Consider the following 55,710-nt stretch of genomic DNA (forward strand, 5'->3'; position numbering starts at 1 on the left):
TCATGGACAACGGCGAGGTGGTGGCCGAGGGCACCCCGGCCGCGCTGAAGCGGGAGATCTCCGGCGACGTGGTGCTGGTCGGCCTCGACGTGGCCGCCACCCCGCAGGCCGCCAAGGCGCTCGACGGCGAGCCGTACGTCAACAAGTTGGAGACCGCTGACGAGGGCGGCCTGCGTCTCTACGTCGACGAGGGCGCCACCGCCATTCCGCAGGTGCTGCGCCGACTCGACCACGCCGGGCTGGAGTTGCGCTCGATCGAGCTGCACCGGCCCAGCCTGGACGACGTCTTCCTGACCAAGACCGGCCGCTCGCTGCGCGAGTCCTGACCATCCCGGAGACGACTCATGAAATTCGCCCGTGACACGTGGCTGATCTTCCAGCGGCAGCTCCAACTCCTGCTGCGCAACCCGGTCTGGGTCTTCGTCGGCGTCTTCCAGCCGGTGATGTACCTGCTGCTCTTCGCCCCGCTGCTCAAGCCGGCGCTGAACGCGCCCACCCAGGCCGCCGCCTACAAGATCTTCGTACCCGGTCTGCTGGTGCTGCTGGCCATCTTCGGTGGCCTGTTCCAGGGCTTCGGCCTGATCGCCGAACTGCGCGCCGGGGTCATCGAACGCTCCCGGGTCACCCCGATCAGCCGGCTCGCCCTGCTGCTCGGCCGCTCACTGCGCGACGTGGTCTCGCTCATCGCGCAGGCCATCATCATCACCCTGCTGGCGCTCCTGTTCGACCTGCGGGTGTTCATCGGTGACCTGCTGCTGGCGTACCTGATGCTCGCCCTCATCGCGCTCATGACCTCGGCCGTCTCGTACGGCGTCGCACTCAAGGTCAAGAGCGAGGACGCGCTGGCACCCCTGATGAACACGGTGGCACAGCCGGTGCTGCTGCTGTCCGGCATCCTGCTGCCGCTGACCTTCGCACCCGGCTGGTTGCAGGGCATCGCCGACTGGAACCCGTTCTCCTGGGCGGTCGACGGCACCCGGGCGCTGTTCGCCGGCGACCTCGGCAGCGACAAGGTCTGGCAGGGTCTCACCATCACCGCGGTCCTCGCCGCACTGGGCGTCTTCTGGGCCGCACGCCAGTTCGCCCGCAGCGTCCGCTGACGCTGGCCTGCACACGAAAATCGGGGTGTCCCTCGTGCTGAGGGGCACCCCGATCTGCGTGCGCGGCCGGGCGCTGGCCGCCGTTCTTCAGCGTCGCGTGTCCGGCGTTCAGCGCACCCGGGCGAGGGTGAGGCCGTCCGCGATCGGCAGCATCACCGGATCCACCCGTACATCAGCGAGGACCTCGTCGTTGAAGGCGGCGATGGCCCGATCGTTGGCGTCCCGCGGCGCGATGACCCGGCCGCCGCGCAGCACGTTGTCGACCGCGATCACCCCACCCGGCCGCATCCGGGGCACCAGCTCCGCCCAGTAGACCGGGTACCCCGTCTTGTCCGCGTCGATGAACGCGAAGTCCAGGTGACGCTCCTGCGGCAGCTCCCGCAGCGTCTCCCCGGCCGGGCCGATCCGCAGGTCGATCCGGTCCTGCACGCCGGCCCGAGCCCAGTAGCGCCGGGCGATGCCGGTGAACTCTTCGGAAATGTCGAAGCAGGTCAACCGCCCGCCCTCGGGCAGCCCGCGGGCGATCGCCAGCGACGACAGCCCGGTGAACGTGCCGACCTCGACGGCCTGCCGGACGTCGAGCAGTCGGGTGAGGAACGTCAGGAAGGCCGCCTGCTCCGGTGCCACCTGCATGGTGGCGTGCTCCGGCAGCACCGACCGGGTCTCCTCGGCCAGATCCTGAATGATCTCGTCCGGCGGGGCGCCGTGCGCGACCAGGTACGCGTGCAGTTCGTCGGTGAGCGGGATCGACTTGGTGGTCATGACTGGACGTTACCGAGCGGCTCGACAGATTGGCCGCCCGGCGCGACCTTCGTCCACAGGTCGGTGATCCGCAGATCCAGCTCGGCGAGGAGACGGCGCAGCAGCGGCATCGACAAACCGACCACCGTGCCCGGGTCACCCTCGATCCGCTCCACGAACGGCCCACCGAGGCCGTCGATCGTGAACGCCCCGGCCACGGCCAGCGGCTCACCAGTCGCCACGTACGCGGCGATCTCGTCGTCACTGATGTCCGCGAAGTGAACGGTCGTCGAGGCGACCGCCTCCGCACGCCGACCGGCGACAACATCGATCAGGCAGTGGCCACTGTGCAGAACACCACTGCGCCCCCGCATCCGCAGCCAACGCCGGGTCGCGTCCGCCGGATCCGCCGGCTTGCCGAGGATCTCCCCGTCGAACGCCAGCACCGAGTCACAGCCGATCACCAGCGTCCGCTGGTTGCTGCCGGCGCCGGCCGGCCCGCCGTCCGGGCCAGCCGGGTTCAGCCGCGTCAGCACCGCCTGCGCCTTGAGCCGCGCCAACTCCAGGCACAACTCCTCGGCCCGGTCGGTCACCACCAGGGATTCGTCCACCCCACTGACCAGGACGTCCGGTTCGATCCCGGCGGCCTGCAGAGACTTGCGACGGGCAGGGCTCGCCGAGGCGAGCACGAGGCGGAGCGGCAGAGAGTCAGACACGGTTTCGACGTTACCGGCTCCCATCCCGCACACCGTGCCCGCCAGGCCGCCCGAGGTCTCGTCAGGTGCCTCCCGGTGCCCTTGATCGACTTCGTCTCGCCGAAATCGGCCTGTCACACCTCGACAAAAGCCCAATATTGCCGACATCGGGTCGACCAGCGCAGCCCACCCTCGTGATCCACTCACCTTTAAGGAAATCGGGGTATCCGGCAGCATCGGATAGCGCGATTTCAATGAACACGAGTTGACCAGAGCGGTTGGCCCGATTAGCGGCTGATTCTGGGCGGTGGATCGTCGCCGCGCCGACGACGTCGCGCCACCAGCGCCCAACCGACACCAACGGCCACGATCACAGCGAGAGTGACCACTCCACGAGCCGTCGCGCCAGCACCGTCGTCGCCCGGTCGGGCGCCAGCCGTCGTACTCGCCCCAGCACCGGCCGGAGCGCTAACCGATTCAAACCCCAGCGGAGGTACGTCTGCCGTCAGGGCCGCCACAAGATCGATCAGTCCGTACCCGTACTCGTCGTCACGGCCGGGCGGCCCCTTGTCGACAGCCGTGGCCGTGAGTCGATGCGCCACCTCCCGAGCCGGCAGGTAGGGGTACTTCGACCTGATCAACGCCGCCGCCCCCGCCACAATCGCCGTAGCGCTCGAAGTTCCTGTGCCCTTCGAGTACTTCCCGTCGTAGCTGGTGCTGTAGATGTCGACCGCAGGGGCGACCACATCGATCTCCGGCCCGGTGACCGAGACAGCAGCGTGCTGTCCGGAGCGATCGATACCACCAACGGCAATCACGCCTTCCTCGCTGGCCGGGTAGGAAACAGGCTGGTGCGGCACGTTTCCTGCTGCCGCCACGACGATAATATTCGCTGCCAGTGCGGCATCAACTGCCCGAACGAGACGTGGTGTCGATGCGCCTCCACTTGATACGTTGATAACCTGGGCCCTGCTTGAAGTGGCATATTCGATAGCCGCAGCAAGATCGTCGGCCTCCCCTAAATTGTCAGGGGTGGAGGACATTATGGGAAGTATTTTAGAGTGCGGCGCAATGCCAAGTGCGCCCGCTCCATCTGACCCGCCGTGTGCGGCGATTAATCCCGCCATGCTTGTCCCGTGGCTGTTCGAATCCTTTTGGCCATTGCCTGAGCCGCCGGCGACAATATCAATTCCTGTCAGCAGGTTATAGCTCAGGTCGGGGTGGGGATCCACGCCGGTGTCGGGCACAGCGACGACAACCCCATCCCCCTTGCTGATCTGCTGCGCCTGGGCGACCTTCAGGTACGACAGATGCCACTGATCGGCGCGAATTCGATCGGCTCCCGCGGGCGTCGGAGCGGTGTGGGTGGAACGTGGGGAAATTTTCGTCGTCAGCCCAATGAGTGGAAGTTGCAATACCAGCGCAACTGCCGCGAACTTGACCAAGATTGACATTAGCGGTTGAAGCCGATAGTGGGGCCTGGATCAATAGGTCCTTCGTCCTCGGGTGGCCGGACCACCGGCGGTACGCCGGTATCGGTCTCCCACGGATGATCAGGGTCCCAAAGGGATGCATTGTTGCCTGCCTCCCCTCGACCGTTCGGCCGAAGAGAGTTCGACTGAACGCCAGGGAGACTCGCCGGTCCAGGTGCACCGCCCATGGGCGGGGTGCCTTGTGCCGCTGACAAGCCTCGACCTAATCCGGGGCGCGAACCCGCTCCTCCGCTCGGTGCCGTGCCTGCTCCGCCGCCGCCGATGACGCCGCCGATTGGGTTGATACGGCGGGGAGGGTTGTTGGCTGCTCCAGGTTGACCCAGGCCCATACCTGGCATGCTCCCGATGAGGCCGCCTGGTGGCATGGGGCGGTTGGACGCCGGTGGCGATGAGCGATGTGCAATGTTATCGGCCCCAGTCGGCGGTCCGGTAAGTCCAGGGCGCTGCGGCGTCAGGTCGCCAATGGGTCGGACTGGAATGCCTGATGCCAGGCCTGGCGGGGCGGTCGGTGGCGCAAGCGGAAGGGTCGCGGATCCGGGTGAGATTGGGCTCGTCGTGCCCGGCGTTAAAGCCGAACTCGTTCCTCCCAGCACAGGCCCCAGCCCGGGAGGAGTCTGAGCGGGCGTCGGCCCTAAGGAAGGTGCGTTGCGTGTCTTCGTCGGCGAGATTGGCGGTGCCATCGGTACGGCCACGACGGGAGGAATGACTGGGCCTTGCGCGCTCGCGCCGTAAGTATCCGGGTCGTTGGGCTGATGGCCTGGACGCGGAGGTGGTGGGGGTGGTTTTTGGAGGGTTGCTTGGGCTTGCTGGAGTTCGCCGCTGAGGCCGAACATCATGCCCCGGGCCTGCACGTTCAGCCGTTCCAGTTCCGCGTCGGAGACAGGTGGCTCGGTGACCCGGCTGCCCATGATGGCCTTAGGGTCGGCGGCGGTGGCGTCGTACGCCTGCTTTTGTTGGAGTTTGGCCGCGTACTCCTCGTAGATCTTGCGGAGTGCGGCGCGGGTGGTGCCGATGGCCTGGGTGGCGGCGGACAGCGCGGTGTAGTTGGCTGCGGCGGCGTCGTGGGTGTGCCGCACCTTCTCGATGAGTTCGTCGAGTTGGGCCAGGTACGTGCCGGAGGCGGCGCTGGTCTCCGGCGGCCAGGCCGAGGCGAGACCGCGTCGGTATTCCTGGAGTCGGCCGAGGTGGATCTGTGCGAGGTCGCAGACCTTGCGCCAGCCGGCCACCTGTTTCCAGTGGTTGGCGGTGTCGTGGTCCTGGAGGCACGCCCACATGCTGTTGACGTCCATCAGCTGCCAGTCGGTGCCGGCGGTGCGGCTGTTGCCCCGTTCGTTCATGGGAGCACCACCGGGCCGGTGGGGTCGCTGAGCATCGGTGTGGGCGTGGGTGTGTGGGGCAGGATCGTGCCCGGGTCGGCGAGGGCCTGTTGGACGTCGACCACTCGGGCGGCGGAGAAGGCGTCGGTGTCGGCGTACTGGGTGGCGACGCGGTCGGCGGCGGCGGCGAGGTGGCCGGTGGCCCCTCGGACGGCGTACACCATGTCGGCGGTCGCCTGCTGTGTCTCGTGGTGCGCGTGCAGGAAGGTGACCAGCTCGACGAAGGCGTCACAGGGGTTGGGTATCTCGGCGGACATGTCGGCGGCGATGTACGGCAGGTGCGGCGCGTAGTTGCGTTCGACCTCGGCGGCGAGTTGGTCGGCGAACTCCCGGAGTTGGCGGATGTCAGCCTCGATGCCGCCGTAGTTGCGCAGCCAGGGCGCTGGCCCGTCTTCTTCGGGGATCATCGATCCTCCTCACCGTCACCACACCACTTCCCTGAGTGAGGTTAACGGCTCCCCGCGACCCTGGCAGCCCCCGCCTGGCGGGTCGTGTCAGCGGGGCAGGCCAGCGGTGCGCCAGGTGCCGCGATTGGCCGGCCGGGCGCTGCGGGCCCAGGCCGAGGTGGCCGTCGGAGCGGGGGTGGCGGCCGGGCGGGACCGGACGACGATGGCACCCACCAGGGCGGCCAGCTCCTCCGCGGTGGGTACGCCGCGGACGACCCGGAACAGCGGCTCTTCGGCAGACATGCCGCCAGGGTACGCGGCCGGAAGTTACGGGGAACGCACAGTGGCGTGCCGGCGGTGTGACCGTCGGCGGGTCCGGGTACCGTCTCACCGATGTCGAACGCGCTTCCCCAACTCGTCGCTGACCGATACCGGCTTCTGTCGCCGCTCGGCCAGGGCGGCATGGGTCGGGTGTGGAAGGCGCGCGACGAGGTGCTGCACCGGGACGTCGCCATCAAGGAGTTGGTGCCGCCGCCCGGTCTCACCGACGAGGAGCGCCGCGAGATGCGGGAACGCTCGCTGCGGGAGGCGCGGGCCATCGCCCGGCTCAACCACGCCAACGTCGTCCGCATCTTCGACGTGCTGCGCACCGACGGCGATCCGTGGATCGTCATGGAGTACGTGGCGTCGAAATCGTTGCAGGACACGCTCGCCGAGGACGGCCCGGTGCCGGTGGCCCGTGCGGTGGAGATCGGCCTCGGTGTGCTGGGCGCTCTCAACGCGGCGCACAAGGCGGGCGTCATGCACCGCGACGTGAAGCCCGGCAATGTGCTGCTCGGCGACGACGGCCGGGTGGTGTTGACCGATTTCGGTCTCGCCACCATCCCGGGTGACCCGAACGTCACCCGTACCGGCATGGTCCTCGGTTCGCCCGCGTACATCTCGCCGGAGCGGGCTCGGGACGGCACCGCCGGTCCGGAGGCCGACCTGTGGTCGTTGGGCGCGACGCTGTACGCGGCGGTCGAGGGCAAGTCGCCGTACGCCCGGCCGTCGGCGATCGGCACCCTGGCCGCGTTGGCCACCGAGCCGATCCCTCCGCCGAAGAACGCCGGCCCGCTGAAGGCCGTGCTCAACGGGCTGCTGCGCAAGGACCCGAACGAGCGGATCACCGCCGAGGTGGCGGAGCGGCTGCTGCGCCGCGCCGGGGGCAAGCGTTCGCGCGGGATCTCACTGCTTGATGGCGTACGCCGGCCTGGGCCGAATGGTCCGCGCGAGCCGCGCCTGCCGGTGGTGCCTGCCCCGCGACCGGCCGAGAGTGTCGACCGGCCGGTGTCGCCGCCGCCGGCCGCCGCCGCGACGTCTGCTGCCGCCGCGGCCCCCGCTGCCGATGCCGCGCCGACGGACGTCGTTCCCTCCGGTGCGGAGGCCGGCCCGACCGCTCTGGTGCCGGCCGAGCCGACCGCCACGATCGACCGCCCGGCGTCCTCCGACGCCGGCTCGACCGATGCCGAGCCGACCGCGAAGGTCACGGCCGCGCCCGACACGAGCGGCGACGGTACGACTGACGCCGACGGTACGACGAACGACGACGAGCCGACGGTTGTCGACGGTCCGCCGGTGGCTCCGGAGCAGCGCAAGCCGACCACGCCGACGTCGCTCATGCCGCCGGTGAGCCCGGCCGGTCGTGCGGCGGTGCTTCCGTCGGACGGTACGAAGCCGAACAACACCCGACGCAACCTGCTCGTTGGTGCGGTCGTTGCGCTGCTGCTGATCGGCCTCGTGGTGGTCGTGCCGTTGCTGACCAATGGCGACGACGACAAGAACCCGCAGGCCGGCGCGACCGGGGCTGCCGCGACGTCGGCGCCCGCGCCGACCTCCGCTGCCGCGCCACCGCCGCCTACCAGCGGTGCCCCGAGTCCGTCCGCCTCGGCCACCCCCTCGGTCGACCCGAACGCGCTGCCGGCGGGCTGGAAGCTGCACAAGGACCCGGCCGGCTTCGCCCTGCCGATCCCGGATGGTTGGGTGCGTAGCCAGGTCGACAGCAACACGGTCGTCTTCAACCAGTCCAACGGGCCGGGAAAGCTGCTCGTGCAGTGGACCTCCACGCCGAAGAAGGATGCGGTCGCGGACTGGCGGGAGCAGGAGCCAAACCGCGCGAGTCGCGTCAACAACTACCAGTACCTCAGCATCAAGCCGTGCAACTTCTGGAAGACCTGCGGCGACTGGGAGTGGCTGGAGACCCGGGACGGGCAGCGGATCCACGTCCGCAACCGGGGGTTCGTGACGGCCAGCAACCGCGGGTACGCCCTGCGGTGGGAGATCGCGGAGAAGGACTGGCAGGCCAACCTGCCGAACTTCGACCGGATCGCCAAGGGTTTCGTGCCCGACCGTAAGGACTGAAACTCATTCGCATGACCTTCCGTCGTCCGGGGTAATTGACCTTCGACGACGGAAGGAGGCACGACATGGGTTACCGACGGAGGGATGCCCGGCCCCGGCTGGCACTGTGGATGCTCGTCGCGTTCGGCGACGCGGTCCTGCTGCTGGTCGCCGCGGGGATTCCGGCGCTCATCGCGCTGCTCAGCGTCGTGACCGTGGCCGTCTGCGGGGTTGGCGCGTGGCGGCTGACCAGGCGGGCTGCGCTGGCCTCGGAGGAGACGAGAGTGCCGGCGATGAGTCGGCGGAGGGCCTGACCCGTAGCCGATGGTGTGGCGGCAGCCGGACCGATTGTCGACCGTGTGGTGACCGTCGATCCCGCTGCCGCCAACGGCTCGATCAGGTGTTGTTGGCCAGCGCGATGAGCCGGCTCCGGTCACCGTTCCAGTAGTTGCGGTCCACGTTGCCGCTGATCCCGGAGACGGAGCCCGTGCTGGTGTACTGCCAGAAGCTCCACACCGACGCACCGGCCGGCAGGGCGCCCGGCGTGCTCGACCAGCGGGCCAGCCAGAGCGGGTGGTTGGCCCACGGGCCGGTCCAGCTGCCGGTGCACTGGTTCCACCAGCTCGTGGTGGTGTAGATGACCGCGTACCGGCCGGTGCGGGAGCGGTAGGTGTTCAGGAAGTCCTGCACCCAGTTGCGCATCCCGGTGGTGCTCAGGCCGTAGCAGTAGCCGCCGCTGTACGGGTTGGCCTCGATGTCCAGCGCCGCCGGCAGGGTGCGGCTGTCCGCGGACCAGGCGCCACCGTTGGACGCCAGGTAGGCGGCCTGGGTGGAGCCGGCGGAGATGTTCGGTCGGGCGAAGTGGTACGCCCCGCGGATCACCCCGGCGTTGTACGAGTTGACGTAGTTGGCGTTGAAGTTCGGGTCCTTGTAGCTGGTGCCCTCGGTCGCCTTGATGAAGGCGAATTCGATGCCCGCGTTGCGGACGCTGGTCCAGTTGATGGTGCCCTGGTAGCGGGACACGTCGACGCCGGCGGTGGTGGCCGCGGCAGCCGGTCCGGCGGTCGCGACGAGGGCCGCCGCCGCGGTGGCGAGGATGGTGAGGCCGGCCGCGAGCACGCGGCGCAGCGGTGACTGGGTACGGGCCATGAGTGCCTCCAGGAACGGCGTTCTATTGACGCCCATCTTTGGAGGTAACTGCCCTAGATCGCAAGGGCTGCTGAAGAAAGTTTCATCGACGGGCGTCGGTCGCCCCGGTGGCCTGACTCGAACTGATCAGCGCAAGGTGCCGGGGTCGAGCTGCCAGCGGAACGGCTCGACGACGGTCAGCGTCTCGCCGGGCTTCGCCACCTGGTCCTCGACGTAGTGCTCGCCGTCGAGCCGGTACAGGCGCAGCGAGTGACCGTCGCCGTCCTGCTCGACCAGCAGGTACCAGGGGATGCGCGCGATGTGACCTCATCTGCAATCACCTCTGCCTTCATGGCCCACCCGACCCGTCTCGGAAACCACGAGCCGGTGCCCCGGGAGCGACACGGAACGCCGCCGGTAGGCTCGCGCCCCATGATGTCGATCGACGGGCTGGGCGATCTGTGGGACACGTTGTTCGGCGCGCAGCCGGACCCGCCCGCACTGCTGGTGCTGATCACTGCCGCCGTGGCGCTGGTGGTGGTGTCCACCCGACTGCCCTGGCGGATCGCCCGCAACGCCATCACCATCGCGCACGAGGGCGGGCACGCCCTCGTCGCCCTGCTCACCGGCCGCAAGCTGCGGGGCATCCGGCTGCACTCGGACACCTCCGGGCTGACGCTCTCCGCCGGCCGACCCACCGGTCCGGGCATGATCCTCACCCTGCTCGCCGGCTACATCGCCCCGCCGCTGGTCGGGTTGGCCGGTGCCTGGCTGCTCGGCGGCAACCGGATCACCCTGCTGCTCTGGGTGGCCGTGGCGCTGCTGCTCGCCATGCTGATCATGATCCGCAACGCCTTCGGGGTGGTGTCGTTGCTGGTCACCGGCGCGCTGGTGTTCGCCGTCTCCTGGTACGCCACGCCGCAGGTGCAGGCCGCGTTCGCGTACGCCGGGGTGTGGTTCCTGCTGCTCGGCGGGGTGCGGCCGGTGGTGGAGCTGCAACGGCTGCGCTCGCGCGGCCGGATGCCCGCCTCCGACGCTGACCAGTTGGCCGGGCTGACCCCGTTCCCGGCGTTCTTCTGGGTGCTGGTGTTCGCCCTGATCAACCTGGTCGCACTGGTCACGGGCGCCCTCCTGCTGGCCGGCCCCATCCTCACCGACACGGGCCCGACACTCTGACCCCACCGGGCAGAATGGGGCCATGCGATATGTGATCATCGGGGCGGGCGCGGTCGGCGGGACGGTTGGCGTACGGCTGGCTGAGGCTGGTCGGGACGTGACCCTGGTGGCACGCGGGGCCCACTTGGACGCGATCCGCGAGCGGGGTCTGACCCTACGCCGGCCCGACGGTGACGTGACCGCCCGGCTCGCCGCCGTGGACGGTCCCGGTGATCGTCCGTTGCCGGCGGACACGGTGCTGGTCCTCACGGTGAAATCGCAGGACACCGCCGGCGCGCTGGCCGCCTGGGTGGACGCGCCGGTGGCCGGGGGCGGTACGGCGGGTGAGCGTCTGCCGCTGGTCACCGCGCAGAACGGGGTGGCGAACGAGCGGGCCGCGCTGCGGCTCTTCGCCGACGTGCACGCGGTCTGCGTCTGGCTGCCGGCCACCCACCTGAAACCCGGCGTGGTGGTGGCCAACGGCTACCCGCATCCGGGGATGCTCCACATCGGACGGTACCCGGGCGGCACCGACGACACCGACCGGGCGGTCGCCGACGACCTGACCGAGGCCGGGTTCGTCGCACCGGTGCGGGACGACGTGCTGCGCTGGAAGTACGGCAAGCTGCTCAACAACCTCGGCAACGGTCTGCAGGCGCTGCTCGGCCGCGACATCCCGGAGGCGCTGGCCGAGCGGGTACGCGCCGAGGGCGTCGCCGTACTCGCCGCCGCGGGTGTCGCGCACACCTCCCCGGAGGAGGAGAAGGCTGAGCGCGGCGACCTGGTCGGGCAGCGCCCGGTGGACGGCGAGGCCCGTTCCGGCGGCTCCACCTGGCAGAGCCTGGCCCGGGGCGCGGGCTCCACCGAGGTCGACCACCTCAACGGGGAGGTCGCCCTGCTCGGCCGGTTGCACGGCGTACCGACGCCCGCGAACGTGGCCGTGCAGAGGGCGGTCCGACGGGCGGCCCGGGAGCGGATCGCGGCCGGCGCGTTCCCGCTCGCCGAGCTGGAGAAGATGATCGCCTGACCGGGGCAACCGACGACCCCGCCCGGCGCGTGTTCCCTGCGACCGACACGGGGAGGTAGCGGGTGCCGGACGTCGACGGGTTCGACGAGTTCTACCGGGGGAGCCGGCAACGGCTGCTCGGGTTCGTCTACGCCCTGACCGGCGACCGGGTCGAGGCTCAGGACGCCGTGCAGGAGGCGTACATCCGGGCGTGGCAGCGCTGGTCGACGGTCAGCGGGTACGACGACCCGGAGGCGTGGGTGCGGGTGGTGGCCAGCCGGGTCGCCGTCAGCCGGTGGCGCAGCCTACGCAGCCGCGCCCGGGCGTACCTGCGGCACGGGGCCACCGAGACCGTTCCGGGGCCGGGTACCGACACCGTCGAGGTGGTCGCCGCGTTGCGCCTGCTTCCCGAGGAGCAACGCACCGCGATCGCCCTGTACTACCTGGTCGGCATGCCGGTCGCCGACGTGGCCCGGGAGACCGAGGCGCCGGTGGGCACGGTGAAGGCCCGACTGTCCCGGGGGCGCGCCGCGCTCGCCGGCCTGCTCGCCGTCTCTGATCTGGGGGAGGCTACCGATGCATGACGACCTGGCATTCGTCGAACGGATCCACCGGGACCTCAACGATGTGCGGTGGCCCGAGCCGCACGAGATTCGGGCCAGGGCCCGGCGGCGCAGCCGTCGTACGGTGGCGATGGCGGCGGTCGCGGTGCTCGTGGCGGTGACCGGCCCGGCGTACGCCATGACGGCACGCCCGGCGGCGCCGCCCGTTACCGCCCTGCCGGCGCCGACCCACGGCTCCGTCCGGGCGGATATCCCACTGGACTCCCTGCTGAGGGCCACCGACGTGCCGGTGGAGAGCGGCGTCCAGCTCGGCGATGCCGGTCTCGGCGAGGTCATGCGGTTGGACCCGCTGCTCATGAGGTGCGGCGGCGAGCGCGGCCTGCCGATGGTCGACTCGTACTCCCGCTACAGTCGATCGCTGACCCTGCTGTCGCCGACGGGTGTCGGAGGTGCGGCGGCGAAGGGGGTGCTCAGCCAGGACGTGTACCGGGTCGATTCGGCGGTGGGCAGACAGTACTTCGGTCAGCTGAGGACGATGCTTGTCGCCTGCCGTGAATGGCGTCCCGTCGGGAGCACCATGCCGGACCGCGAGTCGGTGCCGCTGGAGACCGTGCACTCCTGGATGGTGCCGGCGACCGACTTCGCGGGCGACGAGTCGATGGTCGTGCGCCACGAGTCGAGCGCGACCCCTGGCCGGGGCGACGGACGGACGTTGGAGCCGGCCGAGGCGACCGTCGTGGTCCGGGTGGGCGACCTGGTCACGGTGCTGGTGACCGGTCCCGGCCTCGTCGTGGGCCGGGTCGACGGAAGCGAATCCACCCTGGGGTACGCGGACCTTGAGGCCCTGGGCCGCACCGCCGCCCAGCGACTGTGCGCCGGCGCCAACCCGCCCTGCTGACCTCGGCCGCGGCGATTATCCGCGCACCTTCACGGATGTTGCTGCCTCCCGGCGCCCGGAGGCAGCACGTTCCCGATAGTTGCGCGGATCAAGCGAGCAGGGTCGTCGCGGATCAGAGCGGGATGTTGCCGTGCTTCTTCGGGGGCAGGGTCTCCCGCTTGGTACGCAGGATGCGCAGTGCCCGGACGATCTGGGTCCGCGTCTCGTGCGGCGGGATCACCGAGTCGATGTACCCACGTTCGGCCGCCACGTACGGGTTGGCCAGGGTGTCCTCGTACTCGGCGATCTTCTCGGCGCGGACCGCAGCCGGATCCTCGGCGCCGGCCAGCTCGGAGCGGTAGAGGATGTTCACCGCGCCCTGGGCGCCCATCACCGCGATCTGCGCGGTCGGCCAGGCGAAGTTCAGGTCGGCGCCGAGGTGCTTGGAGCCCATCACGTCGTACGCCCCGCCGTACGCCTTGCGGGTGATCACGGTGACCTTGGGGACGGTCGCCTCGGCGTACGCGTAGATGAGCTTGGCGCCCCGGCGGATGATGCCGTCCCATTCCTGGCCGGTGCCGGGCAGGAAGCCGGGCACGTCCACGAAGGTCAGCACCGGGATGTTGAACGCGTCGCAGGTACGAACGAATCGCGCGGCCTTCTCCGAGGCGGCGATGTCCAGGGTGCCGGCGAAGTGCATCGGCTGGTTGGCGACCACACCGACCGGGCGTCCCTCGACCCGGCCGTAGCCGACCACGATGTTCTGCGCGTAGAGCGGCTGGACCTCCAGGAACTCCCCGTCGTCGAGGATGTGCGCGATGACCGTGTGCATGTCGTACGGCTGGTTGGCCGAGTCCGGGATCAGCGTGTCCAGGGCCCGGTCCTCGTCGGTGATCTCCAGGTCGGCGGGTGCCTCGAAGACGACCGGCTCGTCGAGGTTGTTCGACGGCAGGTACGACAGCAGCGCCTTGACGTAGTCGACCGCGTCCTCCTCGTCGGTGGCGAGGTAGTGCGCGTTGCCGCTGCGCGAGTTGTGGGTGCGGGCGCCGCCCAACTCCTCCATGCCGACGTCCTCGCCGGTCACCGTCTTGATCACGTCCGGGCCGGTGATGAACATGTGCGAGGTCTGGTCGACCATGACGGTGAAGTCGGTGACCGCCGGGGAGTAGACCGCGCCGCCGGCGCAGGGCCCCATCACCAGCGAGATCTGCGGGATGACGCCGGAGGCCCGCACGTTGCGGAAGAAGATCTCGCCGTAGAGGCCGAGCGAGACGACACCCTCCTGGATGCGGGCGCCACCGGAGTCGTTGATGCCGACCACCGGGCAGCCGATCTTCATGGCGAGGTCCATCACCTTGACGATCTTCTCACCGAACACCTCGCCGAGGGAGCCGCCGAAGACCGTGAAGTCCTGCGCGAACACGCAGACCTGCCGCCCGTCGACCGTGCCGTAGCCGGTGACCACGCCGTCGCCGTAGGGGCGGTTGCGCTCCAGCCCGAAGGCCGTGGACCGGTGCCGGGCCAGTTCGTCGAGTTCGACGAAGGAACCCTCGTCGAGCAGCATCTCGATCCGCTCGCGGGCGGTCTTCTTGCCCCGGGCGTGCTGCTTCTCGACCGCGCGCGCCGATCCGGCGTGCACCGCCTCGTCGACCCGGCGCTCCAGGTCCGCCAGCTTGCCCGCAGTGCTGTGGATGTTGGTCCCGGTCTCGGTAGTCACCCAGGGAATATAACGATGGTTCAGGTGGACGCGGCTGTGCAGTACGCCTCAGTGCCGCTCCGGTCACCGCCGTAGGCTGGCGGGATGTCGGGCTCCCCGTACACCGATCTGGACCGCCCGCCGCTGTCGGCGGCCCGGCTGCGGCGCGCGCTGGTCGCGCCGAACGGGCCGTGGGCCCGGCTGGAGTTGCACGCCGAGACCGGCTCCACCAACGCCGACGTGGCCGAGGCCGCCGCGGCGGGTGAGCCGGAGGGCCTGGTCGTGGTCGCCGAGCGGCAGACCGCCGGGCGCGGCCGGCGCGGCCGGGTGTGGCAGTCGCCGCCGCGCGCCGGCATCGCGACGAGCGTGCTGCTGCGGCCCGGCGAGGCCGTGCCGGACCGCGGCTGGCCGGCGGCGCCACCCACGGGGTACGGCTGGTTGCCGCTGCTCGCCGGCGTCGCGCTGGTGGAGGCGGTGCAACGGCTGGCCGAGCTGGACGCCACCCTGAAGTGGCCCAACGACCTGCTGATCGGCGACGCCAAGTGCGCGGGGGTGCTCGCCGAGGCGGTGCCCGGGCGTTCGCCGGCCCAGCCGCCGGCCATCGTGCTCGGCGTCGGGCTCAACGTGACGCTGCGCGCCGACGAGTTGCCGGTGAACCCGACCGGGCTGCCGGCCACCTCACTGCAACTGGCGGGCGCGGCGGCCACCGACCGGGATCCGCTGCTGCGGGCGCTGCTGCGCTCGGTCGCCGACTGGTACGACCGCTGGCGTGTCGCCGGCGGGGACGCCGTGGCCAGCGGGCTGCGCGACGCCTATCTGGCGGCCTGCGCCACGGTCGGCCGTGAGGTGCGCGTCCTGCTCCCCAACGGCGAAACCCAGACCGGCACCGCCACCGGAGTGGACCCGGACGGCCAGCTGATTCTCACCACCCCGACGGGCGACCGGACCCTGACCGCGGGTGACGTCCTCCACCTGCGCTGACGGTGCGGCCCTCCCACCCTTTGGTGGGGGCCGCGTGGCGGATGTTGTGGTGGGGCTTGGGGGGTTTACCGTCTGCGCGTCGAGAAAATGGCGTTGGAGGTTGTCGTGGCGTTTCCCGAAGACGTGCTCACCAAGGACGAGCACGTCGTGCTGCACCTGCATCCGCACTGGAAGGCCCTGATCCGGCCGATCGTGGTGCTGGTGCTGGCCATCGCCGCGGTGGTGGTCGGCGTGCTCCTGCTGCCCGAGAGTGGCGGCGGTTCGATCGCCCTGGCCGTGATCGGGGTCATCGCCCTGGTCGCGGTGCTCTGGCTCGGTCTGTGGCCGTTCCTGGTCTGGCGTACCACCCACTACCTGTTCACCAACGAGCGCGTCCTGCTGCAGCAGGGTGTCTTCTCCCGGGATCGACGGGACCTCCCGCTCACCCGGATCAACGACCACTCGATGAACCAGCACTTCTTCGAGCGGCTGCTCGGCTGCGGCACGCTCACCATCGAGTCGGCCGGCGAGCGCGGCCAGTCGGTGCTCGCCGACGTGCCGGGCGTCAGCCAGGTGCAGACCGCCCTGTACGAGCTGGTCGAGGCGCAGCACGACAAGCACTCGTTGGGCGACGGGGAGATGCGCGACATCCTCGCCGACATGCGCGAGGGCAAGCCGCTGCGCGACACCACGACCTGATCCCGAACGGCTGAGATCGTTCCGGCGTACGCGCGCCGGGGTGGTCTCAGCCGGTCGGTCCGGCCCCCGTCGGCTCGGTCCTGGTCGGGCGGGCCTCGGCCCGGGCGGGTTCGGTCTGGTCGGGTTGCGCAGCGTCCGTCCCGGCCGGGTCAGTCCCGGTCGGGTCCGTCTCGGCTGACTCCGTCGCGGTCGGGCGTAGGGCGAACCAGCCACGGAACCGGGTCCGCAGCACCTCCTGCTCGGGTCGACCGTCCGGGCCGAGGCGGAGCATGGTGCCGGTGAGGGTGGCCGTACCGAGCCCGGGGCGGGCGGTCGACGGCCGGGCGCCCATCACGTCGACCCGTACGGCGAGCCGGTCCCCGGCGCGCACCGGGGCGAGCCAGCGCAGTTCCTCCAGGCCGGGGGAGGCGTCCGCCGCCGCCCGGGACAGCAGATGGTCGACGTACGCCCGCATGAAGAGGCTGACCGTGTAGAAGCCGCTGGCGATCACGCCACCGTGCCGGCTTGCACCGGCCAGCTCCGGGTCGACGTGGTACCACTGCGGGTCGAACCGGCGGGCGAAGGCGACCATCTCGTCGCCGTCCACGGTGACCACGCCGAGATCGACGGTGAGCCCCGGGACGAGGTCCTCGAAGAACAGCTCGGCGGAAGCCCCGGTGCCGGAGCGGGCGGCGGGCGTCGTCACCGGCGGGGCGAGCGGCGCGTGCCGGCGTGCAGTTCGGCGGCCAGTTCCGCGTCCAGGTTGGCCGTGAGGCCGGCGGGCAGCGGCGTGGGACGCCCCTGGACGGGTGCGCCGACAGGGCCGGGGTTGGCGGCGACGGTCGGGGCGGCGCTCGGGTCCGGTCGCTTGTCGGCCTCCGCCTCCTCCAGCTCGGTGACCGACTCGGCGAGTTCGGCGACCGGGTCCATCTCGGCCATGGTGTCCCACTCGTCGCGCGGGAGGCCGTTCCAGGTGGGCTCGGGCTTCGCCTCTTCCTTGGCCGGTACGACGGGTTGGAAGACGAAGGTCCGGTAGGACCAGAATCGGAACAGGGTGGCCAGCAGGACGCCGGCGGTCTTCGCTACGTTCAGTGCCAGCAGGCCGTGTACGCCGAGCCCGTACTTGGCCGCCGCCACGGCACCGAGTTCGATCAGCAGGCCGGCCCCGTTGAACAGGAAGAACAGGACGTACTCCCGGCGAAGTGCCGATTTCGGGCGATCCCGGTACGTCCAGTGGCGATTCATCAGATACGACGTGATCGTGGCGACGATGGTCGCGATCACGGTCGCCTTCAACTGACCGTTGACGAAAACGGTAAGTGCAAGGACATTGAACACCGCGTAATTGATGACGGTGTTGATGCCGCCGACGATGCCGAACTTGAGCGCCTCGTGGATGAACTTCTGCCAGCGCTCAGGCAGCAGACGGACAAGACGCATGCGAAACACCTTAGGGCAGTCGGAGAGGCCGGCGATCACCGGCTGGACGAGGTGGGCGGCAGGTCACGCCCCGTGGTCACGGTCGTGCTTCACCTGCGGAACGGTTCGGGTTCCCGCTTCGACGAAGACGAACCGCCGGTAGGACCAGAATCGGAACAGCGTGCCGAGGCCCGTGCCCACGACGAAGCTGGCGATGTTGTCGGCCAGCTGCGTCTGGAACACCGCAGGCCAGATGCTGCCCAGCCCGTACCGGCTGATCGCGAGGCAGGCCACCGCGATGCCGAGGCCGACCGCGTTGAAGAAGAAGAACAGCGCGTACTCGCGGGCGGGGTTGCTGCGCTGGCGGTGCCGCCAGGTCCAGAACCGGTTGCCGACGAAGGCGACGGTGGCCGCGATCACCGTGGAGATCGTCTTGGCGGTCACCTGCTCGACACCGCGAACGGTGGTCAGGTAGTTGAACAGCGCGAAGTCGATGAGGAAGGCGATCCCGCCCACGGTGGCGAACTTGCTCAACTCGCGGAAGAGATGACCGAAGCGGTCGAGCAGCACGCGGACCGGACCCCGTCGGGTCTGCCGGGGGCCCGGTTGCTCCCCGGTCATTGTGGCGGCCACGGGCCGAGCCTACCGGCTGGTGACCAGTCAGCGGGGGAGCAACGACGAGCGGGCGTCGACGCTCGTGCCGGCCCGTCGCCGGGTGCGCCGCCGCTGCACAGAGCGTAACCAAGTGGGAGGACTGACGCGCCTCCGAACGGGAATCCACCAACCGGTCGGCGGGGCAGGTCCACGGCCCGACCGCACCTCACGTCGGCCGGGGTGCACAACAAGATTTGCGTGAAACTGCGCGGGAAAGCGGGTATCAGCTCGTGATACCGCAGCGTGGCCGTACCTTGTGCAGTTCTTCACAACCAGTCCCACTGACTCGGAAGGCTGCCCGGTTTACGCTGAGCCCAATCCCAGGTTTCCACGAAGCGACGCATCGCGCCGCTGAGACTCGTGCATCCCATAGATCGGTCAGCGTCGACCACAAGGAGATGTGTCATGGTTGCTCCGGCTGTTGTTCGGGGTATCGATCAGGCCCCGACGTCCCATCCGAAACTGCTTGCCTGGGTCCGTGAGGTCGCGGAACTGACAACCCCCGACCGTGTCGTCTGGGTGGACGGGTCCGACGAGGAGTGGCGTCGCCTCACCGATGAGCTGGTCGAGGCCGGCACGCTGATCCGACTGAACCCGGAGAAGAAGCCCAACTCGTTCTACGCGCGCACCGACCCGACGGACGTCGCCCGGGTCGAGGAGCGCACCTTCATCTGCTCCGTCGACGAGGCGGACGCCGGCCCCACCAACAACTGGATGGCGCCGGCCGAGATGAAGCGGACGATGACCGAGTTGTACCGCGGCTCGATGCGGGGTCGCACCATGTACGTCATCCCGTTCGTCATGGGCCCGGTCGAGGCCGAGAGCCCAATGTTCGGCGTCGAGATCACCGACAGCCCGTACGTGGTCGCGTCCATGCGGATCATGACCCGGATGGGTGCCCGGATCCTCGAGGCGATGGGCACCGACGCGGACTTCGTGCACGCGTTGCACTCGATCGGCGCGCCGCTCGCCCCCGGTCAGCAGGACGTGCCGTGGCCGTGCAACGAGACGAAGTACATCTCGCACTTCCCGGAGACCCGGGAGATCTGGTCGTTCGGCTCCGGCTACGGCGGCAACTCGCTGCTCGGCAAGAAGTGCTACTCGCTGCGGATCGCCAGCGTGATGGGCCGGGACGAGGGTTGGCTCGCCGAGCACATGCTGATCCTCAAGATCACCTCGCCGGAGGGCAAGGTCCACCACATCGCCGGCGCCTTCCCGTCGGCCTGCGGCAAGACCAACCTGGCCATGGTGGAGCCCACCATCCCGGGCTGGAAGGTCGAGACCATCGGCGACGACATCGCCTGGATGCGGTTCGGCCCGGACGGCCGCCTGTACGCGGTCAACCCGGAGTACGGCCTGTTCGGCGTCGCGCCCGGCACCGACTGGAAGACCAACGCCAACGCCATGCGCACGCTGGACCGGGGCAACTCGGTCTTCACCAACGTGGGTCTCACCGACGACGGCGACGTCTGGTGGGAGGGCATGGGCGATCCGCCGGCACACCTGATCGACTGGAAGGGCAACGACTGGACGCCGGAGAGCGACAGCCTCTCCTCACACGCGAACAGCCGGTTCTGCACCCCGATCACCCAGTGCCCGATCCTCGCCGACGAGTACTTCGACCCGAACGGCGTGCCGATCGACGCGATCCTCTTCGGTGGACGCCGGAAGGACACCATCCCGCTGGTGACCGAGGCCCGCGACTGGGTGCACGGCGTCTACATGGGTGCGACGCTCTCGTCGGAGACGACGGCCGCCGCCTCCGGTGCGGTCGGCGTGGTCCGCCGCGACCCGATGGCGATGCTGCCGTTCATCGGCTACAACGCGGGCGACTACTTCCGGCACTGGATCGAGATGGGCAAGGGCAACGACGGCGACGAGGCGAAGCTGCCGAAGATCTACTACGTCAACTGGTTCCGCAAGGACCCGGACGGCTCGTTCCTCTGGCCGGGCTTCGGGGAGAACTCCCGGGTGCTCAAGTGGGTCGTCGAGCGGATCGAGGGCACCGCCGACGCGGTCGAGACCCCGGTGGGCATGGTTCCGGCACCCGACTCGCTGGACGTCGAGGGCCTGGACATGACCCCGGAGGACGTCCGGATCGCGCTCAAGGTCGACCCGGACGAGTGGCGCAACGAACTGCCGCTGATCAACGAGTGGTTCGAGAAGTTCGGTGACAAGCTGCCGGGCGTGCTCTGGGCCGAGTTGGACGCCCTGCGCGCCCGCCTGGACGCCGCACAGCCGCAGCGGTAGGTGTGAAGGAAGCCCCTCGCGGGCATCATCGGATTCCATGAGGACGGCCGCCGAGACCGAGGTCCGGCGGCCGTCCGCCGTCCGGGTGCTCACCTTCCTGCTCGCGACGACCGCGGCGGCCACCGTCGTGGTCGAGCTGCTCAACTGGTGGTACGCCCCGGAGCAGGGCTTCGGGCTGGCGGTGCGGACCGGCTGGGCGATGCTGCGCTCGTTCGGTTTCCTGCTGCTGATCGGGCACGTGCGACGAGGTCGGACGGTGGCCCGCCCGTTCGGGCTGATCCTCGCGGTCACCACGATCTTCGCCGTCGGCCGGCTGATCGTGCCCCGGCAGGGCGTGCCGCCGCTGCCCGGCCTGCTCGGCTTCGCCGTGCTCACCGCGCTCTGCGTGGCGGTGGTCTGGCTGCTCTACCGCTCATCGGCGCTCGCCGAGCATCTCGTCCGGCACCGGCCACGATTGGTCATCGACCGCGACGGCATCTCCTGGCGGGAAACCCCTCCACGCCGACCACAGGCCAGTGCCTGGTTGTTGACCAGCCGGGTGGCGGCCTTCACCTACAGCCCGTTAATGCTGGTGCCGGCCCTGGTGGCCGGGGGTTCCATCCTGGATGGTCGGCTGACCGCCGTGCCGGCCGTGCTGCTCTGGTTCGGCGCGGGCATCACGGCCAGCTACGCGGTGCTGTTCTGCACCGCCTTCCTGATGCGCGGCAAGGACTGGGCGCGTGGCCTGCTTGTCGTCGTCACGGTCGCCGTCCTCGCGGTGGACCTGCCGCTGTGCTGGTGGCTCCTCGGGGTGGACGGCCTGGTCCGCGACGGTGCCCCCCTGCTGGCCGCCGCCACACTGGCCCTGTACGGCCTGCGCCGTGCCGCCCGCGCCGACGACTCTGTGCCGGCCTGACACCGGCGCGACCCGATACCCGACGGGTCGGCCGTCTCGCGGCCCGGACCCAGCACCGTGTGGTCCGGCCCTGTAGAGCTGCCCCAGATTTGGACCGCCTCGCGCGGCGCGCGCCGCGCCGCGCCGCGCCTAGATCGTGCTCGATGCAGGAAGTAGTGGCCTCATCGGTACGCCGACACCACTACTTCCTGGTTCCAGCACGAACACGACGGCGCACCACAGGGAGCGATGCCCCAGATGCGGGGCAGGTCTACAGGCGCGTGGACAGATGTGCCGGCCTTTGCCGACCGGTGTGCTCGGACGAGGACCGGGAGCCATCAGCGCCGCGCGGTGCGGTCTGCGCGGGCGGGCAGGGGGCAGGATGGCGGGGTGGCGCCGGTCACAACGGCCGGCGTGGGTGGTGCGGGTGGATCGTCGGGGCGATGCGGGAGCAGTCGCGGCGGCCGGAGGGAGGCGCACGGTGGGCGACGAGTTCGATGTGGTGGTGGTGGGGGCGGGGCCGGCCGGAGCGGCAGCCGCGCTGACGGCCCGCCGGGCCGGTGCGAGTGTGCTGCTGCTGGACCGGGCCGACTTTCCCCGGGACAAGGCGTGCGGCGACGGGATCGCGGCCCACTCGGTGGATGTGCTCGCCGAGCTGGGGGTGCCCGAGGCGATGGCCGGCTACGCCCCGCTGCCCGCGCTGCGCATGGTCGCCCCCGGTGGCGGGTCGGTGGCGCGGGCGCTGCCCCGACCGGCGTACACCGTGCCCCGGGAGGTCTTCGACGCGCGGCTGGTGGCGGCTGCGGTGGCCGCCGGCGCGCAGTTGCGGCGGCACGCCGTGCGCCGGGTCGAGCCCCGGGCGGACCGGGTGGTGCTCGACGGGGAGGTGTCCGGCCGGGTGGTGGTCGGCGCGGACGGCGCCGGCTCGGTGGTACGTCGCGCCCTCGGCCACCGCCCGAACCCCGACCGGCACCTGGCGTTGGCCATCCGGGGGTACGCGCCGGCCTTGCCCGGCCCGTCCGAGCAGCTCATCGTCACGTCGCAGGCGCGCTGGCCGGCGTACGCCTGGTCCTTTCCGATCGGCGACGGGCGGGCGAACGTCGGGTACGGGGAGGTGCTGCGCGGCGAGCCGCTGAGCCGGGGTTACCTGCTGGATCGGCTGGCCGCGCTGCTGCCCGGCACCGATCTGGCGACGGTGACCGCGCTGCGCGCCCACCACCTGCCGCTGTCCACCCACCGGCCGGCGCCGGGGCAGGGTCGGACGCTGCTGGCCGGTGACGCGCTGTCGCTGATCAATCCGTTCACCGGGGAGGGCATCTTCTACGCGCTGCTCTCCGGGGCGCTGGCCGGTACGGCGGCCGCCCGCGCGCCCGAGACCGCCGCGCGCCGCTATGCCGACGGGTTGCGCCGCCGTCTCGGCACCCATCTGCGGCACAGCTCGGTGGCCGCCTGGCTGGCGCGACGACGGAGGGTGGTCGACGCGGCGGTGCGGGCGGCGCGCCGCGACGACCGGGTATTCGACGACGTGGTCGAATTGGGGCTGGGTGACGGGCGGCTTACCGCCCGCACCCTGGCCATGATCGGTGCCGGTCTGCCCGGCGGGGATCGGCCTCCCCGGCGGTGATCCGGCTGGCGGGTCGCTACGCTGCTAGGTGATGACGCTGCGGAACCTTATCTACTCCGTGTACGAGCGCCGCCTCACGGCGAAGCTCGCGGGTAAGCCGGTGCCCCGACACGTCGGGGTGATGTGCGACGGCAACCGCCGCTGGGCGAGGGAGATGGGCTTCGTCGACCCGAACGACGGGCACCGGGTCGGCGCGGCGAAGATCAAGCATGTGCTCGGCTGGTGCGACCAGGCCGGCATCGGGCACGTGACCCTCTACCTGCTGGCCACCGACAACCTGCGCCGCCCGGCCAGTGAACTGGATCCACTGCTGAAGATCATCGAGGATCTGGTGGTGGAGCTGGCCGAGGACGGCAACCCGTGGCGGCTGCGTATCGTCGGCGCGCTCGACCTGCTGCCGGCGCAGACCGCGGCGGCGCTCAAGGGCGCCGAGGAGCGCACCCGCGAGCGCAGCGGCGGCGCGGAGGTCAACATCGCGGTGGGCTACGGCGGCCGGCGGGAGATCACCGACGCGGTCCGCTCGCTCCTGCTGGAGCACGCGGCCTCCGGCGGCACCATCGAGGAGCTGGCCGAGGTGCTGGACGTCGAGCACATCTCCGAGCACCTCTACACCCGCGGCCAACCCGACCCCGACCTGGTCATCCGCACCAGCGGTGAGCAGCGGCTGTCCGGCTTCATGCTGTGGCAGTCCGCGCACTCGGAGTTCTACTTCTGCGAACTCAACTGGCCGGACTTCCGGCACATCGACTTTCTGCGGGCACTGCGCTCGTACGCCACACGCCAGCGCCGCTACGGGGCCTGAGCCGAGCCCGTCAGGGCAGGTGGGTGAGCGCCTGGGTGAGGAAGTCACCCAGGGCGGCCGGGGACTCGATGGTGAGGTCGGCGGCGTTGGCCACCTCGTGGCCGGTTTCCGGGTTGGCGACCGCGACGCAGACGCCGAAGAAGTGCGGGTCGGCGGCGGCCCGGGCGCGCAGCGCGGCGAACGCCTTGATGTCCGAGACGTCGTCACCGAAATACCAGGCGCCGGTGGCGTCCCGGACGACCTCGCCGATCACCATGCCCTTGTCCCGGTCGACCGGGGGCTTGAGCTCCAGCACCATCCGCCCGGCCTGCACCCGCAGCCCCAGGCGGTCGGCCTGGGCCTGCCCCCACTGCTGGACGGTCGAGCCGAGCTGCGGCGCGGTACGCCAGTGCAGCGCCACGGAGAGCCGCTTGAACTCGACGAGGGTGCCCGGCGGCAGCTCCGTACGGGCCAGGTCGGCCAGCTCGGCCATGGTCGGCACCCAGGGCAGCGCGGCGGGCTCGGTGACGGTCTCGCCACCGGAGTGGCTGTGCTCCAGGCCGTAGAGGCCGTAGAGGTCCACGCCGGCCAGTCCGCCGAGGCGTACCCGGAGGAACTCGACCGGTCGGGCGGAGACGATCGCGACCCGTTGCACGATCGGGGCCAGCGCCTCGATCGCGGCCAGCGCCTTCGGTGCGGGGCGTACCGCGGTCGGGTCGTCGTCGACGGGCGCGAGCGTGCCGTCGAAGTCGAAGAAGAGGACCGTCCCGGCGGCCCGGTCGGCGGTGGTTCGCCAGGCCTGGTCGGCGTTCAACGGGGTCCTCGGCTGCTGATTGCCCAGATTCAACGGCGGCACGCGCGTCAGCGTACCCCGGCGATGGGGGCTCATTCCTGGCCGAGCGGACGCGCTCGGCGGCTCACGGTCACCGTTCGGCGGCTCCCCGTCCGCGACGCCCGAACGGCACCACCGCCGCCTCCTGGCCGTGGCTCAGCAGGTAGCCCTCCACGAAGCCGGTGTTGCGGTCCCCGGTGTGGTTCTCGATCTCGTTGAGTCGTGCCACCAGGAACTCGGTGAGTGCGCTGATCCGGTCGTTGAGGCGCTCGTGCAGCTCGGCGACGACGGCCAGGATGACCGCCATGCTGGCGCTGGTGAGCACGAGAAGGTTGACGAGCAGCGGAAGCTGCCCGCCATTGACCACGAGGGTCACCACGTTGCCGGTCGCCCCCAGTGTCATCGACACGGTTGCGACCACGACTGCCAACCACTTCAGGGTCATGGACAGACCCCTCCTTCTGTCCCGCAGGGCTGGGTTCGGCCTTGTCCCGTCCCCCCGCCGATGACGAGCCCAAGCAGTACGAGTAGGGACGCTAGCGTGCCCGTTCCGGCCCCGGAGCGAAACGAATGAACCTGACCAGGCGTTCTTTCGCCATCTGAGGAACTACCCTGCTTGATTCCCTCTTTTTCGGACATCGACCGGCAACGTTGGGCGGTACGCGAGGTATCTGATGGTTTCGCGGATGTGGAACTTCTCCGCGTCCGAGACGTCGGGGTCGACCAGCCGGCGCAGCAGCGCCTCCACGTCGGGGTCCATCGGAGGGGCGGGTTGGCCGGCGCGCGGGCCGGTCGCGGTGCGGTCCCAGTCGAGCGCGGCGAAGGCGGCGGCCGGATTGAGGCCCAGGCCCTCGCAGAAGGCGACCACCCGTTCGGCCTCCGGGTCGCTGGCCCAGTCGCCCCGGACCCACCGGTTGATGGTCTGCCGGGAGACGCCGGTGCGCCGCGACACCTCGGTGCCGCTCCAGGCCCGCGTCGCCCGCGCCTCGTCGAGCGCGCGCCGGACGAAGGTGGCGAAGGCGATCTTCCGCGCATTGGCCGTCTCGGTCACCCCGTGACGGTACGGCGAGGCGGCGGCGGGCGCGCGCCCGGGCGCGCCACTGTCACGTGAACGTGACGGTTTCCTCGGGTTTCCGGTAAACGATCCAGCGCCACTCTTGAGGGGTGTCACCCGGGCAGAATAGATGCCCGTAGTGGTGAAGGTAAACGGACGAAAAGCTGATACTGTCACGCTCATGGGACAACCTACGGTGTGTCACGTGCATGAGACGACTGGTGCTCACATGCGTCACGCCCCCGGTGCAGAGGGGGTGTGGTGACCGAGCTCGCCACCCGCGCCCAGGCCTTCGGGTTGATCGCCGAGGGGGTCGCCGCCGGGCTGACCGCCCCCTGGCGCCTCTACCTCGCCCGAGGCTGCCGCTATCTGTCGCTGAGCGTCGGCGACCGCACCGAGTGGAACGCCTGGCGTACCCATCTCGGCTGCCCGGAGCTGAGCGTCCGCGTGTACGACGCCGGCGGCGAGATCCGCCGGTCCTCGGTGGCCGAGGTCGTGCTGGACGGCTGCCGGATCAGCGTCGAACTGGTGGAGGAGGTCAGCACCGACGACCTGGACCGGTTGCTGGTCGCGGACCCCACCACCGTCGAGCCGGAGGAGCGATGATCCGGCGACCGGGCCGGGCCGGGGCCGCCCGATGAGCCCGTTCCTCGCGGTCTTCCTCGTCCTGGTGCTCGGCGCCACCAGCTACGCGGCCGGACGGCTGCACGGGCAGCTCAGCTACCGCATCGGCTACCGCTTCGGCTACCGGCAGGGCTACTTCGACGGTGACCGGGGCGCCTGGAACCGGCGGCGACGCGACGCCCAGGCGGCGATCGCCTCCGCCCTGTCGGTCTCCCCGGCCGGTGTCGTGCGCTCGGCCGGCACCGTGGCCCGCCCCGGCACCACCTACACCGGCTCGTCGTTCACCGCGCCGGCCGCCCCGATCACCGGGCGGCACCCGACCGGCACGCTCGTTCGACGTACCGGCTGAGCCGGCCGGCGGGCCGCCACCAGCGCGGACCCGCCGACCGGCGCCATGATCGCGGTGCGTCGTCCGCGGCGGACACGCACCGTCGGGGTCACGTCAGACCGGTGACGGTGGCCCCACCGGCCGGGATGCGCGCAGGGGGCATGCATCCCGGCCGGATCCGCCGCGCCCGCCCGACCGGCGTGCGCGGCGTTCACCGCTCGTCTCCCGAAGATCCACGGTCGCCCTCTAGCCGCGACGGGCCGCCGCCGCTAGCGTCTAGGCATGGCACGGGGTTCTCCCGGGCCAGCCGGTCCGCCCGGATCTGCGACCTCGCACACGGGGTTCCGCATCCGACCCCGTGTCCCCGGGCACCGGAGGAGGCGGAACACGGGTGGCGGGTGCCCATCCGTCGGAGCAGGCCTGTGACGACTCGCCGTACCACCGCCGGTGCCGATCAGACCCCGGCCGCGACTGCCACGACCCGCCGTGCCACCAGGAGCCGCCGTACGGCGGCGACCGCGCCGGCCGACCCCAAGGAGCCGCGACCAGCAGGCCAGGCGTTCGTCCTGGACACGTCCGTGCTGCTCTCCGATCCGGCGGCGTTCCACCGGTTCGCCGAGCACGAGGTGGTGCTGCCGCTGGTGGTCATCACCGAGTTGGAGGGCAAGCGGCACCATCCGGAGCTGGGCTGGTTCGCCCGGCAGTCGCTGCGGATGCTCGACGAACTGCGCATCCGGCACGGCCGCCTGGACACGCCGGTGCCCGCCAACGACGTCGGCGGCACCCTGCGGGTGGAGCTGAACCACACCGACGACGGGGTCCTGCCGCCGGGTTTCCGCACCGAGAGCAACGACGCCCGGATCCTCTCCGTGGCGCTCAACCTCGCCGCGGAGGGGCGGGACGTCACGCTGGTCAGCAAGGACATGCCGCTGCGGGTCAAGGCCGCCTCGGTGGGCCTGCGGGCCGACGAGTACCGGCACGGCCAGGCCAGCGACCCGACCTGGACCGGCATGTCCGAGCTGGAGCTGGGTGAGGAGCAGATCTCCTCGTTGTACGCCGGGGAGACGCTCGACGTCGACGAGGCGGCCGGGCTGCCGTGCCACACCGGCCTGGTGCTGCACTCCGGGCGGGGCTCCGCGCTGGGCCGGGTGCTGCCGGACAAGTCGGTGCGGTTGGTCCGGGGCGACCGGGAGGCGTTCGGGCTGCACGGCCGCTCGGCCGAGCAGCGGGTCGCCCTCGACCTGCTGCTGGACGAGTCGATCGGGATCGTCTCGCTGGGCGGGCGGGCCGGCACCGGCAAGTCGGCGTTGGCGCTCTGCGCGGGCCTGGAGGCGGTGATGGAGCGTCGCCGGCACAAGAAGGTGATCGTGTTCCGCCCGCTGTACGCCGTCGGCGGTCAGGAGTTGGGCTACCTGCCCGGTTCGGAGTCGGAGAAGATGTCGCCGTGGGCCCAGGCGGTCTTCGACACGCTCGGCGCGGTGGTGCACGAGAACGTGTTGGAGGAGGTCACCTCGCGGGGCATCCTCGAGGTGCTGCCGCTGACCCACATCCGGGGGCGCAGCCTGCACGACGCCTTCGTGATCGTGGATGAGGCCCAGTCGCTGGAGCGGGGGGTCCTGCTGACCGTGCTGTCCCGGATCGGTCAGGGTTCCCGGGTCGTGCTCACCCACGATGTGGCTCAGCGCGACAATCTGCGGGTCGGGCGCCACGACGGGGTGACCGCGGTGATCGAGGCGCTCAAGGGCCATCCGCTCTTCGCCCACGTCACGCTCAGCCGGTCGGAGCGGTCGCCGATCGCCGCGATGGTGACGGATCTTCTGGAGGACATCCCGCTTTGATGGTGCTTATGTAGGGTTTCGTCCGCATTTTACGTGTGGCGCAGATCACAAACACGCCGGCTGGTTTCCCATCGGCCTCACTGTGCGCGATGGTGTCCCACGAGCGCCCACGCACCACAGGTATCGCTGGTGATCGTTCGTCCCGAGCGGGGCGATATCGGCGAAGGTCGGTGCGTCGGCGCGACCGGCAACCGGTCGGGGCGCTCGCGGAACGGTCGGCGGCCAGGTGGGCCGGCACCGCGCCGCGTCCTTGCACCCGACGAAGGGACCACTTCGTGAGTCGGCTGTGGAGCCGGTTGGGCGCCCGTACGGCCGCTGTCGCGCTGCTCTCCGTGGGCGTTGCCGGTGGCTTCTACCTGGGCGAAGACCGGGAAACCCAGCAACAGGGGCTGACCGAGCAGGTCAGCCTGGAGGTCGACCGGGCCGACTTCGCGTACCAGCGCGAGCGGCAGGCCGCCCACCAGGTGGCGTTCGCCCGGCAGCGGGCCGCCGAGTACCAGGCCAAGCTGCGGGCGGCGCAGGCAGCCAAGGAGGCCGCCGAACGGGCTCGCCGGGCCGAGGCCGCCGCGGCATCCCGCAAGCGCGAGCGCGACGCCGCCAACGCGGCCGCCAAGCCGTACGACGGCCCGATCCCGGCGTCGTGCGCGGAGTACAGCGGCAACCGTAAGACCGGTTGCGCGTTGATGATCGACGCGGGCTTCGGCATCGCCGAATTCCCCTGCCTGGAGAAGCTCTGGACCAAGGAGAGCGGCTGGAACCACAAGGCCAGCAACGCCTCCTCCGGTGCGTACGGCATCGCGCAGGCGTTGCCGGGCAGCAAGATGGGCTCGGTCGCGGACGACTGGAAGACGAACCCGGCCACCCAGATCAAGTGGGGACTGGGCTACATCAAGGGCAGGTACAAGACGCCCTGCGGTGCCTGGAGCTACTTCCAGAACAACGGGCACTACTGACGGTGTCGACGGCGGGGCGGGTGGAGGTTCACCCGCCCCGCCGTCGCGCGTACTCCTGGGCGAGCGGGCGGGACGTGAGTGGCGGTCGGCCCCTTTTGCTGATAGCAGTTGGGGGGTGAGCCTGCACCCGCCAAGCGGCGACCCGTACCGGTTCGGCACCGAGGCGTTCTACGCCGCGCTCGGCCGGGCCTTCGTCGCCATGTGCGCGGTGGTCCCGTTCCTCTTCCTCATCGAGGCCGCCGACCAGGGCCTCGCGTTCGGCCTGGACGCCACGGCCGGCATCATCCCGCACCGCATCGACGGCCTGGACGGGGTCTTCTTCTCCCCGTTCCTGCACCACGGCTTCGACCACCTGTACAGCAACAGCATCCCGTTGATCCTGCTCGGCACCTTCGTGCTGGCCGCCGGTGCCCGCCGCTTCCTCTGGTCGACCCTGGTCATCATCCTGGTCAGCGGGCTCGGTGTGTGGTTCACCGGCTCGCCCAACTCGGTGGTGGTCGGTGCCAGCGGGGTGATCTTCGGGTACCTGGGCATCCTGCTCACCCGGGGCATCGTCGAGCGCAGTTGGTGGAACTTCGCGGTCTTCCTGCTGGTCGGCCTGCTCTACGGCTGGCAACTCGTCGGCATCCTCCCCACCGACGAGCGGATCTCCTGGCAGGGGCACCTGTTCGGGCTGCTCGGTGGGGTGGTCGCGGCGATCTTGTTCCGCCGCCGCCGGCCGGCCGTGGACGGCCCGGACTACTCGGGGTCCACGCTCAGCCTGCCCTGACCTGGTCTTCGGCGCGCCTCTGGGACATGCTTGCCCGACCGCTGCCACCCGCCTACGGTCGAGATCAGCAAGCGTTGATCCGTGAGCGGAAAGCGACGGTACGCCATGCGCGAGGTCGACATCGCTGTGATCGGGGCCGGTCCGGCCGGCCTCTTCGCCGCGTACTACGCCGGATTCCGCGGGTTGTCCGTGGCGGTGATCGACGCGCTGCCCGAGCCCGGTGGTCAGGTCACCGCCATGTACCCGGAGAAGCTGATCCTGGACGTGGCCGGGTTTCCCGCCGTGAAGGGCCGCGACCTGGTGGCCAACCTGGTCGCCCAGGCCGCGCCGTTCGCCCCGCGGTACCTGCTCGGCACTCGGGCGGAGAAGCTCTCCTACGCCGGTGAGCGGCCGGTGCTCGGTCTGGCCGGTGGTGAGCAGCTCGGCTGCGGCGCCGTGGTGGTCACCGGCGGGCTGGGCAGCTTCAGCCCGCGGCCGCTGCCCTGCGCCGACGCCGCGCCCGGTACCGGGATCGTCTACTTCGTCACCGAACCGGCCGAGTTGACCGACCGGGACGTGCTGATCGTCGGCGGCGGTGACTCGGCCTTCGACTGGGCGTTGGCACTGCAACCACTGGCCCGTTCGGTGACGCTCGTCCACCGGCGGGAGAAGTTCCGGGCGCACGCCTCGACGGTCGCCCGGGTGCTGTCCCTGCCGGTGCGTGTGGTGGTCAACGCCGAGGTCACCCGGCTGTTCGGCGAGGGTGCCGTGACCGGCGCCGAGGTGACCGTGCGCGGTGGCGCGACCGAGACGTTGCCGGTCGACACCGTGGTCGCCGCGCTCGGCTTCACCGCCGACCTGGGCCCGCTCGCGGAGTGGGGGCTGCGGCTGGACCGCCGGCACATCCTGGTGGACAGCGCGATGGCCACGAACCTGCCCCGGGTCTTCGCGGCCGGCGACATCACCGAGTACCCGGGCAAGGTCCGGTTGATCGCCACCGGGTTCGGTGAGGCGGCCACGGCCGTCAACAACGCGGCGGTGGCCATCGACCCGAGCGCCCACCTGTTCCCCGGGCACTCCTCCGACGCCGGCTGACCGTCGGTACCGGACACAGACCAACCCGTGTCCGGTTCGAGACGGGCCGACCGGATCCTGAATGGATGACGGGTCCGGAGACACCACGTGACGGCGCACCGACGACACTGTCCTGGCTCTGCCACCCCACCACCGTGATCGCCCTGGTCCTGCTGCTGGTCAACGACCACGTACTCAAGCAGACCTTTCCCGGCCCGCTGACCGGCAAGCTGAGTGACGTCGCCGGCCTGGTGCACGCTCCTGCGCTGGTCGCGGTGCTGCTGACCCTGCTGGTGCCGCGGTTGGCGCCCCGGGCCGCCGCGCTGGTCGGTCTGGTTTCGGTGGGTGCCGGGTTCGCGGCCGTCAAATCCATCGGGTACGCCGCCGAGCTGGCCTCCTCCGCCTGGACCGTGCTGGCCGGGCCGTCGCTGGTCCGGGCCGACCGGACCGACCTGCTCACCCTGCCGGCGCTCGCGCTGGCCTGGTGGAGTTGGACGCGCGCGCGTCGCCGCCCGGTGCGTCGACGGACCGCTCGGCTCACCCGTCTGCTGGTGGTGCTCCCGCCCGCGGTGCTGGCGGTGGCCGCCACCAGCGCGGTTCAGTACCCCTACGCCGTGAGCACCGCGCTGCTCGACGGGCAACCGGCGATCTCGTCCGGCTCGGGGTTCACCAGCCGGGACTGGCCGACCCGGCCGGCCGAGGGTTCGTGGTCGGTCAGCGCGGACCGGGGAATCACCTGGCGGCCGGCCACCGAAGCCGAGGAGCAGCGCCTGTACAGCCAGGGCGCCGGCCAGCGGCAGGCGTGCGTGCCGGCCGAGCCGCAGCGGTGCTACCGGGCGGTCGCCGGTCACCTGCGGGTGGAGCAGAGTGACGACGCTGGCGTGACCTGGCAGGTGGCCTGGGAGGTGTCGGACGCGCGCCGCGAGGAGCTGGCCCGCAGGTCCTCCAACCCGGGCGACGTCCGGCGGCACTTCGCCTCCCGCGATCTGGTCGTCTATCCCGCCGCCGGCGGTGGCCACGAGGTGCTGGTCGCCAACGGACGCGACGGCATCCTGCGCCGGACGGCGGGTGGCGACGGGACGGCTTCCTTGAGGGGTACTCAGGGGAGGCCCGCTGGGAAGAGCCGCCCCCACTCGATGGCGGCGGCCCCGGTGACCGCCAGACCGACCTGCTGCTCGCCGTGGCGCTCGCGCTGACCCTCGGCTGCGCGGTCACCGTGCTCGCCGGTCACCTGGCGATCCGCCGTGGTGAAGGTCCACGCTGGTGGGGGTTCGCCGGTGGCCTGTCGATGCTGATCGCGGCGATCGTGTTGGCCGCGGTCTGGGGCCGTGACGACGACGGCCTCACGTTCATGGCCCTGACGGCTGTCACCCTGCCGCTGGGCGTGCTGACAGCGGCAGCTCTGCTCGTCCGGGCCCGCTACCAGGGCGGATCGTCCTCGTGGATCGGTTGGGCGCTGACCGGGCTCCTGCTCACCGCGCTGCTGTCCGGGTTGCCGCTCGCCGGTTGGCTGGTCGGCAACCCACCGCAGACCAGGGCCGCGGTGGCACTCGCCCTGCTGGTCACGGTGCCGGGCGTGCTGCTGGCCATCCGAATCGCCCGGCTGGTCGATCCGGCCCGCGCGTTCGAGCGCCGATACCGGCCGCGCCCGCCGTACCCGCCCTATCCGAACGCGCCCTATGCGTATCCGCCCTATCCGCATCCGCCGCACCCTCCGCGCCCGCCGGCGGTGCCCGATCCGCCCTACCCGTCCCGGCTGCCACCGCGCTGACCGTTCGGTGGTCGGGCTGGTCAGCGTCGGGCGGGTGGCGCCAGCGCGGCGATCAGCACGGCCACCATGGTCAGCGCCGCCCCGAGCAGGGTGTTCAGGCCGGGGTGCGAGGCCGCCGTGGGCAGCAGCAGGTCGAGCAGGACCGCCCCCACGATCTGGCCGGCGATGGTGGCCAGGCCGAGCAGCAGCACACCCGTGAAACGCACGATCGCGGCGGCGACCGCGATGAACACGATGCCGATCGGGCCGCCCAGATAGAGCCACGGCTCGCTCGGCAGGTGGCCGGCCGGCCAACCGCGTACGGCGGTGTCGATCGCGAACGCGACGAGCAGGGTGGTCGTGCCCACGGCGAAGTTGACAAGCGTGGCGGTCAACGCGCTGTCGGCCGCCGCACGTACCCGCCCGTTGACGGCCTGCTGCCAGGCGATGCCGACCCCCGCCAGCAGCGGCAGCACGGCCAGCACCAGCATGCCCGGGTCACCGAGCCGGTCACCGACCGCCAGGCCGACCGCGAGCACGGTGAGCACCGCCCCGGCCAGCCGCTGCCGGGTGATCGGCTGCCGTCCGGTCGGCCCGATGCCGGCCCGGTCCACCGCGAGGCTGCTGCCGGACTGACCGGCGACCACCGCCACGGTGAAGAGCGCCACACCGAGCGATCCGATGGTGAGCCCCTGGGTGGCCACCAGGAACGCCCCGCACACGCCGCCGAGGCACTGCCACGGCCGCAGCGTGCCCGTCGCGAGCGCGCGCCGCACCGCGACCAGGCCCCTTCGCCCACCGGGGGTGGCGGGCACCAGCACCAGCAGCACCAGCAGACCCAGCCCGAACGAGACCACCGCCGCGGCGAATCCGTCGGCCAGGCGTACCCCCAGCTCGCCGTTGATGCGGGACTGCACCGCCACCGCGACCCCGGAGACCGACGCCAACGCGACACCGGCGATCCGACGGGTCGCGGAGAGGGCCTGCGGTGTCGCGGCGCCGGTGGTGGTCACTCCTGCTCGGCCAGCGGCCGACCGTCGAAGTCGACCGCCGAGTAGAGCGCCAGCTTCTCCAGCCGGTGGTACGAGTCGATGACCCGGATCGTGCCGCTCTTCGAGCGCATCACGATCGACTGGGTGTACGCGCCGCCGGCCCGGTACCGCACCCCGCGCAGCAGGTCGCCGGAGGTGACGCCGGTGGCCACGAAGAAGCAGTTGTCCCCGGTGACCAGGTCGTCGGTGCCCAGCACCCGGTCCAGGTCGTGCCCGGCGGCGAGCGCCTTCTCCCGCTCCTCGGCGTCGCGCGGCCAGAGCTTGGCCTGCATCGCACCGCCCATGCACTTCAACGCGCAGGCCGAGATGATGCCCTCGGGCGTGCCGCCGATGCCCATCAGCACGTCGACGTCCGACTCGCCCCGCGCCGCCGCGATGGAGCCGGCGATGTCCCCGTCGGAGATGAACCGGATGCCGGCCCCGGTCCGGCGGATCTGGGTGACCAGGTCGTCGTGGCGGCTGCGGTCCAGCACGCAGACCGTCACCTCGGAGACGTCGGTGCCCTTGACCTTCGCGATCCGGCGCACGTTCTCGGCCACCCCGGCGTTGATGTCGATCACGTCGGCGTACGCCGGGCCGACCGCCAGCTTCTCCATGTAGAAGACCGCGCTCGGGTCGAACATCGCGCCGCGCTCGGAGACGGCGAGCACCGCGACGGCGTTCGGCATGCCCTTGCTCATCAGCGTGGTGCCGTCGACCGGGTCGACGGCGACGTCCACCTCCGGGCCGGTGCCGTCGCCGACGTGTTCGCCGTTGAAGAGCATCGGCGCGTTGTCCTTCTCGCCCTCGCCGATAACCACGACACCGCGCATCTGGATCGAGTTGATCAGCTTGCGCATGGCGTCGACGGCGGCGCCGTCACCGCCCTCCTTGTCGCCGCGGCCGACCCACCGGCCGGCGGCCATCGCCGCGGCCTCGGTGACCCGGACCAGGTCGAGGGCAAGGTTGCGGTCGAGATCCTGTGGGATCCGCGTCCTGCTGTTCGTCATGACGGCTCCTCCTCGCGACGGTGCGGGGACGACCGGTGGCAGGGCGGTCCCTGCTGCCGGCTTTGTCGCTGATCCTCACACGATGGCCGACCGAGCGTCGGCGCGGGGCGGTGATGGCCCGGATACCGCCGGTCGGGCGGCTGCGAAGATGACGGGGTGGAACCCGCACAGCCAGCCGACCGCGTACCCGCCGACCGCACGCCGCCCGACGGCCAGCCGCCGGCCGACGTCCCCGCCGGTGAGCCTGCCGTGACCTCCCCGACGACGCCGCCGGACGGCGAACCGGCCCTGGTCGAACCCGACCCGAGCCGGGGCGACGCCGCCACGGACACCGGCGAGCGCCCGGCCCCGCCGCCGCGGGTGGAGGCCGCCAGGTCCGAGCGGTCGCCGAAGGACATGGCGATCTCGCTGCTGGTGCTGCTCGTCCCGATCGCGCTGCTGTTGGCGTTCTACCGGGGCTTCCTCGGTGGCGACCAGGCCAGCACGGTCGACCCGGCGCCGGCGATCGAACAGGCCCGCTCGGCAAACGTCTTCCCGGTGAGCCAGCCGCAAGGGCTCGGCTCCGACTGGCGCACGGTCAGCGCCCGATACCAGAGCGTCGAGGGCGGCGCGAACCTGCGGATCGGCTACCTCACGCCGGAGGGGCGGGGCGTCCAACTGGTGCAGAGCAGCGTGCCCGCCGAGCGGCTGCTCCCCGCCGAGCTGACCGACCAGAGCCAGCCGCAGGGTCCGACGGAGCTGGCCGGGCGCACCTGGCAGCGCTACAGCGCCCGGGGCAACCAGCAGGCGCTGGTCCTGCTGGAGCCGACCCGCACGGTGCTCATCGTCGGCGACGCCCGGGATAATGAGCTGCGCGAACTCGCCGCCGCACTGCGCTGACCGGTCGCCCGTCCGACGTCGTCACGCGACAAGCGGACAGAAGGGCGATTGTGCGACGTGTCGACAGGGAACAAGGAGGGAGTGATCCGGGCGCGCTGCTCGGTCCGGGTCGCGCGGCGCAGCCGACGGTGCTGCTGCGTCGCCCGGTTTCCGGCGCCGACCTGGTCGTCGGGTGACCCCCTTGGGAGACACGCATGACTGTTCGACGACTCGGCGCAGGCCTGGTAGCCGCCGCCCTGTTCACGCCTGCCCTGGCCGCCTGCGCCAGCGGCGGCACCGGCACCGCCGGATCGACCGCCTCGCCGACCGTGAGCGCGTCCGGCTCGGCGAGCCCGTCCGGCGCGCCGGCGGCGGGCGACGCCAAGCAGGCGCTGCTCGACTCCACCAAGGAAGTCAGCAACGGCAACTTCCGGTTCAGCCTGACCGCCGCCGGCTCCACCGCTGAGGGCCAGGTGCACCAGCCGAGCCAGAGCGCGGCCATGAAGATCGCCATCGGCGGCCCCTCGTCCGACCTGGCCATGAAGCTCGACGTGATCCACTTCAAGCCGGACAGCTGGGTGAAGCTGGAGCTGACCGGCCCCACCGCCAACAGCCTGCCCGCCATCAAGCAGCTCAACCTGGGCAAGTACCAGCACCTCGACCAGGCCCGGATCAAGGGCAACCGCAATCTCGGCTTCGACTTCGACAAGGTCGACCCGGCCGGCAGCGCGGTGCTGACCCAGGGCATCACCGAGGTCCGCAGCACCGGCACCGGCACGTACGCGGGCACCATCGACGTCACCAAGGCGGCCGAGGCCGGCTCGCTGAACCCCGCCACCATCGCCGCCCTCGGCACCCAGGCGAAGACCGTCCCGTTCACCGCGAAGGTGGACACGCAGGGCCGGCTCAGCGAGCTGGTGCTGCAGCTCCCCGCCGCGGGGCAGACCGCCGCGCAGGAGATCCGGATGACGTACTCCGACTACGGTGCGGCCACCGCGGCCCAGAAGCCGCCGGCGGACCAGGTCGTCGAGGCGCCGGCCGAGCTGTACAGCCTGTTCAACTGACCCGTTCACCGGGCGGGGCGGCTCCGGCCGCCCTGCCCGGGGCGCTCAGGAGGCGGGATCCTGCCGGGCGGCGTCGATCCGCGCCCGGGCACCGTCCAGCCAGCGCTGGCAGATCACGGCGAGGGCCTCGCCGCGCTCCCAGAGCGCCAGCGACTCCTCCAGGGACGTACCGCCGGCCTCCAGCCGTTCGACCACCGAGGCCAGTTCGGCGCGGGCCTGCTCGTAGCTGAGCCGCTCGTCCGGCCCGGCCTTCGTGTCGTCGCTCATCCGGACCATCCCATCACACCGGTCCCGGCCACGTCGCAGGCGCAGGGAGGTAGGCGTGTTATCCGAATGGCTGCTGCCGTCTCTGCGGTGCGAGTGGAGACGGCCCTTCGCGTGACGGGGGACCGCAGCCGCCGCCCGGACCGGTCAGCCGTCGACCGTGGCGGCCAGTTCACCCTCGGCCAGCCGGACGCGCAGCGGGTCGCCCTTGCCGACCTCCGCCGCCGCGCGCACCACGTGGCCGTCGGCGCGCTGCACGATGGCGTACCCCCGGTCCAGGGTGGCGGCGGGGGACAGCGCGCGCAGCCGCGCCAACGTGTGCCGCAGCTCGTCGTCGGCGGCGCCGAGCCGGTGCTCCAGACAGCGGCCGGCGCGCTGGCGCAGCGCGGTCAGCTCGGTCGCCCGCTGCTCGACCATCACCTGCGGGCGGGCCAGCACCGGCCGGGACCGCAGCCCGTCGAGGCGGTGGGACTCCCGGTCCACCAGGTGCCGTACCGCCCGCTGGAGGCGATGCCGGGCCTGACCGATCAGGCGTACCTCCTCGGAGAGGTCGGGGACCACCCGCTTGGCCGCGTCGGTCGGGGTGGAGGCGCGCAGGTCGGCGACGTAGTCGATCAGCGGGGCGTCCGTCTCGTGACCGATCGCGCTGACCACCGGCGTACGGCAGCCGAACACCGCGCGGCAGAGCGCCTCGTCGGAGAAGGGCAGCAGATCCTCGATGCCACCGCCGCCCCGGGCGATGATGATCACCTCGATGCTCGGGTCGGCGTCCAGCACCTTGAGCGCGTCGATGATCTGCGGAACCGCGGACGGCCCCTGCACGGCCACGTTGACCGTGCGGAACTCCACGGCCGGCCAGCGCCGCCGGGCGTTGGTCAGCACGTCCCGTTCGGCGGCGGAGGCCCGGCCAGTGATCAGGCCGATCCGGCCGGGCAGGAACGGCAGTCGACGTTTGCGGGCCCGGTCGAACAGCCCTTCGGCGGCGAGCAGCTTCTTGAGTTTCTCCAGCCGGGCCAGCAGCTCACCGAGCCCCACCTGGCGGATCTCGTCGGCCCGCAGGCTCAGCGTGCCCCGGGCGGCGTAGAACTCCGGCTTGGCGTGCAGCACCACCCGCGCGCCCTCGCGCAGCTCCGGCGCGCCGGCGTCGAGGACGTCCCGGTTGGTGGTGACGGTCAGGCTCAGGTCCGCCGATGGGTCGCGCAGGGTGAGGAAGACGGTGCTGGCACCGGGGCGGCGGCTGATCTGCGCCACCTGCCCGTCCACCCACACCCAGCCCAGCTTGGCGATCCAGGCCCCCACCTTCTGGCTGACCACCCGAACCGGCCACGGCTCCTCGGCAGTGCTGCTCCCGCTCACCCGCCCACCCTACGACTCACCCCACCAGGAGCGTTGATCATGAGGTTGGCGGCGTGACTCATCGGCGTGTCGTACCGTCAACCTCATGATCAACAACGGGGGGGGTGGGGGTTGCTGGGCGGTGGCGGCGGGAGCGCTGGCACGTACGATGGGCGGGTGACTGATCTCCGGACTGGCAAGCGCGTGCTCCTGGCCAAGCCTCGCGGCTACTGCGCGGGTGTCGACCGCGCGGTGCAGACCGTCGAGGAGGCGCTGAAGCTTTACGGCGCCCCGATCTACGTCCGCAAGCAGATCGTGCACAACAAGCACGTCGTGCAGACCCTGGAGGCCCAGGGCGCGATCTTCGTGGAGGAGAACGAAGAGGTGCCGGAGGGCGCCACCGTCATCTTCTCCGCGCACGGCGTGGCACCGGAGGTCTACGAGCAGGCGAAGGCGCGCTCGCTCAAGGCCATCGACGCGACCTGCCCCCTGGTCACGAAGGTGCACCAGGAGGCCAAGCGGTTCGCCGCCGAGGACTACGACATCCTGCTGATCGGCCACGAGGGGCACGAGGAGGTCATCGGCACCGCCGGTGAGGCCCCCGCGCACATCCAGCTGGTGGACGGCCCGGACGGCGCTGACACGATCACCGTACGCGACCCGGAGAAGGTCGTCTGGCTCTCCCAGACCACCCTGTCCGTGGACGAGACGCTGGAGACGGTGGCCCGGCTCAAGCAGCGGCTGCCGCTGCTACAGTCCCCACCCAGCGACGACATCTGCTACGCCACCTCCAACCGTCAGCACGTGGTCAAGGAGATCGCCGCCGACTGCGACGTGGTGCTCGTCGTCGGCTCGACGAACTCCTCCAACTCGGTCCGCCTGGTCGAGGTCGCCCTGGACGCCGGCGCCCGCGCCGGTCACCTGATCGACTTCGCCCACGAGATCGACGACGCCTGGCTGGAGGGGGCCACCACGGTCGGCCTGACCTCCGGCGCGAGCGTCCCCGAGGGCCTGGTCCAGGAGGTGCTGGCCCACCTCGCCGCGCGGGGCTTCGGTGACGTCGAGGAGATCACCACCGCCAACGAGCGGCTCACCTTCTCCCTGCCGCAGGAACTCAAGCGGGACATGAAGGCCGCCGCCGCGGCGCGTGGCTGAGTGTCGTCGGGAACGGCCCGGCGGCGCGGTACGTCGGATCCGGGTATGAGGACCCTTCGGCTCGCCGTACCCGCCCTGGTGCTGTGCCTGGCGCTGAGCGCCTGTGGCGACACGGGTGGCCCCGCCACCCCCGACCCGAGCGGAACGTCGCCGGTGCCCAGCCAGCCCAGCGCCGATCCGACCGTCCCGCCCTCGACGCCGCCCGCCGGGTCCAGCTCACCGTCGGCCGGCGCCGCCACCTCGATCTCCGGCACGGTCACCGCCGGAGTCGAGCCGAACTGTCTGCTGCTCGACGGCTACCTGCTGCTGGGTGGTCCACGGGACGTGCTGCGCGCCGGCGCGGAGGTCACCGTAACCGGTCGGGCCGAGCCGGGGCTGATGACCACCTGCCAGCAGGGCACCCCGTTCCAGGTGGAGACGGCCCGACCGTCCTGATCTCAGGGATGGGTCGGTGCCGACACCCCGTCGTCGGCCGGGTCGACCAACTCGGGTGCCTGCGGCTGCCGCGGCGTCAACTCGACCTGCGCCGGCGTGGCCAACTCATCGTCCGAGACGCCCAACTCGGCGAGCTTGCGGGCGCTGACCAGCACCCGGGCCTCCAGCGAACCGACCGCCCGGTTGTACGCGGTCACCGCCCCGGCCAGCGACGACCCGAGCTTGCCCACGTGGTCGCCGAGCGTGGACAGCCGCCCGTACAACTCGCGGGCGAGGGTGTGCACGGCGAGCGCGTTGCGGGCCAGCGCCTCCTGCCGCCAGGAGTAGGCCACCGTCCGCAGCAGGGCGACCAGGGTGGCCGGTGTGGCCAGCACCACGTTGCGGCTGAAGGCGTGCTCCAGCAGCGACGGATCACGCTGCAGGGCGACGTCGAGGAACGGGTCGGCGGGGACGAACAGCACCACGAACTCCGGTGAGTTGTCGAACGCCGACCAGTACGACTTGGCGGCCAGGGCGTCGACGTGCCCGCGCAGGTGTCGGGCGTGCGCGTCGAGATGGGTGTCCCGGCCGCGCTCGTCGCGAGCCTCCATCGCGGTGAGGTACGCGTCGAACGGCGCCTTGGCGTCCACCACCACCGACCGACCGCCGTGCAGCCGGACCACCAGATCCGGACGGACGACCTGCTGATCGGTGGCGGCGGTCACCTGCTCGGAGAAGTCGCAGTGCTCCAGCATGCCGGCCGCCTCGACGATCCGGCGCAGCTGGTGCTCGCCCCACCGGCCCCGCACCTGTGGTGCGCGCAGCGCCGCCACCAACTGCTTGGTCTCGGTGCGCAGCTCACCCGAGACCGCGCTCATCGAACGCACCTGCTCGCGCAGCTCGGCGTACGCGTCGACCCGGTCGTGCTCCAGCTCGGCCACCCGCTGCTCGTAGCGGCGCAGGGTGTCGTGCAGCGGCGCGACCGCGCGGGCCACCGCCTCCTGGGACTGGGCGGTCGCCTCGTAGCTCAACGCCCGCATGGACTGCTCCAGCCGCCCCTCGCCGTCCCGGGTCGCGGCCAGGGTCGCGTCGAGACGGGCGATGTCGGCCGCCGAACGGGACCGGGCCGCGAGCCAACCCAGCGCCCCACCGACGCCGAGGCACACGATCACCAGGAGCAGCGTCGAGACGTCCATCACCGGAGCTTGCCAGACGGGTACGACGTGACACCCGGGGGTACGTTCGTTGCCATGGAACTTGTGCTGTGCCTCGCGGTCGTGCTGGTCGGCGCGCTGGGTGCCGGGGCGCTCATCCGCGCTCAGGCCACCGCCCGTCGGCGCACCGAGCTGGGGGACGCCCGCGCGGAGGCGCAACGCTGGTACGAGCGCCTCGGCGGTCAGTTGATCAACCTGCACGGCGACGAGCCGGCGGTCCGGCAGGCGCTGGCCGACGCCGGCGAGCGGTACAACGCGGCCGGCTCGCAGCTGGAGCAGGCGACCACGCCGCACCAGTACGCGCTCGCTCGGGAAACCGCGCTGGAGGGTCTGGCGTACATCCGGGCGGCGCGTACCGCACTGGGCATCGACCCCGGTCCCGAGGTGCCGGCGCTGGCCGCCGCGCGGGGCGTCGGGCAGCTCACCAAGGACCGTGAGGTCGACGTGCAGGGGCAGACCTTCCGGGCCGGCCCCCTGCCGGGCCGGGAGACGCCCTACTACTACCCCGGTGGGCGTTACCAGGGTCGGCCGGTGCCGGCCGGCTGGTACTCGACGCCGTGGTGGAAGACGGCGTTGGGCGCCGGCGCGGGCGTGCTCGGCGGCATGTTGATCGCCGACGCGCTGTTCTCGCCGGCCTTCGCCGACCCGGGGTACGGCTACGACGAGGGCTACCAGGAGGGCTTCGGTGACGGCGCCGACTACGCCGGTGACCAGGGCGGCGACGCCGGTGACCAGGGCGGCGACGTCGGCGACCAGGGCGGCGACTTCGGTGGCGGCGACCAGGGTGGGGACTTCGGCGGCGGCGACTACGCCGGTGGGGACTTCGGCGGCGGCGGCGACTTCGGTGGTGGGGATTTCGGCGGCGGCGACTTCTGACCGTCGATCGCAGACCTACGACAACGGGCCCCGGTCACCGCGACCGGGGCCCGTTCTCGTACCTGTTGATCAGCCGGTGTTGCGCATTCCGGCGGCGATGCCGTTGACCGTGGTGAGCAGCGCCCGCTCCAGGGCGGTGCCGTCGCTCGGCGCGCGACGGCCACCCGGTGCGGTGGCCACCGCCCGTCCGGCGGCACCCGAGTCCCGGTACTGCTGCAGCAGCGCCACCTGAAGGTGGTGCAGCGGCTCCAGGTAGGTGTCGCGGACGGCCAGGGTGCGCTGGAGCACCGGCGAGTTCTCCAGCAGGGCGGGTGAGGCGGTCACCGCCAGCACCTCCCGCTTGGTCAGCTCGTACTCCCGCTCGATCTGCTCGAAGATCGGGTGCAGCTTCTTCGGCACCAGCGTCTCGACGTAGCGGCGGGCGATGCTCAGGTCGGTCTTGGTCAGCATCATCTCGACGTTCGACAGGAACGTGCGGAAGAAGTGCCAGTTGCGGTGCATCTCGGCGAGCACGTCGGCCAGCCCGGCCTCGCGGGCGGCGGCCAACCCGGAGCCGACACCGAACCAGCCGGGCACGATCTGCCGGGTCTGCGTCCAGCCGAACACCCACGGGATGGCCCGCAGGCCGGACAGCCCCGCGCCGGTGTTCGGGCGCTTCGCCGGCCGGGAGCCGATGTTCAGCGCGCCGAGCAGCTCGGTGGGCGTGGACGCCCAGAAGTACGCCGGCAGGTCCGGGTCCTCGACCAGCGACCGGTACGACCGGAACGCCGACTCGGAGACCACGTCCATCGTCGCGTCCCAGCGTTCCAGCATCTCGGCCGGCTGCCGGGGTGCGGTGTGCAGCAGCGTCGCCTGAAGCACCGCGGCGAGGGTGAGTTCCAGATTTTCCCGGGCCAGCGAGGGCAGCGTGTACTTGTCGGAGATCACCTCGCCCTGCTCGGTCACCTTGATCGCGCCGTCGAGCGTGCCGTACGGCTGGGCGAGGATCGCCTCGTGCGTCGGCCCGCCGCCGCGACCCACGGTGCCGCCGCGGCCGTGGAACAGCCGCAGGCGCACGCCGTGCCGGGCGGCCACGTCCCGCAGTGCGCGCTGTGCCCGGTGGATCGACCACTGGCTGGTGGTGATCCCGGCCTCCTTGTTGGAGTCCGAGTAGCCGAGCATGACCTCCTGCACGTCGCCGCGGGCCGCCACGATCGCCCGGTACGCGGGCAGCGACAGCAGTTCGTCGAGGAGTTCACCGCCGGCGTTCAGCTCGGCCGGGGTCTCCAGCAGCGGCACGAAGCCCACCCGGGCCCGTCCGCTGTGCACGTCCACCAGGCCGGCCTCCCGGGCCAGCACCACGGCGGCCAGCACGTCGTCCACGCCCAGGGTCATCGAGATGATGTACGACTCGACGACCTCGTCGCCGAACCGGTCCTGTGCCTCACGGATCGTGCTGAACACGTCGAACGTCTTGCGCGTCGCCTCGGTCAGCGGAGTGTCCAGGGTGGACAGGGGGCGGCGACCGGTCAGCTCGTCGGCGAGCAGCTTGGTGCGTTCCAGCCGGGTCAGCGCCGGGTAGTCGGAGACCTCGCCGAGGGCCTCGTACAGCTGGGCGAGCACCGCGTGGTGCGCCTCGGCGTGTTCCCGGACGTCCATCGTGGCGAGGTGCAGGCCGAACGCGGAGACCGTACGGATGGTGGAGGCCAGCCGGCCGACGGCGGTGAGCTGCCCGGAGTTGCGGGCCAGCGAGGCGCGCAGCAGGTCCAGGTCGGCGATCAGCTCGGCGGACCCCCGGTAGTCCCGGCCGGGCACGTGCGCGGTGCCCTGGCGCAGCCGCTGGCGGGTGTTGGCGAGCTTCGCCTTCACGCAGCGCGCCTTGAGCCGGTACGGCTCCTCGGCGTTGACCCGGCGGAACCGGGACGCCACCTCGGGCAGCGCGTCGAGGTCGGCGGCGAGGCTGGCGGACAGGTCGAGGGACACCCCGCGCAGCCGACGGGAGACGGACACCTCGTTGATGAGGTGGTCCATCGCCTTCTCGGTGGCCGCGATGCCGTGCTCGTGCTGGATGGTCAGCACCTCGCGGGTGACCGCCGGGGTGACGAACGGGTTGCCGTCGCGGTCGCCGCCGATCCAGGTGCCGAAACTCAGCGGACGGGCCGTCGGCGAGGTCTCCACGCCGAGCGTGCGCAGCGTGTCGGCCAGGTCGTCGAGCACCTGCGGTGCGGCCTCGGCGTACAGGTCGCGCAGGTAGTAGATGGCGTTGCGGGCCTCGTCGGTCGGGTCCGGTCGGTCCAGCCGCAGTTCGTCGGTCTGCCACATCAGGTCGAGCAGTTCGGCCAGCCGACGGTTGGCCGGGCCCTCGTCGCTGGCGCCGTAGAGGATCGCGTTGGCGGTCTCGGTGTCCAACTCGTCGGCGATGGCCCGCAGCTTGGAGAGGATCGAACGGCGGGCCGCCTCGGTGGGGTGCGCGGTGAAGACCGGCCGGACGGCCAGCCGTCGGGCCGCGTTGGCGATCTCCTCGGCCGGCACCCCGCGCTCGGCGATCATCTTGGCCGCCTGGTCCAGCCAGCCGCCCTGCACCGCGCGGCGGCGGCGCAGATCCCGGGCGCGGTGCACCTGCTCGGTGATGTTGGCCAGGTGGAAGTAGGTGGAGAAGGCCCGCGCGAGCTTGGTGCCGGTGGTCACGTCGAGCCCGCCGAGCCGCTGGGCGGCCGCCGGGGGATCGGTGCGGACCTGGGCGCGGATCTCCTCGACGAGGTCGAGCAGCGGGCGGCCCTCCTGGCGGGCCAGGGTCTGCCCGAGCAGGGTGCCGAGCCTGCGGATGTCGGCGCGCAGCGCGGCGTCCGGGCCGTCGTGGTCGTGCTGGTCGGTCACGATGCGCTCCTTACGTTGGTACGAAGGACAGCGCTGTCCGACTCCCTGGATGGTATCCGCGCGGACCCGGATGGCAGCAGGGGCCCCGGGAGATCTCCTGCCCCAAGAGGGGTGATTCCGACGTGATCTCAACCACCGTCCGGGGTCGGGCCGGGGCGTGCGGCGTCGGCCCGGCGACCCCGGACCAGGCTGGCGGTGAGCAGCCCGAGCCCGCCGAGCACCGCCCAGAGCGCGAGCGCCAGCGCCGGCCAGCCGGCCGAACGCCAGTCGAAGTACACCGCGGCCTTGGTCAGGTCGTTGGCGAGCCCGGGGATGTTCCACCGGTGCATGTCGCGCAGCGGCGTGGGCAGGAACTCCGGCGCGTAGATGCCACCGGAGCCCGGGTTGCCGAGCACCACGAGGAGCAGGATGACCAGCGCGGTGCCGGCGACGCCGAGCCACCCCTGGATGGCGCTGGCGAACATCGCGGCGGCGAAGACGGCCAGCGCGCCGATGGCGGCGATGGTCGGCACGTCGTGGTGCCAGATGTCCAGGCCCGGTCCGACCACGAGCGCGCCGGCGACGCCGAGCAGCACGCTGTAGACCGCGAGCGCGGCGATCCGCAGCCCGGCCCGCCGTGCCGTCCGTGGCGTGGTGCCGGCGGAGATGCCGAGCACGGTCGAGGCGAGGTAGCCGCCGAGCACGTACCCGACGTTCAGGTAGAAGGGCACCACCCCGCGCGGGTCGGTCGAGGGGACCGGCACCTCGTCGACGACCTGCAGTCCGGGGCCGCCCCGGGACGCCGCGGTGGCCAGCACCTCCCGGATCGCGCTGGTGGCGGAGGGGCCGGACGCGCTGGCGACGGTGAGGAGCAGGCCGTCGTCCCGGCTGCTGAGCACCGCGTACACCGCGCGGCTGAGCAGCCCGTGCTCGGCGGCGCCCTGATCGTCGTACTCGATGGCTTTGATCTTGTTGGTCTGCCCGCGCACGGCGGCGAGCGTCGCCTCGGCGCGTTGGTCGCCGCGGGCGACGCCGACCGGCAGGTCCCGGGGTGTGGGCTGGTGCAGTGCTCCGACATAGGCCGCGATGAACGCGGCGGCCAGCGCGAGGGTGCCGAGGAGCAGCCCGATGCTGCGGGGCGCCCAGTCGCGCGCCCTACCCTGGGATGCTTTGTCCACGTTGTTAGCCTATGGTCCGTTTCCTGATTAGCAGGGCGGAAACCGCTTGGCCGGACGGTTAGCGTCTGATCATGGTGTCGCCGAGTTACCCCCCGAAACCGCGACCGGGAGACCGGGTCGCGGTCGTCTCACCGTCCGCCGGCCTGCCGGCGATCTTCCCCCACGTGTACGACCTTGGGCTGCGCCGGCTGCGCGAGGAGTTCGGCCTGGAGCCGGTGGAGTATCCGACCACCCGGGTCATGGGGGCCGACCCGCGCGACCGGGCCCGCGACCTCACCGCCGCCTTCGCCGACCCGAGCATCACCGCCGTGCTCGCCACGGTCGGCGGGGACGACCTGATCACCGTCACCCCGCACCTCGACGACGACGTGCTGCGTGCCAACCCGAAGCCCTACTTCGGCTACTCCGACAACACCAACGTGCTCAACCACCTGTACCGGCTCGGAATCGTGGCGTACCACGGCGGATCCGTGCTGGTGCACCTCGGCCGACCCGGCGCGCCGCACCCGTTGACGTTCGACTCGCTGCGCGCCGCGCTATTCACCACCGACTGGTACGACCTGAAACCCGCGCCCGAGTGGGGTGACCGGCCGAACTCGTGGACCGAGCCGGAGGCGCTGGCGTACGAGCCGGAGATGCTGCCCGGCGAGGGATGGCGCTGGCAGGGGCCGGCGCGGACGGTGCGGGGGCGCACCTGGGGTGGCTGCCTGGAGATCCTGCACTGGCTGATGGCCACCGACCGGGTCCCGGGTATCGACGAGCTGACCGGGTCCGTGCTGGTCTTCGAGACCTCGCAGGAGATGCCCGACGCGAAGGAGGTGTTCCGGATCGTCCGCAACATGGGGGAGCGGGGACTGCTCGCCGCCTTCCCCGCGGTCGTCGTCGGCCGACCCAAGGCGTGGGACTTCGCCACGCCGCTGTCCGTACCTGAACGGCTGGCGTGGGGTGAGGCCCAGCGGGAGGCCATCACCCGGGCGCTCGCCCCGTACAACCCGGACGCGGTAACCGTGTTCGACGTCGACCTCGGCCACACCGACCCGCAACTGATCATCCCGTACGGCGGCGAGATCCTGGTCGACGCCGTCGAGCGCCGCATCGCCGTGCGCTACTGATGAGCAACTCGCGGGCGTACCCGATTCTGCGGACGACGGACGTCGACCGCGCACTGCACGCCGTCGGGCACCTGCTGAGCGTGGCCTACCTGCGCGACACCGAGGTGCAGCTCTGTGCGCGTACCGGGCGGCAGTCGGGTCTGCCCCGCTACCTCGACGCGTACGGCCACTGGCTGGGTGCGGACGGGCAGGATCGGATGTGGGCGCATGAGGCCCCGGAGGGCGAGACCGGTCCGCAGGACCCCGCCGACCCGCTGGTCGACGTCGAGGTGATGGTGCACGGCCTCGGCCTGCTGGAGGGGCGACTGGCGGAGACCGTCAGGTCCGACCCGGCGCGGTTGGAGTGGTGGCACCATGGCTGGCCGGCGGTGCCCAGCCGGGACCTGGCCGGACAGTTCAAGCACGCGTACGTTCAGGTGGTGCTCAACGCCGCGGACATCTGGGCCACCGAGCCCGCCGACGAGCACACCGTCTTCGTGCACGTCGGCCCCGGGGAGTCCGAGGTGACCCGTGCCGACTGGCTGGCCGGGGTCGCCGGCCTGACCCTGCTCGGCCCCGGTGTGCTCGGGTTCTGAGGCGTTGTGGGTGCTCTTGGCCTCGGGCTTCGGCTTCGGGCTTCGGGTCTCGGGCTTCGGGTCTCGGGCTTCGGGTCTCGGGCCTCGGGCCTCGGGCCGGCCGGTGGTCGGTGGTCGGCGGCCCGTGGTCGTGGCGGCGGCCCGTGGCCGCGGCTGTGGCTTCAGGCGTCGAGGGTGGCGAACGCGCGGACCGGGAAGGTGCCCATGCCGGCGATCCGGGGTGGAGCCGCGGTGAACCGGAATCCCTCCGGAGGTAACGCGGCGAGGCCGGTCAGGTGCTCCACGATCGGGATGCCGGCGGCGAGCAGCGTGCTATGCGCGGGGCGCTCACCACCGGCGGCCGGGCTCATGTCGTCGATGTTGATCGAGTCGATCCCGACCAGGGCGGCACCCGCGTCGGCCAGTGCCTGAGCGGCGTCCCCGGTCAGGTACGGCGCTTCCGGTGCGCCGTACCGCTCGGTGCCGAAGTGCGCATCCCACCCGGTGTGCAGCAGCACCGCACGCCCCGCAACCTCGTACGGGGCCAGCATCAGCCGATCCACCGCCCGTACGCCGGCCGGCACCCGGACCACCACGCCGGGCAGGTCGGCGAGGCGGTCCAGCGGGACACCGGTCAGATCGGGCCCGTCCGCCCAGCGGTGTGCCGGCGCGTCGAGATACGTACCGGTGTTGGCGATCATGTCGATCCGGGCCACGTGGAACTCCACGCCCGGGGCGTACCGCTCCCGGGACGCCTCCCGGGTCAGCCAGTCGGTGATCCGGGGGGCCGGCCAGTCGGGCAGCGTGGTCATCCCGTCGCTGATCACCTGGCTCAGCTCGACGAGCCGACGGCCCGCGCGGGGCTCGGCGGCGACACCCCGGCCGCCCTTGTGCGGCTCCTCGATGATCGTCTTCGCGCTGATCCGGACGTCGGCGACCAGCAGAAGCCCGAGGTGCCGTACGAGGAGCGCGGCCAGATCCTGGTCGGTGATCTCCCGGCCCGGGATGTCCAACCGGAACCCCTCGGTGCGCAGCCCGCCACCGTTGGCGAAGCTCACCTCCGCGTCGAACTGCACCCGCCACTGATCACCCATCCCCAGACCCGACCATGCCCACAGGCACCTGGTCAAGATCGCGCCTGCCCGCCGGGCTGGGCTCCGCGCCGGCTCGCCGGGCTGGGCTCCGCGTCTGCTCGCCGGCTGGGCTCCGCGTCTGCTCGCCGGGCTGGGCTCCGCGTGGCCTGCGCGGCTGGGCTCCGCGTGGCCCGTCCGCCGCGAGATCCACACAACTTCAGGGAAACTGCTGCCCAAAGCGCGCCTGCGCAGCAGTTTCCCTGAAACTGAGTGGATCTCGCGGCGGTAGAGGCGGGGGAGTCAGTCGAACAGGCGGGGGCACCGCCCAGGATGCAGGGCTGTTCGTCATAGCACCGTCTCGCCGATCATGGAGTTGTGGTGGGCAACAAAACACTCACAAGGCTCCAAACCAGGCACCACAACTCCATGATCGACAGGGCTGGACGCCGCCTGCTCCGCGATCTTGCACTTTCTGTCCCGGCTTAAGGGGCATACCGCACATGTCGACGATCGAAACTGCAGATCGGCGCGACCGGCGCGCTTGAGGCACGCTGGTCTGCCGGGAGTGTCATGGCCAGCACGGGCGGGTTGCGGCCACGTCCGTGACGGCGGTGACATCCCGGCGCGGCGCGGCGCGGCGCGGCGCGGCCCGGCCCGGCCCGGCCCGGCCCGGCGCGGCGCGGGGCGTGCGGCATGGGGCGTGCGGATGCGGATGCGGGTGCGGGGCGTGGGGCACGGGGTGCGGGGCGTGCGGCATGGGGCGTGCGGGTGCGGGGCGCGGGGCGCGGGGTGCGGGGTGCGGGGCGTGGGGTGCGGGGTGCGGGGGCGACCTGGGGCGGAAGGGGGTGGCTGTCGGTGGACGGGGCTAGGCTTGTTGTCGTGCACCCCCCGTCCAACCGGACGAGGGGCAGCCGTCGTGTGCGTCGACTCCCCTGGAAGTGATCACATGCTCACCGGTCTGTTCTCCGCCGCCCTGGCCGACCCCGGGCTGGCCCGGGCGCGTGACCTGGCGCGCTCCGGTGCCGCCCAGGTCGACGGGCTCGACATCACCGCCCCCGCCGCGCTGCGCCCGTTCGCCGTCGCGGCGGTCGCCGCGGACAACGAAGGGGCCGGGCGGCCGGTGCTGGCGGTGACCGCCACCACCCGCGAAGCCGACGACCTCGCCGCCGCGCTGGGCGGGCTGCTGCCGCCCGAGCAGGTCGTGGTCTTCCCCTCCTGGGAGACGCTGCCGCACGAGCGGCTCTCCCCGCGCTCGGACACGGTCGGCCGGCGGCTGGCGGTGCTGCGCCGGCTGGCGCACCCGGAGTCGACCGACGCGCACGGCGGCACCGGGCCGCTGCGGGTGGTCGTGGCCCCGGTTCGTTCGCTGCTTCAGCCGCAGCTCAAGGGTCTCGGTGACCTGGAGCCGGTGCAGCTCGCCGCGGGCGAGGAGGCGGACCTGGAGGAGGTCGCCCACCGTCTGGTCGACATGGCGTACGCCCGGGTCGACCTGGTCACCAAGCGCGGCGAGTTCGCGGTACGCGGCGGCATCCTGGATGTCTTCCCGCCCACCGACGAGCACCCGTCGCGGGTCGAGTTCTGGGGCGACGAGGTGGAGGAGATTCGCACCTTCGCGGTCGCCGACCAGCGGACCATCGAGCAGGTTCCGCTGCTCTGGGCGCCGCCCTGCCGTGAGCTGCTGCTCACCCCGGCGGTCCGCGACCGGGCCGCCGCGCTCGCCGAGGAGCATCCGGAGCTGGCGGAGATCCTGGACAAGCTGGCCGAAGGCATCCCGGTGGAGGGCATGGAGTCGCTGGCCCCGGTGCTGGTCGGCCCCGACTCGCTGGAGCTGCTGCTGGACGCGATGCCGGCCGGCACCCACGTCCTGCTGTGCGACCCGGAGCGGATCCGCACCAGGGCGCACGATCTGGTGCGTACCTCGGAGGAGTTTTTGCAGGCCAGCTGGGCCGCCGCCGCGGTCGGCGGCCAGGCCCCGGTGGACGTCGGCGCCGCCGCCTTCCGCACCCTGGGCGAGGTCCGCGCCGCCGCCGCCACGTTGCGCCAGCCGTGGTGGACGCTGTCCCCGTTCGGCCTGGTCGAAGGGGAGACGGCGGAGACCGCCGAGACGCGGCAACCCTGGGAGGACGCGCCCGAGCGGGCCGCCGTCACCCCGGACGACGCCATCGCGGTGACCCTCGCCGCCCAGCCGGCGCCGCTCTACCACGGCGAGACCGGCCGGGTCGTCGACGACCTCAAGCGGTGGGCCGGTGAGGGCTGGTCGATCGCGCTGGTCTTCGAGGGGCACGGCCCCGCCCAGCGGGCGGTGGAGGTGCTGCGCGACGCCGGCCTCGGTGCCCGGCTGACCGAGGAGGTGCCGACCGCGCCCGTCCCGGGCGAGCTGGTGGTCACCTGCGGCGCGCTGAGCAGCGGGTTCGTCGACGAGGCGTCCCGTTTCGTGCTGTTGACCGGCAACGACGTCACCGGCGGTCGGGGCACCTCGACGCGGGACATGCGCAAGATGCCGAGCCGTCGGCGCAACACCATCGACCCGCTGGAGCTGAAGGCCGGCGATTTCGTGGTGCACGAGCAGCACGGCATCGGCCGCTACGTCGAGCTGGTGCAGCGCACCGTCAACGGCGCCAGCCGCGAATACCTGGTCATCGAGTACGCGGCCAGCAAGCGGGGCCAGCCCGGCGACCGGCTGTTCGTGCCGACCGACCAGCTCGACCAGCTCTCCCGTTACGTGGGCGGCGAGCAGCCGACCCTGCACAAGATGGGTGGCTCGGACTGGCAGAAGTCGAAGGCCCGGGCCCGCAAGGCGGTCCGGGAGATCGCCGCGCAGCTCATCCAGCTGTACGCGGCCCGCAAGGCGTCCAAGGGGCACTCGTTCGGCCCGGACACGCCCTGGCAGCGGGAGTTGGAGGACGCGTTCCCCTGGCAGGAGACCCCCGACCAGCTCGCCGCGATCGACGAGGTCAAGCGGGACATGGAGCAGACCGTCCCGATGGACCGACTGATCTGCGGTGACGTCGGCTACGGCAAGACTGAGATCGCGGTCCGTGCGGCGTTCAAGGCCGTGCAGGACGGCAAGCAGGTCGCGGTGCTGGTGCCGACCACGCTGTTGGTGCAGCAGCACTTCAACACGTTCGCCGAGCGGATGAGCCAGTTCCCCGTCGAGATCCGGCAGCTGTCGCGGTTCCAGACCGCGAAGGAGACCGAGCGGACGCTGGAGATGGTGGCCGACGGCACGGTCGACATCGTCATCGGCACCCACCGCCTGTTGCAGACCGCGACCCGGTTCAAGCAGCTCGGTCTGGTGATCGTCGACGAGGAGCAGCGTTTCGGTGTCGAGCACAAGGAGCACCTGAAGACGCTGCGCGCGTCGGTCGACGTGCTGAGCATGTCGGCCACCCCGATCCCGCGGACGCTGGAGATGGCGATCACCGGCATCCGGGAGATGTCCACGATCGCCACCCCGCCGGAGGAGCGGCACCCGGTGCTCACCTTCGTCGGCGCGCAGGACGACCGGCAGGTCGCCGCGTCCATCCACCGGGAGCTGCTCCGCGACGGGCAGGTCTTCTACCTGCACAACCGGGTCGAGTCGATCGACCGGGCGGCGCGGCGGCTGCGGGAGCTGGTGCCCGAGGCGCGGGTCGCGGTGGCGCACGGCCAGATGGGTGAGGACGCCCTGGAGAAGGTGATGGTCGGCTTCTGGGAGAAGGAGTTCGACGTCCTGGTCTGCACCACGATCGTCGAGTCGGGCATCGACATCCCGAACGCCAACACGCTGATCGTGGAGCGCGCCGACCTGCTCGGCCTGGCCCAGCTGCACCAGATCCGGGGCCGGGTCGGCCGGGGTCGGGAGCGGGCGTACGCGTACTTTCTCTACCCGCCGGAAAAGCCGCTCACCGAGCACGCCCACGAGCGGCTGGCGACCATCGCCCAGCACACCGAGTTGGGCGCGGGTATGTACGTGGCGATGAAGGACCTGGAGATCCGGGGCGCGGGCAACCTGCTCGGCGGCGAGCAGTCCGGGCACATCGAGGGTGTCGGTTTCGACCTGTACGTGCGGATGGTCGGCGAGGCGGTGTCCGCGTTCAAGGGTGAGCGGCCGGAGGAGGAGACCGACGTCAAGATCGATTTGCCGATCGACGCGCACCTGCCGCACGACTACGTGAGCGTGGAGCGGCTGCGCCTGGAGATGTACCGCAAGCTCGCCGAGGCGCGCGACGAGGAGCGGCTGCGTGAGGTGGTCGCGGAGATGACCGACCGGTACGGCGAGCCGCCGGCCCCCGTGCAGAACCTGGTGGAGGTGGCCCGGTTCCGCCTGCTGGCCCGCCGGTACGGCCTCACCGACGTGTCCATGCAGGGCAAGCACGTGCGGTTCGGCCCGCTGCCGTTGCCCGACTCGAAGCAGTTGCGGCTCAAGCGCTACCACCCGGACGCGGTCTACAAGCAGGCCACCGACCAGGTCAGCGTGCCTCGGCCGACGACCCGTCGGGTCGGTGGCGAGCCGCTGCGCGACCAGGCGCTGCTCCAGTGGTGCGCCCAGTTGCTCTCCGATGTGCTCGGTGCCCCCGCCCCGCTCGCCGTCGCGGCGAGCTGACCCGGCCGGCCAGGACCTGGCCGGCCACGGAACCCGGCCGGCCACGGGACTTAGCCGGCCACGGACCTGGCCGGCACGGGAGCCGGCCGGCCACAGAGCCGGCTGGACAGGTGAGGCCGGCTGGCCCCGCGCCGCCGGCCGGCCGGGTGAGGTGGGGGCCGTCACAGCATGGAAGAGGGCATGAGAGAGTGACGGGCATGCGTGCTCGCCGTGTGATCGCCGCCGCCAGCGTCGCGGCTCTGGGTGTCCTCTCCCTCGCCGCCTGCGGGAAGTCCGCACCGGACGTCGCCGCGTACGTCGGTGACACGACGTACTCGCTCGACCGGGTCGACGCGATCTACGACGACGTGCAGGCGAAGTACGGCGACGCGGTCCGCCGGGAGGCCGGTCAGGCGGGCGCGACGCCGTCACCCGAGCAGCTGCGTTCCGCCGTCACCCGGCAGGACGTGGTGAACCTGCTGGTCAGCCTGGATCTCGGCAAGCGGGTCGCGGCGGCGAAGAAGCTCCAGGTGCCCGACGAGGTCACGCCGCAGCAGTTGGAGCAGAACCTGCGGGTGCCGGCCAGCACCGAGTACGCCAAGCTCTGGGGTGAGTGGATCGACCTGCTCCAGGCGCTCAACCAGCAGCTCCCGCCGGCCGACCTCAGCGACGATTCGTTGATGGCCGTCTACGACGCGCTCGCGAAGACCGGGGCGATCCAGGGCGGGATGCCGGTGGCCGACGTGCGGCGGGCCTTCGGTGACGGCGGTTTCGTGCGCAGCGCCACCGCGCTCAGCGCCGCGCTGGAGGAAGAGGCGAGCCGGGTCGACGTCACGATCAACCCGCGCTACCGGTCGGTGGGCGTGCCGTCGGTGGTGAGCACCGGCCAGTCGTTGGTCTTCTACTCGCTGCCGTACATCAACGAGGAGGGCCCGGTCACCGACATCTCCACCCCGGGGTCGGTGCCGTCGGACGCGTCCCCGGACGCCGAGGGCACGGCCAGCTGAGCATGACGGCACGGATCGTCCTGCTGGTCACCTCGCCCCGGCTGCCGGCCGGTCTGCTGACCGCCGCCGCCTGGGACGTCGTACGCCAGCACCCGGTTTTGACCGGCGCGGAGAGTGAGTTGACCACGGCGGTGCGCCAGGCGGGCGCCGAGGTGACCGTGGTGGACGGCCCGGCGACGCAGCGGCTGCTGGACACGGTGGCCGAGCACGGCACGGCGGTCTGGTTGGCCGGCCCGGCCGGCGATGAGGCCCTGGCCCGTGAGTTGGGTCTGCGGCTGGCCCGGGAGCCGGGGCTGGCCGAGATGGAGCTGATGTACGGCTCGTGGGATCCGCCGGGCGCCCGGCTGCTGGACGCGGTGGCCGTGCTGGATCGGCTGGCCTCGCCCGGTGGTGACCCGTGGAAGCGGGCGCAGACGCACCGCAGCCTCGCCGGGTACCTGCTGGAGGAGAGCTACGAGGCGTACGACGCGATCGACGCCGACGACACCGACGCGCTCCGCGAGGAGTTGGGTGACGTGCTCCTGCAGGTGGTGTTGCACGCCCGGCTCGCCGAGGAGTTGCCCGAGGGTGAGCGGTGGACCATCGACGACGTGGCCGGTGGCCTGGTCGACAAGATGATCCGGCGTAACCCGCACGTCTTCGCCGGCGCGGAGGCGGGCACGCTGGAGGAGATCACCGCCAACTGGGAGCGGATCAAGCGGGCCGAGAAGGCACGCGAATCGGTGCTGGACGGCGTGGCGCTGAGCCAGCCCGCCCTCGCCCTGGCCGCGCAGATCCTGGACCGTGCCGCCCGCGCAGGTTTGTCGGTCCCACCCCCGCTGGCCGCCACCCAGGTCGACGCCGAGGCGAGACTGGGAGCCAGCCTGCTGGCCACGGTAGCGGCGGCCCGCGAGGCGAACCTGAGTCCGGAACAGGCCCTCCGCCGCGCGACCCTGGCCTACGCCGAGGCCGTCCGCATCGCCGAAACTGGTTGATCAACCGGCCCGGAACTGACGCAGACCTTTTGATCAACACGCCCGGGGCGGGCCGGTCGGTAGGGTGGTCCGGTGGAGGAGTTCGGGGTACTCGCTGAGCGGGTTGTTGAGGCACTACTGGAGGCGCGGCCCGGGGTTGCCACCTCGGCGGGGGAT

The 55,710-nt window shown here is 71.5% G+C and carries 56 protein-coding genes (2 of these 56 only partly in view); 34 read left to right on the top strand and 22 right to left on the bottom strand.

Annotated features, from left to right (window positions below; all coding sequences use genetic code 11):
- Positions 1-326, top strand: the 3' end of a protein-coding gene (locus AB0H52_RS05530) for an ATP-binding cassette domain-containing protein (RefSeq protein ID WP_151490587.1). Its footprint begins 634 nt before the window's first position; only the last 326 of its 960 coding nucleotides appear in the window; its start codon lies beyond the left edge, outside the window; the stop codon is at positions 324-326.
- A gap of 18 nt (positions 327-344) precedes the next feature.
- The gene (locus AB0H52_RS05535; RefSeq protein WP_151490586.1) at positions 345-1,100 is read left to right on the top strand and encodes an ABC transporter permease; all 756 of its coding nucleotides are present in this window, start codon (positions 345-347) and stop codon (positions 1,098-1,100) included.
- Positions 1,101-1,208: 108 nt separating this feature from the next.
- Here the strand turns inward: AB0H52_RS05535 and AB0H52_RS05540 are convergent, their stop codons facing one another.
- From AB0H52_RS05540 to AB0H52_RS05565, 6 genes are all read right to left on the bottom strand, one after another.
- Positions 1,209-1,862: an O-methyltransferase gene (locus tag AB0H52_RS05540; protein WP_151490585.1), complete on the bottom strand. Its 654-nt coding sequence runs from the start codon at positions 1,860-1,862 to the stop codon at positions 1,209-1,211.
- Positions 1,859-2,557 carry a Maf family protein gene (locus AB0H52_RS05545; protein WP_151490584.1) on the bottom strand — a complete coding sequence of 233 codons (699 nt, stop codon included), beginning with the start codon at positions 2,555-2,557 and terminating at the stop codon, positions 1,859-1,861. The genes AB0H52_RS05540 and AB0H52_RS05545 overlap by 4 nt, the downstream gene beginning before the upstream one ends.
- Positions 2,558-2,823: 266 nt before the next feature.
- Positions 2,824-3,867, bottom strand: coding sequence for a S8 family serine peptidase (locus tag AB0H52_RS05550; RefSeq protein ID WP_225854570.1), 1,044 nt, complete (start codon positions 3,865-3,867; stop codon positions 2,824-2,826).
- Positions 3,868-3,989: 122 nt separating this feature from the next.
- Positions 3,990-5,366, bottom strand: coding sequence for a hypothetical protein (locus AB0H52_RS05555; RefSeq protein WP_151490582.1), 1,377 nt, complete (start codon positions 5,364-5,366; stop codon positions 3,990-3,992).
- Entirely contained in the window at positions 5,363-5,812 is a 450-nt protein-coding gene (locus AB0H52_RS05560) for a hypothetical protein (protein ID WP_151490581.1), read from the bottom strand. Before AB0H52_RS05560 ends, AB0H52_RS05555 begins: the two co-directional genes overlap by 4 nt.
- Positions 5,813-5,899: 87 nt before the next feature.
- Positions 5,900-6,094: an acyl-CoA carboxylase subunit epsilon gene (locus tag AB0H52_RS05565; protein ID WP_151490580.1), complete on the bottom strand. Its 195-nt coding sequence runs from the start codon at positions 6,092-6,094 to the stop codon at positions 5,900-5,902.
- A 90-nt stretch (positions 6,095-6,184) separates the two neighbouring features.
- Here AB0H52_RS05565 and AB0H52_RS05570 point away from each other — a divergent pair, with 90 nt between their 5' ends.
- Positions 6,185-8,191, top strand: a complete 2,007-nt coding sequence (locus AB0H52_RS05570; RefSeq protein WP_357945442.1) for a protein kinase — start codon at positions 6,185-6,187, stop codon at positions 8,189-8,191.
- Positions 8,192-8,256: 65 nt separating this feature from the next.
- Positions 8,257-8,484, top strand: coding sequence for a hypothetical protein (locus AB0H52_RS05575; RefSeq protein WP_151490578.1), 228 nt, complete (start codon positions 8,257-8,259; stop codon positions 8,482-8,484).
- An 82-nt stretch (positions 8,485-8,566) separates the two neighbouring features.
- On the opposite strand, the gene AB0H52_RS05580 is transcribed toward AB0H52_RS05575, so the two are convergent.
- Entirely contained in the window at positions 8,567-9,319 is a 753-nt protein-coding gene (locus AB0H52_RS05580; protein WP_151490592.1) for a GH25 family lysozyme, read from the bottom strand.
- Positions 9,320-9,730: 411 nt separating this feature from the next.
- Between AB0H52_RS05580 and AB0H52_RS05585 the strand changes: the two genes are divergently transcribed.
- The 4 genes from AB0H52_RS05585 to AB0H52_RS05600 all read left to right on the top strand — a co-directional run bounded on the left by AB0H52_RS05585 (position 9,731) and on the right by AB0H52_RS05600 (position 12,920).
- On the top strand, positions 9,731-10,474 hold the full coding sequence (locus AB0H52_RS05585) for a M50 family metallopeptidase (RefSeq protein ID WP_151490577.1): 744 nt from the start codon (positions 9,731-9,733) through the stop codon (positions 10,472-10,474).
- 22 nt (positions 10,475-10,496) lie between these two features.
- Positions 10,497-11,480 carry a 2-dehydropantoate 2-reductase N-terminal domain-containing protein gene (locus AB0H52_RS05590; RefSeq protein ID WP_151490576.1) on the top strand — a complete coding sequence of 328 codons (984 nt, stop codon included), beginning with the start codon at positions 10,497-10,499 and terminating at the stop codon, positions 11,478-11,480.
- A 62-nt stretch (positions 11,481-11,542) separates the two neighbouring features.
- Positions 11,543-12,043, top strand: a complete 501-nt coding sequence (locus AB0H52_RS05595) for a sigma factor-like helix-turn-helix DNA-binding protein (RefSeq protein ID WP_151490575.1) — start codon at positions 11,543-11,545, stop codon at positions 12,041-12,043.
- Positions 12,036-12,920: a hypothetical protein gene (locus AB0H52_RS05600; protein ID WP_357945447.1), complete on the top strand. Its 885-nt coding sequence runs from the start codon at positions 12,036-12,038 to the stop codon at positions 12,918-12,920. The genes AB0H52_RS05595 and AB0H52_RS05600 overlap by 8 nt, the downstream gene beginning before the upstream one ends.
- Before the next feature lie 112 nt (positions 12,921-13,032).
- On the opposite strand, the gene AB0H52_RS05605 is transcribed toward AB0H52_RS05600, so the two are convergent.
- Entirely contained in the window at positions 13,033-14,616 is a 1,584-nt protein-coding gene (locus AB0H52_RS05605) for an acyl-CoA carboxylase subunit beta (protein WP_357945450.1), read from the bottom strand.
- Between the two features lie 84 nt (positions 14,617-14,700).
- On the opposite strand from AB0H52_RS05605, the gene AB0H52_RS05610 reads away from it, so the two are divergent.
- Both AB0H52_RS05610 and AB0H52_RS05615 read left to right on the top strand, forming a co-directional pair.
- Positions 14,701-15,576: a biotin--[acetyl-CoA-carboxylase] ligase gene (locus AB0H52_RS05610; protein WP_357945453.1), complete on the top strand. Its 876-nt coding sequence runs from the start codon at positions 14,701-14,703 to the stop codon at positions 15,574-15,576.
- A 105-nt stretch (positions 15,577-15,681) separates the two neighbouring features.
- The gene (locus AB0H52_RS05615) at positions 15,682-16,254 is read left to right on the top strand and encodes a PH domain-containing protein (protein WP_151490571.1); all 573 of its coding nucleotides are present in this window, start codon (positions 15,682-15,684) and stop codon (positions 16,252-16,254) included.
- Positions 16,255-16,300: 46 nt separating this feature from the next.
- Here the strand turns inward: AB0H52_RS05615 and AB0H52_RS05620 are convergent, their stop codons facing one another.
- The 3 genes from AB0H52_RS05620 to AB0H52_RS05630 form a co-directional block, all read right to left on the bottom strand.
- Positions 16,301-16,939, bottom strand: a complete 639-nt coding sequence (locus AB0H52_RS05620) for a MaoC/PaaZ C-terminal domain-containing protein (protein ID WP_151490570.1) — start codon at positions 16,937-16,939, stop codon at positions 16,301-16,303.
- Positions 16,936-17,673, bottom strand: a complete 738-nt coding sequence (locus AB0H52_RS05625; protein ID WP_151490591.1) for a GtrA family protein — start codon at positions 17,671-17,673, stop codon at positions 16,936-16,938. Before AB0H52_RS05625 ends, AB0H52_RS05620 begins: the two co-directional genes overlap by 4 nt.
- Before the next feature lie 63 nt (positions 17,674-17,736).
- Positions 17,737-18,285, bottom strand: a complete 549-nt coding sequence (locus AB0H52_RS05630) for a GtrA family protein (protein ID WP_225854568.1) — start codon at positions 18,283-18,285, stop codon at positions 17,737-17,739.
- A gap of 426 nt (positions 18,286-18,711) precedes the next feature.
- Between AB0H52_RS05630 and AB0H52_RS05635 the strand changes: the two genes are divergently transcribed.
- From AB0H52_RS05635 to AB0H52_RS05650, 4 genes are all read left to right on the top strand, one after another.
- Positions 18,712-20,556, top strand: coding sequence for a phosphoenolpyruvate carboxykinase (GTP) (locus AB0H52_RS05635; protein ID WP_151490569.1), 1,845 nt, complete (start codon positions 18,712-18,714; stop codon positions 20,554-20,556).
- Positions 20,557-20,593: 37 nt separating this feature from the next.
- Positions 20,594-21,451: a hypothetical protein gene (locus AB0H52_RS05640; protein ID WP_151490568.1), complete on the top strand. Its 858-nt coding sequence runs from the start codon at positions 20,594-20,596 to the stop codon at positions 21,449-21,451.
- Positions 21,452-21,911: 460 nt separating this feature from the next.
- Positions 21,912-23,054, top strand: a complete 1,143-nt coding sequence (locus tag AB0H52_RS05645) for a geranylgeranyl reductase family protein (protein WP_357945457.1) — start codon at positions 21,912-21,914, stop codon at positions 23,052-23,054.
- 31 nt (positions 23,055-23,085) lie between these two features.
- A complete protein-coding gene (locus AB0H52_RS05650) occupies positions 23,086-23,856 on the top strand; it encodes an isoprenyl transferase (RefSeq protein ID WP_151491828.1) in 771 nt (256 codons plus the stop codon).
- A gap of 10 nt (positions 23,857-23,866) precedes the next feature.
- On the opposite strand, the gene otsB is transcribed toward AB0H52_RS05650, so the two are convergent.
- The 3 genes from otsB to AB0H52_RS05665 form a co-directional block, all read right to left on the bottom strand.
- Positions 23,867-24,691: a trehalose-phosphatase gene (otsB, locus tag AB0H52_RS05655; RefSeq protein WP_151491827.1), complete on the bottom strand. Its 825-nt coding sequence runs from the start codon at positions 24,689-24,691 to the stop codon at positions 23,867-23,869.
- A gap of 67 nt (positions 24,692-24,758) precedes the next feature.
- A complete protein-coding gene (locus AB0H52_RS05660) occupies positions 24,759-25,112 on the bottom strand; it encodes a hypothetical protein (protein ID WP_151491826.1) in 354 nt (117 codons plus the stop codon).
- Between the two features lie 162 nt (positions 25,113-25,274).
- Positions 25,275-25,718: an XRE family transcriptional regulator gene (locus tag AB0H52_RS05665; RefSeq protein WP_151491825.1), complete on the bottom strand. Its 444-nt coding sequence runs from the start codon at positions 25,716-25,718 to the stop codon at positions 25,275-25,277.
- Between the two features lie 264 nt (positions 25,719-25,982).
- Between AB0H52_RS05665 and AB0H52_RS05670 the strand changes: the two genes are divergently transcribed.
- From AB0H52_RS05670 to AB0H52_RS05705, 8 genes are all read left to right on the top strand, one after another.
- A complete protein-coding gene (locus AB0H52_RS05670; RefSeq protein WP_151491824.1) occupies positions 25,983-26,327 on the top strand; it encodes a hypothetical protein in 345 nt (114 codons plus the stop codon).
- A 31-nt stretch (positions 26,328-26,358) separates the two neighbouring features.
- Positions 26,359-26,694 carry a hypothetical protein gene (locus AB0H52_RS05675; RefSeq protein WP_074316807.1) on the top strand — a complete coding sequence of 112 codons (336 nt, stop codon included), beginning with the start codon at positions 26,359-26,361 and terminating at the stop codon, positions 26,692-26,694.
- Positions 26,695-27,095: 401 nt separating this feature from the next.
- Positions 27,096-28,511: a PhoH family protein gene (locus AB0H52_RS05680; protein WP_151491823.1), complete on the top strand. Its 1,416-nt coding sequence runs from the start codon at positions 27,096-27,098 to the stop codon at positions 28,509-28,511.
- 275 nt (positions 28,512-28,786) lie between these two features.
- Positions 28,787-29,464, top strand: a complete 678-nt coding sequence (locus AB0H52_RS05685) for a lytic transglycosylase domain-containing protein (RefSeq protein ID WP_151491822.1) — start codon at positions 28,787-28,789, stop codon at positions 29,462-29,464.
- A gap of 115 nt (positions 29,465-29,579) precedes the next feature.
- Positions 29,580-30,233, top strand: coding sequence for a rhomboid family intramembrane serine protease (locus AB0H52_RS05690; RefSeq protein ID WP_151491821.1), 654 nt, complete (start codon positions 29,580-29,582; stop codon positions 30,231-30,233).
- A 105-nt stretch (positions 30,234-30,338) separates the two neighbouring features.
- On the top strand, positions 30,339-31,307 hold the full coding sequence (locus AB0H52_RS05695; protein WP_151491830.1) for an NAD(P)/FAD-dependent oxidoreductase: 969 nt from the start codon (positions 30,339-30,341) through the stop codon (positions 31,305-31,307).
- Positions 31,308-31,372: 65 nt separating this feature from the next.
- Positions 31,373-32,482 (top strand): hypothetical protein, encoded by a 1,110-nt coding sequence (locus AB0H52_RS05700; RefSeq protein WP_151491820.1) that lies wholly within the window; start codon positions 31,373-31,375, stop codon positions 32,480-32,482.
- Complete coding sequence (locus AB0H52_RS05705; protein ID WP_151491819.1) at positions 32,467-33,057, top strand: hypothetical protein; 591 nt, start codon at positions 32,467-32,469, stop codon at positions 33,055-33,057. Before AB0H52_RS05700 ends, AB0H52_RS05705 begins: the two co-directional genes overlap by 16 nt.
- 20 nt (positions 33,058-33,077) lie before the next feature.
- On the opposite strand, the gene AB0H52_RS05710 is transcribed toward AB0H52_RS05705, so the two are convergent.
- Positions 33,078-34,049 carry a DMT family transporter gene (locus AB0H52_RS05710; protein WP_151491818.1) on the bottom strand — a complete coding sequence of 324 codons (972 nt, stop codon included), beginning with the start codon at positions 34,047-34,049 and terminating at the stop codon, positions 33,078-33,080.
- Positions 34,046-35,077 carry a class II fructose-bisphosphatase gene (glpX, locus tag AB0H52_RS05715; RefSeq protein WP_151491817.1) on the bottom strand — a complete coding sequence of 344 codons (1,032 nt, stop codon included), beginning with the start codon at positions 35,075-35,077 and terminating at the stop codon, positions 34,046-34,048. The genes AB0H52_RS05710 and glpX overlap by 4 nt, the downstream gene beginning before the upstream one ends.
- Before the next feature lie 156 nt (positions 35,078-35,233).
- On the opposite strand from glpX, the gene AB0H52_RS05720 reads away from it, so the two are divergent.
- Genes AB0H52_RS05720 through AB0H52_RS05730 form a run of 3 tightly spaced genes read left to right on the top strand, consistent with a single transcriptional unit; the run spans position 35,234 to position 36,999 of the window.
- Positions 35,234-35,956 (top strand): DUF4245 domain-containing protein, encoded by a 723-nt coding sequence (locus tag AB0H52_RS05720; RefSeq protein WP_151491816.1) that lies wholly within the window; start codon positions 35,234-35,236, stop codon positions 35,954-35,956.
- A 50-nt stretch (positions 35,957-36,006) separates the two neighbouring features.
- A complete protein-coding gene (locus AB0H52_RS05725; RefSeq protein WP_255473721.1) occupies positions 36,007-36,132 on the top strand; it encodes a hypothetical protein in 126 nt (41 codons plus the stop codon).
- Between the two features lie 18 nt (positions 36,133-36,150).
- Positions 36,151-36,999 carry a hypothetical protein gene (locus AB0H52_RS05730; protein ID WP_151491815.1) on the top strand — a complete coding sequence of 283 codons (849 nt, stop codon included), beginning with the start codon at positions 36,151-36,153 and terminating at the stop codon, positions 36,997-36,999.
- 45 nt (positions 37,000-37,044) lie between these two features.
- Here AB0H52_RS05730 and AB0H52_RS05735 read toward each other — a convergent pair whose 3' ends face one another.
- On the bottom strand, positions 37,045-37,266 hold the full coding sequence (locus AB0H52_RS05735) for an exodeoxyribonuclease VII small subunit (protein WP_151491814.1): 222 nt from the start codon (positions 37,264-37,266) through the stop codon (positions 37,045-37,047).
- A gap of 144 nt (positions 37,267-37,410) precedes the next feature.
- The gene (gene xseA, locus AB0H52_RS05740; RefSeq protein WP_278124262.1) at positions 37,411-38,619 is read right to left on the bottom strand and encodes an exodeoxyribonuclease VII large subunit; all 1,209 of its coding nucleotides are present in this window, start codon (positions 38,617-38,619) and stop codon (positions 37,411-37,413) included.
- 114 nt (positions 38,620-38,733) lie between these two features.
- Between xseA and AB0H52_RS05745 the strand changes: the two genes are divergently transcribed.
- Both AB0H52_RS05745 and AB0H52_RS05750 read left to right on the top strand, forming a co-directional pair.
- Complete coding sequence (locus tag AB0H52_RS05745; RefSeq protein ID WP_357945548.1) at positions 38,734-39,753, top strand: 4-hydroxy-3-methylbut-2-enyl diphosphate reductase; 1,020 nt, start codon at positions 38,734-38,736, stop codon at positions 39,751-39,753.
- A 45-nt stretch (positions 39,754-39,798) separates the two neighbouring features.
- Complete coding sequence (locus tag AB0H52_RS05750) at positions 39,799-40,188, top strand: hypothetical protein (RefSeq protein ID WP_151492569.1); 390 nt, start codon at positions 39,799-39,801, stop codon at positions 40,186-40,188.
- Positions 40,189-40,190: 2 nt separating this feature from the next.
- Here AB0H52_RS05750 and AB0H52_RS05755 read toward each other — a convergent pair whose 3' ends face one another.
- Positions 40,191-41,363: a DNA recombination protein RmuC gene (locus AB0H52_RS05755; protein WP_151492567.1), complete on the bottom strand. Its 1,173-nt coding sequence runs from the start codon at positions 41,361-41,363 to the stop codon at positions 40,191-40,193.
- Between the two features lie 54 nt (positions 41,364-41,417).
- On the opposite strand from AB0H52_RS05755, the gene AB0H52_RS05760 reads away from it, so the two are divergent.
- Positions 41,418-42,257: a hypothetical protein gene (locus tag AB0H52_RS05760; protein ID WP_151492566.1), complete on the top strand. Its 840-nt coding sequence runs from the start codon at positions 41,418-41,420 to the stop codon at positions 42,255-42,257.
- 69 nt (positions 42,258-42,326) lie between these two features.
- On the opposite strand, the gene ppc is transcribed toward AB0H52_RS05760, so the two are convergent.
- Both ppc and AB0H52_RS05770 read right to left on the bottom strand, forming a co-directional pair.
- On the bottom strand, positions 42,327-45,113 hold the full coding sequence (ppc, locus tag AB0H52_RS05765) for a phosphoenolpyruvate carboxylase (RefSeq protein WP_357945469.1): 2,787 nt from the start codon (positions 45,111-45,113) through the stop codon (positions 42,327-42,329).
- Between the two features lie 128 nt (positions 45,114-45,241).
- Positions 45,242-46,270, bottom strand: coding sequence for a hypothetical protein (locus AB0H52_RS05770; RefSeq protein ID WP_151492563.1), 1,029 nt, complete (start codon positions 46,268-46,270; stop codon positions 45,242-45,244).
- Positions 46,271-46,341: 71 nt separating this feature from the next.
- On the opposite strand from AB0H52_RS05770, the gene AB0H52_RS05775 reads away from it, so the two are divergent.
- Complete coding sequence (locus AB0H52_RS05775) at positions 46,342-47,382, top strand: S66 peptidase family protein (RefSeq protein ID WP_151492561.1); 1,041 nt, start codon at positions 46,342-46,344, stop codon at positions 47,380-47,382.
- On the top strand, positions 47,382-47,957 hold the full coding sequence (locus AB0H52_RS05780; protein ID WP_151492560.1) for a hypothetical protein: 576 nt from the start codon (positions 47,382-47,384) through the stop codon (positions 47,955-47,957). Before AB0H52_RS05775 ends, AB0H52_RS05780 begins: the two co-directional genes overlap by 1 nt.
- Positions 47,958-48,118: 161 nt before the next feature.
- On the opposite strand, the gene AB0H52_RS05785 is transcribed toward AB0H52_RS05780, so the two are convergent.
- On the bottom strand, positions 48,119-49,030 hold the full coding sequence (locus tag AB0H52_RS05785) for a cyclase family protein (RefSeq protein WP_151492559.1): 912 nt from the start codon (positions 49,028-49,030) through the stop codon (positions 48,119-48,121).
- 925 nt (positions 49,031-49,955) lie between these two features.
- On the opposite strand from AB0H52_RS05785, the gene mfd reads away from it, so the two are divergent.
- The 4 genes from mfd to AB0H52_RS05805 all read left to right on the top strand — a co-directional run.
- Entirely contained in the window at positions 49,956-53,594 is a 3,639-nt protein-coding gene (gene mfd / locus AB0H52_RS05790) for a transcription-repair coupling factor (protein WP_151491731.1), read from the top strand.
- 197 nt (positions 53,595-53,791) lie between these two features.
- Positions 53,792-54,580: a hypothetical protein gene (locus tag AB0H52_RS05795; RefSeq protein ID WP_151491730.1), complete on the top strand. Its 789-nt coding sequence runs from the start codon at positions 53,792-53,794 to the stop codon at positions 54,578-54,580.
- A gap of 2 nt (positions 54,581-54,582) precedes the next feature.
- Positions 54,583-55,554 carry a nucleoside triphosphate pyrophosphohydrolase gene (locus AB0H52_RS05800; RefSeq protein ID WP_357945475.1) on the top strand — a complete coding sequence of 324 codons (972 nt, stop codon included), beginning with the start codon at positions 54,583-54,585 and terminating at the stop codon, positions 55,552-55,554.
- A 72-nt stretch (positions 55,555-55,626) separates the two neighbouring features.
- A protein-coding gene (locus tag AB0H52_RS05805) for a DUF885 domain-containing protein (protein ID WP_151491728.1) crosses the window boundary here: on the top strand, positions 55,627-55,710 show its start. Its footprint extends 1,536 nt past the window's final position; only the first 84 of its 1,620 coding nucleotides appear in the window; the start codon lies at positions 55,627-55,629; its stop codon lies off the right edge, out of view.

The organism is Micromonospora sp. NPDC050695, from assembly GCF_040654415.1.
Classification (GTDB): domain Bacteria; phylum Actinomycetota; class Actinomycetes; order Mycobacteriales; family Micromonosporaceae; genus Micromonospora.

What these genes read in the sequence shown, in the direction of transcription:
- AB0H52_RS05535 (WP_151490586.1), top strand. Translation starts at nt 345, where the DNA reads ATGAAATTCGCCCGTGACACGTGGCTGATCTTCCAGCGGCAGCTCCAA.
- AB0H52_RS05540 (WP_151490585.1), bottom strand. Translation starts at nt 1,862, where the DNA reads ATGACCACCAAGTCGATCCCGCTCACCGACGAACTGCACGCGTACCTG.
- AB0H52_RS05555 (WP_151490582.1), bottom strand. Translation starts at nt 5,366, where the DNA reads ATGAACGAACGGGGCAACAGCCGCACCGCCGGCACCGACTGGCAGCTG.
- AB0H52_RS05560 (WP_151490581.1), bottom strand. Translation starts at nt 5,812, where the DNA reads ATGATCCCCGAAGAAGACGGGCCAGCGCCCTGGCTGCGCAACTACGGC.
- AB0H52_RS05565 (WP_151490580.1), bottom strand. Translation starts at nt 6,094, where the DNA reads ATGTCTGCCGAAGAGCCGCTGTTCCGGGTCGTCCGCGGCGTACCCACC.
- AB0H52_RS05570 (WP_357945442.1), top strand. Translation starts at nt 6,185, where the DNA reads ATGTCGAACGCGCTTCCCCAACTCGTCGCTGACCGATACCGGCTTCTG.
- AB0H52_RS05575 (WP_151490578.1), top strand. Translation starts at nt 8,257, where the DNA reads ATGGGTTACCGACGGAGGGATGCCCGGCCCCGGCTGGCACTGTGGATG.
- AB0H52_RS05580 (WP_151490592.1), bottom strand. Translation starts at nt 9,319, where the DNA reads ATGGCCCGTACCCAGTCACCGCTGCGCCGCGTGCTCGCGGCCGGCCTC.
- AB0H52_RS05585 (WP_151490577.1), top strand. Translation starts at nt 9,731, where the DNA reads ATGATGTCGATCGACGGGCTGGGCGATCTGTGGGACACGTTGTTCGGC.
- AB0H52_RS05590 (WP_151490576.1), top strand. Translation starts at nt 10,497, where the DNA reads ATGCGATATGTGATCATCGGGGCGGGCGCGGTCGGCGGGACGGTTGGC.
- AB0H52_RS05600 (WP_357945447.1), top strand. Translation starts at nt 12,036, where the DNA reads ATGCATGACGACCTGGCATTCGTCGAACGGATCCACCGGGACCTCAAC.
- AB0H52_RS05610 (WP_357945453.1), top strand. Translation starts at nt 14,701, where the DNA reads ATGTCGGGCTCCCCGTACACCGATCTGGACCGCCCGCCGCTGTCGGCG.
- AB0H52_RS05625 (WP_151490591.1), bottom strand. Translation starts at nt 17,673, where the DNA reads ATGCGTCTTGTCCGTCTGCTGCCTGAGCGCTGGCAGAAGTTCATCCAC.
- AB0H52_RS05635 (WP_151490569.1), top strand. Translation starts at nt 18,712, where the DNA reads ATGGTTGCTCCGGCTGTTGTTCGGGGTATCGATCAGGCCCCGACGTCC.
- AB0H52_RS05640 (WP_151490568.1), top strand. Translation starts at nt 20,594, where the DNA reads ATGAGGACGGCCGCCGAGACCGAGGTCCGGCGGCCGTCCGCCGTCCGG.
- AB0H52_RS05650 (WP_151491828.1), top strand. Translation starts at nt 23,086, where the DNA reads ATGACGCTGCGGAACCTTATCTACTCCGTGTACGAGCGCCGCCTCACG.
- AB0H52_RS05660 (WP_151491826.1), bottom strand. Translation starts at nt 25,112, where the DNA reads ATGACCCTGAAGTGGTTGGCAGTCGTGGTCGCAACCGTGTCGATGACA.
- AB0H52_RS05675 (WP_074316807.1), top strand. Translation starts at nt 26,359, where the DNA reads ATGAGCCCGTTCCTCGCGGTCTTCCTCGTCCTGGTGCTCGGCGCCACC.
- AB0H52_RS05695 (WP_151491830.1), top strand. Translation starts at nt 30,339, where the DNA reads ATGCGCGAGGTCGACATCGCTGTGATCGGGGCCGGTCCGGCCGGCCTC.
- AB0H52_RS05700 (WP_151491820.1), top strand. Translation starts at nt 31,373, where the DNA reads ATGACGGGTCCGGAGACACCACGTGACGGCGCACCGACGACACTGTCC.
- glpX (WP_151491817.1), bottom strand. Translation starts at nt 35,077, where the DNA reads ATGACGAACAGCAGGACGCGGATCCCACAGGATCTCGACCGCAACCTT.
- AB0H52_RS05730 (WP_151491815.1), top strand. Translation starts at nt 36,151, where the DNA reads ATGACTGTTCGACGACTCGGCGCAGGCCTGGTAGCCGCCGCCCTGTTC.
- AB0H52_RS05735 (WP_151491814.1), bottom strand. Translation starts at nt 37,266, where the DNA reads ATGAGCGACGACACGAAGGCCGGGCCGGACGAGCGGCTCAGCTACGAG.
- AB0H52_RS05750 (WP_151492569.1), top strand. Translation starts at nt 39,799, where the DNA reads ATGAGGACCCTTCGGCTCGCCGTACCCGCCCTGGTGCTGTGCCTGGCG.
- AB0H52_RS05755 (WP_151492567.1), bottom strand. Translation starts at nt 41,363, where the DNA reads ATGGACGTCTCGACGCTGCTCCTGGTGATCGTGTGCCTCGGCGTCGGT.
- AB0H52_RS05760 (WP_151492566.1), top strand. Translation starts at nt 41,418, where the DNA reads ATGGAACTTGTGCTGTGCCTCGCGGTCGTGCTGGTCGGCGCGCTGGGT.
- AB0H52_RS05775 (WP_151492561.1), top strand. Translation starts at nt 46,342, where the DNA reads ATGGTGTCGCCGAGTTACCCCCCGAAACCGCGACCGGGAGACCGGGTC.
- AB0H52_RS05780 (WP_151492560.1), top strand. Translation starts at nt 47,382, where the DNA reads ATGAGCAACTCGCGGGCGTACCCGATTCTGCGGACGACGGACGTCGAC.
- AB0H52_RS05785 (WP_151492559.1), bottom strand. Translation starts at nt 49,030, where the DNA reads ATGGGTGATCAGTGGCGGGTGCAGTTCGACGCGGAGGTGAGCTTCGCC.
- mfd (WP_151491731.1), top strand. Translation starts at nt 49,956, where the DNA reads ATGCTCACCGGTCTGTTCTCCGCCGCCCTGGCCGACCCCGGGCTGGCC.
- AB0H52_RS05795 (WP_151491730.1), top strand. Translation starts at nt 53,792, where the DNA reads ATGCGTGCTCGCCGTGTGATCGCCGCCGCCAGCGTCGCGGCTCTGGGT.
- AB0H52_RS05800 (WP_357945475.1), top strand. Translation starts at nt 54,583, where the DNA reads ATGACGGCACGGATCGTCCTGCTGGTCACCTCGCCCCGGCTGCCGGCC.